This window comes from Halospina denitrificans (genome assembly GCF_004364635.1).
Taxonomy (GTDB): domain Bacteria; phylum Pseudomonadota; class Gammaproteobacteria; order Pseudomonadales; family Oleiphilaceae; genus Halospina; species Halospina denitrificans.
This window is the reverse complement of sequence record NZ_SOAX01000001.1, coordinates 576,864-634,534: the sequence shown is the minus strand read 5'-3', so window position 1 is coordinate 634,534 and position 57,671 is coordinate 576,864. Positions and strand designations below refer to the sequence as shown.

At 60.5% G+C, this 57,671-nt stretch carries 50 protein-coding genes and 1 pseudogene (1 of these 51 only partly in view); 25 read left to right on the top strand and 26 right to left on the bottom strand.

Annotated elements, in window-relative coordinates:
• Window positions 1-154 carry the start of a hydrogen peroxide-inducible genes activator gene (locus DES49_RS02990; protein ID WP_133734877.1) on the bottom strand. Its footprint begins 812 nt before the window's first position, so the window shows 154 of its 966 coding nt (coding positions 1-154); its start codon is at window positions 152-154; the stop codon falls past the left edge of the window.
• Between the two features lie 68 nt (window positions 155-222).
• On the opposite strand from DES49_RS02990, the gene DES49_RS02985 reads away from it, so the two are divergent.
• Window positions 223-1,074 carry an NAD(P)H-binding protein gene (locus tag DES49_RS02985; protein ID WP_243864842.1) on the top strand — a complete coding sequence of 284 codons (852 nt, stop codon included), beginning with the start codon at window positions 223-225 and terminating at the stop codon, window positions 1,072-1,074.
• A 26-nt stretch (window positions 1,075-1,100) separates the two neighbouring features.
• Window positions 1,101-4,592, top strand: coding sequence for a PAS-domain containing protein (locus tag DES49_RS02980; RefSeq protein WP_133734875.1), 3,492 nt, complete (start codon window positions 1,101-1,103; stop codon window positions 4,590-4,592).
• Between the two features lie 4 nt (window positions 4,593-4,596).
• On the opposite strand, the gene DES49_RS02975 is transcribed toward DES49_RS02980, so the two are convergent.
• The 3 genes from DES49_RS02975 to acs form a co-directional block, all read right to left on the bottom strand.
• Window positions 4,597-5,733 carry an alpha/beta fold hydrolase gene (locus DES49_RS02975; RefSeq protein ID WP_133734874.1) on the bottom strand — a complete coding sequence of 379 codons (1,137 nt, stop codon included), beginning with the start codon at window positions 5,731-5,733 and terminating at the stop codon, window positions 4,597-4,599.
• 87 nt (window positions 5,734-5,820) lie between these two features.
• Window positions 5,821-6,477, bottom strand: coding sequence for a response regulator (locus tag DES49_RS02970; protein ID WP_133734873.1), 657 nt, complete (start codon window positions 6,475-6,477; stop codon window positions 5,821-5,823).
• Window positions 6,478-6,614: 137 nt separating this feature from the next.
• The gene (gene acs, locus DES49_RS02965; protein ID WP_133734872.1) at window positions 6,615-8,579 is read right to left on the bottom strand and encodes an acetate--CoA ligase; all 1,965 of its coding nucleotides are present in this window, start codon (window positions 8,577-8,579) and stop codon (window positions 6,615-6,617) included.
• A 251-nt stretch (window positions 8,580-8,830) separates the two neighbouring features.
• Between acs and DES49_RS02960 the strand changes: the two genes are divergently transcribed.
• From DES49_RS02960 to DES49_RS02940, 5 genes are all read left to right on the top strand, one after another.
• Complete coding sequence (locus DES49_RS02960; protein WP_133734871.1) at window positions 8,831-9,109, top strand: DUF4212 domain-containing protein; 279 nt, start codon at window positions 8,831-8,833, stop codon at window positions 9,107-9,109.
• A gap of 11 nt (window positions 9,110-9,120) precedes the next feature.
• A complete protein-coding gene (locus DES49_RS02955) occupies window positions 9,121-10,854 on the top strand; it encodes a sodium:solute symporter family protein (RefSeq protein ID WP_133734870.1) in 1,734 nt (577 codons plus the stop codon).
• 144 nt (window positions 10,855-10,998) lie between these two features.
• On the top strand, window positions 10,999-11,493 hold the full coding sequence (locus DES49_RS02950; protein ID WP_133734869.1) for a hypothetical protein: 495 nt from the start codon (window positions 10,999-11,001) through the stop codon (window positions 11,491-11,493).
• Window positions 11,490-13,349: a DUF294 nucleotidyltransferase-like domain-containing protein gene (locus DES49_RS02945; RefSeq protein WP_133734868.1), complete on the top strand. Its 1,860-nt coding sequence runs from the start codon at window positions 11,490-11,492 to the stop codon at window positions 13,347-13,349. The genes DES49_RS02950 and DES49_RS02945 overlap by 4 nt, the downstream gene beginning before the upstream one ends.
• The gene (locus DES49_RS02940) at window positions 13,349-14,041 is read left to right on the top strand and encodes a 3'-5' exonuclease (RefSeq protein WP_133734867.1); all 693 of its coding nucleotides are present in this window, start codon (window positions 13,349-13,351) and stop codon (window positions 14,039-14,041) included. Before DES49_RS02945 ends, DES49_RS02940 begins: the two co-directional genes overlap by 1 nt.
• Here the strand turns inward: DES49_RS02940 and DES49_RS02935 are convergent.
• From DES49_RS02935 to DES49_RS02915, 5 genes are all read right to left on the bottom strand, one after another.
• The gene (locus DES49_RS02935; protein WP_133734866.1) at window positions 14,025-14,411 is read right to left on the bottom strand and encodes a RidA family protein; all 387 of its coding nucleotides are present in this window, start codon (window positions 14,409-14,411) and stop codon (window positions 14,025-14,027) included. The two genes, DES49_RS02940 and DES49_RS02935, sit on opposite strands and share 17 nt — an antisense overlap.
• A gap of 101 nt (window positions 14,412-14,512) precedes the next feature.
• Window positions 14,513-16,639 carry a bifunctional GTP diphosphokinase/guanosine-3',5'-bis pyrophosphate 3'-pyrophosphohydrolase gene (gene spoT / locus DES49_RS02930; RefSeq protein ID WP_133734865.1) on the bottom strand — a complete coding sequence of 709 codons (2,127 nt, stop codon included), beginning with the start codon at window positions 16,637-16,639 and terminating at the stop codon, window positions 14,513-14,515.
• A 111-nt stretch (window positions 16,640-16,750) separates the two neighbouring features.
• Window positions 16,751-17,005: a DNA-directed RNA polymerase subunit omega gene (gene rpoZ, locus DES49_RS02925; RefSeq protein ID WP_133734864.1), complete on the bottom strand. Its 255-nt coding sequence runs from the start codon at window positions 17,003-17,005 to the stop codon at window positions 16,751-16,753.
• Between the two features lie 93 nt (window positions 17,006-17,098).
• Window positions 17,099-17,734 (bottom strand): guanylate kinase, encoded by a 636-nt coding sequence (gmk, locus tag DES49_RS02920; RefSeq protein WP_133734863.1) that lies wholly within the window; start codon window positions 17,732-17,734, stop codon window positions 17,099-17,101.
• Between the two features lie 7 nt (window positions 17,735-17,741).
• The gene (locus tag DES49_RS02915; protein WP_243864840.1) at window positions 17,742-18,620 is read right to left on the bottom strand and encodes a YicC/YloC family endoribonuclease; all 879 of its coding nucleotides are present in this window, start codon (window positions 18,618-18,620) and stop codon (window positions 17,742-17,744) included.
• Window positions 18,621-18,757: 137 nt separating this feature from the next.
• Between DES49_RS02915 and rph the strand changes: the two genes are divergently transcribed.
• A complete protein-coding gene (gene rph / locus DES49_RS02910) occupies window positions 18,758-19,474 on the top strand; it encodes a ribonuclease PH (RefSeq protein ID WP_133734862.1) in 717 nt (238 codons plus the stop codon).
• A gap of 175 nt (window positions 19,475-19,649) precedes the next feature.
• Here the strand turns inward: rph and DES49_RS02905 are convergent, their stop codons facing one another.
• Window positions 19,650-20,426 (bottom strand): exodeoxyribonuclease III, encoded by a 777-nt coding sequence (locus DES49_RS02905; RefSeq protein ID WP_133734861.1) that lies wholly within the window; start codon window positions 20,424-20,426, stop codon window positions 19,650-19,652.
• An 81-nt stretch (window positions 20,427-20,507) separates the two neighbouring features.
• Here DES49_RS02905 and pyrE point away from each other — a divergent pair, with 81 nt between their 5' ends.
• Window positions 20,508-21,152 (top strand): orotate phosphoribosyltransferase, encoded by a 645-nt coding sequence (gene pyrE, locus DES49_RS02900; protein WP_133735038.1) that lies wholly within the window; start codon window positions 20,508-20,510, stop codon window positions 21,150-21,152.
• A gap of 29 nt (window positions 21,153-21,181) precedes the next feature.
• A complete protein-coding gene (locus DES49_RS02895) occupies window positions 21,182-21,874 on the top strand; it encodes a DUF4124 domain-containing protein (protein WP_133734860.1) in 693 nt (230 codons plus the stop codon).
• Between the two features lie 73 nt (window positions 21,875-21,947).
• Here DES49_RS02895 and DES49_RS02890 read toward each other — a convergent pair whose 3' ends face one another.
• Window positions 21,948-22,346: a hypothetical protein gene (locus tag DES49_RS02890; RefSeq protein WP_133734859.1), complete on the bottom strand. Its 399-nt coding sequence runs from the start codon at window positions 22,344-22,346 to the stop codon at window positions 21,948-21,950.
• A gap of 196 nt (window positions 22,347-22,542) precedes the next feature.
• Between DES49_RS02890 and polA the strand changes: the two genes are divergently transcribed.
• Both polA and DES49_RS02880 read left to right on the top strand, forming a co-directional pair.
• Entirely contained in the window at window positions 22,543-25,269 is a 2,727-nt protein-coding gene (gene polA / locus DES49_RS02885) for a DNA polymerase I (RefSeq protein WP_133734858.1), read from the top strand.
• 230 nt (window positions 25,270-25,499) lie between these two features.
• On the top strand, window positions 25,500-26,264 hold the full coding sequence (locus DES49_RS02880; RefSeq protein ID WP_133734857.1) for an adenosylcobinamide-GDP ribazoletransferase: 765 nt from the start codon (window positions 25,500-25,502) through the stop codon (window positions 26,262-26,264).
• On the opposite strand, the gene DES49_RS02875 is transcribed toward DES49_RS02880, so the two are convergent.
• The 3 genes from DES49_RS02875 to DES49_RS02865 form a co-directional block, all read right to left on the bottom strand.
• Entirely contained in the window at window positions 26,259-26,990 is a 732-nt protein-coding gene (locus tag DES49_RS02875; protein WP_133734856.1) for a glutathione S-transferase family protein, read from the bottom strand. The two genes, DES49_RS02880 and DES49_RS02875, sit on opposite strands and share 6 nt — an antisense overlap.
• Window positions 26,987-27,766: a co-chaperone DjlA gene (gene djlA, locus DES49_RS02870; protein ID WP_133734855.1), complete on the bottom strand. Its 780-nt coding sequence runs from the start codon at window positions 27,764-27,766 to the stop codon at window positions 26,987-26,989. The genes DES49_RS02875 and djlA overlap by 4 nt, the downstream gene beginning before the upstream one ends.
• Window positions 27,767-27,844: 78 nt before the next feature.
• Window positions 27,845-28,354 (bottom strand): Mut7-C RNAse domain-containing protein, encoded by a 510-nt coding sequence (locus DES49_RS02865; protein ID WP_133734854.1) that lies wholly within the window; start codon window positions 28,352-28,354, stop codon window positions 27,845-27,847.
• A 170-nt stretch (window positions 28,355-28,524) separates the two neighbouring features.
• Here DES49_RS02865 and bamE point away from each other — a divergent pair, with 170 nt between their 5' ends.
• The 5 genes from bamE to DES49_RS02840 all read left to right on the top strand — a co-directional run bounded on the left by bamE (window position 28,525) and on the right by DES49_RS02840 (window position 33,973).
• Entirely contained in the window at window positions 28,525-28,833 is a 309-nt protein-coding gene (gene bamE, locus DES49_RS02860) for an outer membrane protein assembly factor BamE domain-containing protein (RefSeq protein ID WP_133734853.1), read from the top strand.
• Window positions 28,834-29,189: 356 nt separating this feature from the next.
• Window positions 29,190-30,554 carry an alpha/beta fold hydrolase gene (locus tag DES49_RS02855; protein ID WP_133734852.1) on the top strand — a complete coding sequence of 455 codons (1,365 nt, stop codon included), beginning with the start codon at window positions 29,190-29,192 and terminating at the stop codon, window positions 30,552-30,554.
• Window positions 30,555-30,632: 78 nt separating this feature from the next.
• The gene (locus DES49_RS02850) at window positions 30,633-31,703 is read left to right on the top strand and encodes a lipase secretion chaperone (protein ID WP_133734851.1); all 1,071 of its coding nucleotides are present in this window, start codon (window positions 30,633-30,635) and stop codon (window positions 31,701-31,703) included.
• 112 nt (window positions 31,704-31,815) lie between these two features.
• Entirely contained in the window at window positions 31,816-33,567 is a 1,752-nt protein-coding gene (locus DES49_RS02845; RefSeq protein ID WP_133734850.1) for a sensor domain-containing diguanylate cyclase, read from the top strand.
• Window positions 33,568-33,769: 202 nt separating this feature from the next.
• On the top strand, window positions 33,770-33,973 hold the full coding sequence (locus DES49_RS02840; protein WP_133734849.1) for a cold-shock protein: 204 nt from the start codon (window positions 33,770-33,772) through the stop codon (window positions 33,971-33,973).
• A 56-nt stretch (window positions 33,974-34,029) separates the two neighbouring features.
• Here DES49_RS02840 and DES49_RS02835 read toward each other — a convergent pair whose 3' ends face one another.
• Window positions 34,030-34,929, bottom strand: coding sequence for an alpha/beta fold hydrolase (locus DES49_RS02835; protein ID WP_166645969.1), 900 nt, complete (start codon window positions 34,927-34,929; stop codon window positions 34,030-34,032).
• 244 nt (window positions 34,930-35,173) lie between these two features.
• Between DES49_RS02835 and DES49_RS15545 the strand changes: the two genes are divergently transcribed.
• Window positions 35,174-35,320: a hypothetical protein gene (locus tag DES49_RS15545; RefSeq protein ID WP_208297007.1), complete on the top strand. Its 147-nt coding sequence runs from the start codon at window positions 35,174-35,176 to the stop codon at window positions 35,318-35,320.
• Here the strand turns inward: DES49_RS15545 and DES49_RS02830 are convergent.
• Complete coding sequence (locus DES49_RS02830) at window positions 35,286-36,017, bottom strand: hypothetical protein (RefSeq protein ID WP_133734847.1); 732 nt, start codon at window positions 36,015-36,017, stop codon at window positions 35,286-35,288. The genes DES49_RS15545 and DES49_RS02830 overlap by 35 nt on opposite strands.
• Window positions 36,018-36,603: 586 nt before the next feature.
• Here DES49_RS02830 and DES49_RS02825 point away from each other — a divergent pair.
• Complete coding sequence (locus tag DES49_RS02825; RefSeq protein WP_133734846.1) at window positions 36,604-37,116, top strand: fibronectin type III domain-containing protein; 513 nt, start codon at window positions 36,604-36,606, stop codon at window positions 37,114-37,116.
• A 32-nt stretch (window positions 37,117-37,148) separates the two neighbouring features.
• On the top strand, window positions 37,149-37,319 hold the full coding sequence (locus DES49_RS15465) for a hypothetical protein (RefSeq protein ID WP_166645968.1): 171 nt from the start codon (window positions 37,149-37,151) through the stop codon (window positions 37,317-37,319).
• Here DES49_RS15465 and DES49_RS02820 read toward each other — a convergent pair.
• Window positions 37,295-38,347 carry a beta-N-acetylglucosaminidase domain-containing protein gene (locus DES49_RS02820; RefSeq protein ID WP_133734845.1) on the bottom strand — a complete coding sequence of 351 codons (1,053 nt, stop codon included), beginning with the start codon at window positions 38,345-38,347 and terminating at the stop codon, window positions 37,295-37,297. The two genes, DES49_RS15465 and DES49_RS02820, sit on opposite strands and share 25 nt — an antisense overlap.
• Before the next feature lie 230 nt (window positions 38,348-38,577).
• Between DES49_RS02820 and DES49_RS02815 the strand changes: the two genes are divergently transcribed.
• Window positions 38,578-41,112, top strand: coding sequence for a chemotaxis protein CheB (locus tag DES49_RS02815; RefSeq protein ID WP_133734844.1), 2,535 nt, complete (start codon window positions 38,578-38,580; stop codon window positions 41,110-41,112).
• A gap of 226 nt (window positions 41,113-41,338) precedes the next feature.
• Window positions 41,339-43,432, top strand: a complete 2,094-nt coding sequence (locus tag DES49_RS02810) for a sensor domain-containing protein (RefSeq protein ID WP_166645966.1) — start codon at window positions 41,339-41,341, stop codon at window positions 43,430-43,432.
• A gap of 53 nt (window positions 43,433-43,485) precedes the next feature.
• Here the strand turns inward: DES49_RS02810 and DES49_RS02805 are convergent, their stop codons facing one another.
• The 9 genes from DES49_RS02805 to DES49_RS02765 all read right to left on the bottom strand — a co-directional run bounded on the left by DES49_RS02805 (window position 43,486) and on the right by DES49_RS02765 (window position 55,298).
• Complete coding sequence (locus DES49_RS02805) at window positions 43,486-44,406, bottom strand: alpha/beta fold hydrolase (RefSeq protein ID WP_243864838.1); 921 nt, start codon at window positions 44,404-44,406, stop codon at window positions 43,486-43,488.
• Window positions 44,407-44,569: 163 nt separating this feature from the next.
• Entirely contained in the window at window positions 44,570-46,396 is a 1,827-nt protein-coding gene (locus DES49_RS02800) for a diguanylate cyclase (RefSeq protein ID WP_133734841.1), read from the bottom strand.
• Window positions 46,397-46,496: 100 nt separating this feature from the next.
• The gene (locus tag DES49_RS02795) at window positions 46,497-48,674 is read right to left on the bottom strand and encodes an OsmC domain/YcaO domain-containing protein (protein WP_133734840.1); all 2,178 of its coding nucleotides are present in this window, start codon (window positions 48,672-48,674) and stop codon (window positions 46,497-46,499) included.
• 102 nt (window positions 48,675-48,776) lie between these two features.
• Complete coding sequence (locus tag DES49_RS02790; RefSeq protein WP_133734839.1) at window positions 48,777-49,682, bottom strand: LysR family transcriptional regulator; 906 nt, start codon at window positions 49,680-49,682, stop codon at window positions 48,777-48,779.
• A 52-nt stretch (window positions 49,683-49,734) separates the two neighbouring features.
• Window positions 49,735-51,471, bottom strand: coding sequence for an alkyl sulfatase dimerization domain-containing protein (locus tag DES49_RS02785; protein ID WP_133734838.1), 1,737 nt, complete (start codon window positions 51,469-51,471; stop codon window positions 49,735-49,737).
• A 112-nt stretch (window positions 51,472-51,583) separates the two neighbouring features.
• The gene (locus DES49_RS02780) at window positions 51,584-52,312 is read right to left on the bottom strand and encodes a general secretion pathway protein GspB (RefSeq protein WP_133734837.1); all 729 of its coding nucleotides are present in this window, start codon (window positions 52,310-52,312) and stop codon (window positions 51,584-51,586) included.
• 9 nt (window positions 52,313-52,321) lie between these two features.
• The gene (locus tag DES49_RS02775; protein WP_133734836.1) at window positions 52,322-53,977 is read right to left on the bottom strand and encodes an ExeA family protein; all 1,656 of its coding nucleotides are present in this window, start codon (window positions 53,975-53,977) and stop codon (window positions 52,322-52,324) included.
• Window positions 53,978-54,081: 104 nt separating this feature from the next.
• A complete protein-coding gene (locus DES49_RS02770) occupies window positions 54,082-54,912 on the bottom strand; it encodes a hypothetical protein (RefSeq protein ID WP_133734835.1) in 831 nt (276 codons plus the stop codon).
• 35 nt (window positions 54,913-54,947) lie between these two features.
• Window positions 54,948-55,298, bottom strand: coding sequence for a DUF3147 family protein (locus tag DES49_RS02765; RefSeq protein WP_133735037.1), 351 nt, complete (start codon window positions 55,296-55,298; stop codon window positions 54,948-54,950).
• 83 nt (window positions 55,299-55,381) lie between these two features.
• Between DES49_RS02765 and DES49_RS02760 the strand changes: the two genes are divergently transcribed.
• The 3 genes and pseudogenes from DES49_RS02760 to DES49_RS15460 all read left to right on the top strand — a co-directional run.
• The gene (locus DES49_RS02760) at window positions 55,382-55,999 is read left to right on the top strand and encodes a DUF2855 family protein (protein WP_133734834.1); all 618 of its coding nucleotides are present in this window, start codon (window positions 55,382-55,384) and stop codon (window positions 55,997-55,999) included.
• A gap of 529 nt (window positions 56,000-56,528) precedes the next feature.
• A complete protein-coding gene (locus DES49_RS02755) occupies window positions 56,529-57,206 on the top strand; it encodes a hypothetical protein (protein ID WP_133734833.1) in 678 nt (225 codons plus the stop codon).
• Window positions 57,207-57,214: 8 nt separating this feature from the next.
• Window positions 57,215-57,671 (top strand): annotated as a pseudogene (locus tag DES49_RS15460) (hypothetical protein); the annotation flags it as partial.

Here is a 57,671-nt window from a genome sequence, read left to right as displayed (position 1 = left end):
TGCTGCGCTCGAAAAGGGGAACGCCCAGTTCATCCTCGAGTTTCCTGACGGCAACACTCAGTGTAGGCTGGCTGACGTGGCAGCGTTCGGCCGCGTGGCCAAAATGCTTCTCGCGAGCCAGGGTTACAATGTAACGAAGTTCCGTAAGTGTCATGGCCGCTCCCGGGCCCAGCGTGATTAAATTTTTCTATTGCAGCATAAGAAATGAAAGGGGACAGCGCAATGCAAGATGCCCGCATTCTCATGGCCGGCTGTGGCACTCTGGGCCAGCGCATTGGCCTGGCACTGGCGGAGAACCATCATGTGTTCGGCATGCGCCGACAGGCCAGCCGTGTCCCGCTGCCACTGACGCCGATCCAGGCAGATCTCCTGGACCCGCAAAGCCTGGCGGAACGGCTCCCCGAGGTGGACGCCGTGATCGTCTGCCTTACTCCGGACCAGTACGACGAAGCCGGCTACCACAATACCTTCGTCCAGGGCATGACCAACCTCCTTGATGCCCTCAGGAAGCAGAGGACGCCTCCGAAACGGGTATTCTTCATATCCTCGACGGCGGTCTATTCCCAGAACCAGGGCGAGTGGGTGAACGAGGACAGTGTAACCGAACCCAACCGCTATAACGGTCAGGCCCTGCTGGAGGCGGAACAGCGCCTGACGGCCGGCCCGATCCCCGGTACCGTCATCCGCTTTTCCGGCATCTACGGCAACGGGCGCGACGGCATGCTTTCGAAAATGATCGACGGCAGCATTGCGCCCAACCCGAACAGCGGCTATACCAACCGTATCCATGAAGACGACGCGGTCGGCAGTACCTGTTTTCTGGTCAACAAGGCACTTGAGGGCGTCGAACTGGCGCCGTGTTACCTGGCCAGCGACAGCGAACCCGCCCGACTCGGCAACGTTGTGGCCTGGATCCGCGAAACCGTGGCCTGCGAGCCCGTAAAACCGGACGCGCGCCAGGACAGCCGCGTGGGCTCCAAGCGCGCGGATAACCGGCGTCTTCGGGAGGCCGGTTATTCGTTCCTGTTTCCAACCTTCCGGGAAGGTTATGCCAGCATGCTCCGTGACGCCTGACATCAGTAGTTCCAGGGTAAGCCGTTATGGCGAGCAATGAACTTATCCTCTTCGGTGGCCTCTACGCCCTTCTTCTGATTGTGCTGGCCTGGGCGGCCGAGCAGTCGGAGAGATGGCCCCACAGGGCGCGGGGTCTCCTTTACGGCATGTCCCTCGGGGTCTATTGCAGCTCCTGGACCTTCCTCGGGGCGGCGGGCAACGCCGCCGACAGCGGCTGGACCTTCCTGCCCATCTATCTGGGCCCGATCCTGATGTTCCTGTTCGCCTGGCCCTTCATCCAGCGTCTGCTCGTGGCGGGAAGCCGCAACCGGGTCACCTCGATCGCGGATTTCATTGGCTCACGCTATGGCAAGGACCAGAAACTCGCCGCCGCCGTGGCCGTGGTGGCCCTGATCGGCACCCTGCCCTACATCGCCCTGCAGCTGAGGGGCATCGCCCTGGCCTGGAGCTCCGCCACCACCCAGGACTGGCAGGCGCCTTTCAGCCTTGGGAATAACGTCAGTTTTTTTGCCGCGCTCTTCCTGGCCTGGTTCGCCATCACCTTCGGCACCCGGGTTATCGCCGGCGCCAACCGCCATCGCGGACTGTTGGCCGTGGTTGCCGCAGAGTCCGCCGTGAAGCTGCTGGCTTTTCTTTTGCTGGGGGGGCTCGCACTCTGGCTGCTCGCCGGGGATACGGGGACGATCCCGGAGGGCCCTTCCCCGTTCCGTATGGATACCTTCGGCAATGCCAGTTTCTATACCCAGCTACTGATCAGCGCCATCGCCATCATCTGCCTGCCGCGCCAGTTCCATGTGCTGGTTGTGGAATACCACGACAAGCAGTCGGCGCGCTGGGCACGCTGGATGTTCCCCCTCTACCTGGCGCTCTTTGCAATCGTGGTGCTGCCGCTGGTGGAAGCGGCACGACATCATCTGGCGGGCATGGCCATTCCCGGCGACAGTTATGTGCTGGCGCTGCCCGCGGTCACCGGCCATTCATGGCTGACCGCCGTGGCCTTTGTGGGCGCACTGTCGGCGGCCACGGCCATGGTACTGGTGGCCACCATCGCCCTGTCGCTGATGATTTCCAACGAGCTGTTCATGCCGGTCTACCTGAAGGTCAGGGATCGTATGAACCGGCCGCGGAACGACCTTGGCAACGTCCTCGGACAGGTGCGCCAGGCCGCCATACTGGGCATTCTCTTCCTCGGGTGGCTTCTTGAGCAGGGGGCACGCTTCTCGGAGGGGCTGTCCTATATGGGACTTCTGGCCTTCACCTCCTCTGCCCAGCTCATGCCCGCCATCGTCGCCGGCCTCTACTGGTCCGGAGCCCACCGCAACGGGGTCCTGACCGGGCTGGTCAGCGGCACCCTGGTGTGGTTCTACACGCTGCTTCTGCCCATTCTGACGCCGTCCGGCAACGGATGGGTCAACGACGGTCCCTGGCAGATTGCCTGGCTTGCGCCGGAGAACCTCGTGGGTACCGGCCAGTTCACGGACCCACTCACCCACGGGGTGCTCTGGAGTCTCGGCATCAACATCCTCTGTCTGGTCGTGCTGTCCCAACGTTCAAGCATGACCCAGCTGGATCAGCGCCAGGCGCGTGCCTTTATGGACCCATCCACGGGGTACGCGTTGAGCGACGAGGACCTGACCCCGACCGAGGTGAGTCTGCACCAGCTTTACAGCCTGATCCGCCCGGTTCTGGGCCCATACGAGTCATCCCGTCTCTGGGCGGAGCTCGAGCGTGAGCAGGAACAGCGGCTTCTGCCCTTTGATCGGGCGACGCGCTACACCGTGCGTGCGACCGAGTCCCGTCTCGCCTCGGTCATCGGCGCGGCCTCGGCGCATCGGGCCATCCGGTTGCTGGAGCGCCAGACGCCGCTGCAGATGGAGGACATCGCCGACCTGATGGGTGGCACCTCCGAACAGCTCCAGTTCTCCCGTCACCTGCTCCAGACCACCCTGGAGAACATCCCGCAGGGCATCAGCGTCGTCGACCGCAACCTGCAGCTGGTGGCCTGGAACAGCCAGTATGAAAAGCTCTTCGACTATCCGCCCCGACTGCTCTATGTGGGGTGCCCCATTTCACGGATCTACGAATACAACGCCGCCCGCGGGCTGCTCTCCGATGTGCGCAACAACAACATCAACGCCGCGGTGGACCGCCGCCTGCAGATGCTTAGAAGCGGCCGCCCCTACCGGCTGGAACGCCATATGCCGGATGGCGGCGTGATCGAGATCCGGGGCAAGCCCATCCCATCCGGGGGCTATGTGACCGCGTACAATGACGTCTCCGAGTACCACCGGGTCATGACCGAGCTGGAAGAGGCCAAATCCAACCTGGAACAGCGCGTCCACGAACGGACCGCCGAGCTGTCCGACGCCAACGAGTCGCTCCAGAGGGAAAACGAGCTGCGGGCCCGTATCGAGCAGGAGCTCCACGAGGTCCATACCAGTAAGAGCCGTTTCCTGGCCGGTGCAAGCCATGACCTGCTCCAACCCATCAACGCCGCCCGGCTGCTATCCTCCACGCTGCTCCGCCGCCAGGGCGAGGAGACACCCTCCGAACTCAGGCACATCGACAGCGCCCTGGCCTCGGCCGAGACACTGATCAGCCACCTGAGGGAAATCTCACGGCTGGATTCAGGGCGACTCGAACCCAGTGTCGGCAATGTCTCCGTTGCCAGCATCCTGGAGGAGCTGGTGAATGAATTCCGGATGACGGCGGAACGCAAAGGCATACGCCTGGACTACATACCCACTACACTCTGGGTCCAGACGGACCCACACCTGCTGCGGCGGGTCATCCAGAACTTCCTGAGCAACGCCATCAACTACACCCGCAGGGGACGGGTCCTGGTGGGTTGCCGCCGCAGCGAGGGCTCGGTGAGCATTCAGGTCTGGGATACCGGGCCGGGGATTACCGAGACGGACCAGAAACGGATATTCGATGAATTCGAGCGCCTGCACACCGATGCCACCCGGGATGTCCACGGCCTAGGCCTGGGCCTGCCCATCGCCATGCGCATTGCACGACTGCTGGAACACCCGCTCGCATGCCGCTCCGCACCGGGAAAAGGCTCCATGTTCGGACTGACCATCCCCCGGGGCGAATCCGAGACCACCAGGGCGGACAAGCCCACGGCTTCCGACCCTCAGCTCGAAGGGCTGGAACTCATCTGTATCGATAACGAACCGCATCTGCTCGCCGGCCTGCAGGCCCTGCTTGGACAGTTCGGATGCCGGGTGATTACGGCGTCATCGCTGAGCGAAGCCATGCAGCGACGCCCGGACAAGGCGCCGGACCTGTTGATTGCGGATTACCACCTGGATCAGCATGAGACGGGAATTGCTGTTGCCCAGGCTTTGATGCTGAACTGGAACACGACGGTTCCGGTACTGATCATCAGCGCGGATGACAGCGACCCGATCCGGAGTGCGGTGCATAAGGCGGGATACCGTTTCCTGGCCAAACCCGTGGACGCCGCATCGCTGCGACTCACCCTGCGGCGGCTGCTGCGACGGCGGCGCTGACCCGCTAGCTGGAACGCCTTTCAAGCCAGTCCGCCACCTGGGGCCAGATGGCCCTGGGCGCGGCGCTGCCCGCAAGAATGCCCATATGGCCACCGGGGACCAGTGCCTGCTCAATATCGCGACTGCCCACCTGGTCCACAATCGCACGGCTGCACTCGGGGGTGACCAGCGGGTCGTTATCCCCGTAGACCAGCATGATATCGGCCTTGACGTCCTTCAGGGTCCGGGGCGGCTCATGCATCGGCAGATCCCCATGGGCCGTGCAGTTATCAACCCAGAGATACTGCACCGTGTCCTGTATGACTCCGCCCGGGTACGCCACCATATCGTTCAGGAAGGCGCCCTGGGTGGCATTGCGGGTGATGTACTCCTCGGAATGCAGGTTCTTCAGCAGGTCCATGTAATTCTGGAGGCTGCTGATCGGCGAGGTCAGCTTGAAGGCCGTGGCATTGGCCCAGCCGGGGGAGCGCCAGAAGCGCCGGCGTGTCTGGTGCACCCGGAATCCGAGCCGGGATTCCAGCCAGTTCAGGGTCCGCGAGATCTGCTGGTACTGTTTACCAATGGCGCCGTTGGCATGGTAATCACAGGGACTGCCAACCAGAACCAGGTTGCGGATCCGGCCGTCATCCAGCGCCGCCGCACAGTAGCTGAACAGGGCGCCAAAGCTCCAGCCGTGGAGAGAGACCTCCTCGGCCCCGCTGTGCGCCTGCACTTCATCGAGGAGCTGCGGGATGTAGTCGCTGAAATAGGTGGCGATGTCGTAGTGGTTGTGCGCCCACCCCGGGGTACCCCAGTCGATCAGGTAGAGCTCAAACCCCTTGGCGCGCAGATAGCGTACCAGGCTGCGGTTGGGGAAGAGATCGTAGATGGACATGTTGACGGCGAGCGGCGCAACCAGAACCAGGGGTATGGGGTAGGCCTCCTGCGCAACCGCCAGCGGTTCGTCATCGTCGCCCACCTTGATGTAATGATCCCGAAGCGGGGGATAATAGCGCAGACTGACGAGGTCATCGCTGAAGATCACCTCATAGGGCGTCTGCTCCGCCTGCACCAGGGTTTCCGGATTCAGGAAACGCTGACGGGCATTGCGTGCCACTTTTTCGAACGTCTCCAGTGATTCATTCACAAGGGTCGTGATCATGCCTACTCCGCGCTTGAATGGCTCGTGATAAGGTCTTCATCCTAGCAAACCAATCGGGCGCCGCATTGACCCGACCGACAACCTGCCTCAGTCATCGTCCTGTGAGCTGTCGGAAAGGTCCAGTTGCCCCAGCTTCAATGCCGCCTGAGTACGCGAATGCACCCCCAGCTTGCGGAATATCTCGGTAACGTGAGCTTTGACCGTCGCCTCGGTCACGCTGAGTTCGTAGGCGATCTGCTTGTTCAGAAGGCCCTGGCTGATCATGGTGGCCACCCGGAACTGCTGTGGCGTGAGCTCGGAAAGGGCGTCGGCGACGCCGGATTCCTCGCTGGTAACGCCGGGCACCGCCAGGTCAATGCCGTCCGGGAAGCGCAGGTCGCCCCGCGCCACGGCACGAATGGCCTCGCCGATCGCATCCATGCTGGCGCTCTTGGAAATGAACCCCGCCGCACCGTGGTCCGCCGAACGGCGGACGATGTCATCCCGCTCATTGGCTGAAATCATCAGTACGGACGTATCCGGGTAATGGGCAGTGAGGAACAGGAGGGCACTGAACCCGTGGGCGCCGGGCATGTGCAGGTCCAGCAGTACCAGGTCCGCGTCCGGGGTGGCCGCCATCCGGTCCTGGAGCTCCGCGAAATCCGACGCTTCCTCCAGTACACCCTCGGGATAGACCTGACGAATCACATCCTTGAGTGCGGAACGGAACAGCGGATGGTCATCGGCGATGATAAGGGTTGTCATGGAGTCATGGTTCAAGCAGTTCGCAGGGTCTGTTCAATCCATTGACCATAGTCCCCCTTATGCAGGAATGCAATCCAGGGACTGGAAGCCCGGCAGCCGGCACGAGAGGCCGGTTGCCGGGAATGCCGGGGGTGCGATCAGCCTTTGCTTTCCGCGGCAACACGATGCCCTTCAATCAGGTCATCAACCACGTTCGGGTCCGCCAGGGTGGAGGTGTCACCCAGCTGATCGAACTCGTCCGAGGCGATCTTGCGCAGGATGCGGCGCATGATCTTGCCCGAGCGGGTCTTGGGCAGACCGTCCGCCCACTGGATCACGTCTGGCGTGGCAATGGGGCCGATCTCCTTGCGCACCCACTGCTTGAGCTCCTTCGCCAGCTCGTCACTTGGCGAGCTGTCCTGGTTCAGGGTCACGTAGACGTAAATGCCCTGCCCCTTGATCTCATGCGGGCACCCGACCACGGCCGCCTCGGCAACCGCGTCATGGGCAACCAGGGCGCTTTCCACCTCGGCGGTACCCATGCGGTGCCCGGAGACGTTGAGCACGTCATCCACACGGCCGGTGATCCAGTAGTAGCCGTCCTCGTCCCGGCGTGCGCCGTCACCCGTGAAGTAGGCGCCTTCATAGGTGGAGAAGTAGGTTTCCACGAAGCGGTCGTGATTGTGCAGGATGGTCCGCATCTGTCCGGGCCAGCTGTCTTTCAGGACCAGGCCACCGGAGGTCGCGCCTTCCAGCTCATTGCCTTCGGCATCCATCAACGCCGGCTTGACGCCGAAGAAGGGCTTGGTGGCCGACCCGGGCTTCAGGTCCGTGGCGCCCGGCAGCGGCGAAATCAGGATGCCGCCGGTCTCGGTCTGCCACCAGGTATCCACAATCGGGCACTGGCCCTTGCCGAACTTCTGGTGGAACCAGCGCCAGGCCTCGGGGTTGATGGGCTCGCCGACGGTACCCAGCAGCTTCAGGGAGCTCAGGTCCGCACCGGCCACGGGCTTGTCCCCTTCCGCCATCAGCGAGCGGATGGCCGTCGGTGCCGTATAGAAGGTCGCAACCTTGTACTTGTCGATAATCCGGCTCAGCCGGCCCACGTCGGGGTAATTGGGCACGCCCTCGAACATCATGGTGGTGCCACCGTTGGCCAGCGGCCCATAGACCACGTAGGAGTGGCCGGTAATCCAGCCCACGTCCGCACTGCACCAGAAGACCTCACCAGGGCGGTAGTCGAAGACGTATTCGTGGGTGATGGCAGTGTGCAGCAGATAACCACCGGTGGTATGGACGACACCCTTGGGCTTGCCGGTGGAGCCCGAGGTATAGAGCACGAAGAGCGTATCCTCGGCATTCATCTCCTCCACGGGGCAATCCTCGGACTGCTTGCCGACCAGCTCGTGGTACCAGCAATCCCGGTTTGCGTCGAAGCTGACATCCGCGCCGGTGTGCTTGAGCGTGATAACGCTCTCAACCTTTGACTCGCGACACAGCGAAACCGCCTCGTCCACGTTCTGTTTCAGCGGAACCGTCTTGCCGCCACGCTTCGCCTCATCGGAGGTAATCACGACACGCGAGCCACCATCATCAATCCGCCCGGACAGTGCCTCCGGCGAGAAACCACCGAACACAACGCTGTGAATGGCGCCGATGCGGGCACAGGCCAGCATGGCGTAGGCCGCCTCGGGTACCATGGGCATGTAGAGCGTCACTATATCGCCCTTGCGAACGCCCAGCGACTTGAGACCATTGGCCAGCTTCGAGACCTCGCGGTGCAGCTCACCGTAGGTAATAACCCGATTCTCCCCGCCTTCCTCATCCGGCTCCCAGATGATGGCCGGCTGGCCGCTGCGCTGCTCCAGGTGACGGTCGATGCAGTTGGCGGCAGCGTTGAGGGTGCCATCGTCGAACCAGCGGATGTGCACGTCGTTCCGGGCAAAGGACACATCCTTCACCCGACTGAATGGCTTGATCCAGTCCAGCCGCTTGGCCTGCTCGGCCCAGAACCCCTCCGGGTCCTCAATGGAACGCTGGTACATGGATTCGTAGGTATCCCTGTCCACCAGGGCCTTGTTCCTGAAATGATCCGTGACCGGGTAAACCGCCTCGTCACTCATCACAGCCTCCTTCGTTGTTAGCGGATACTGATTCGGTATCTCTGTTCTCCCAGTGTCGGGAAGCTAACCTGTGATGGGTATTAGACCATGGTCTAAACGCGCCAACGCCCCGGTTTTGCAGGCTCTGACGGGCCTCCGGGCACGGATTTAGACCAAAGTCGTATGGAGTGATTACGAAAAGGGAACAAAGCTGTGGGGTAGCGGTGATCCCACCGTCCACGCGTTGACAACAAGAAAGGGGGGAAATGCTGATGGCATTCCAGAATGAAACACTCAAAAAGCAGTACTGGCGTGACAATCTGCGCATCATCGGCGGATTGCTCGCCATCTGGGCCTTTGTGTCCTTCGGCTGCGGCATCATCTTTGCCGAGGCGCTCAACGCCATCCACATCGGCGGTTACCCGCTTGGTTTCTGGTTCGCGCAGCAGGGCTCGATCGTCACCTTCGTGGTGCTGATCTTCGTGTACGCGAAACTCATGGACCGGCTGGACCGGAAATACGGCGTCCAGGAAACTGAAGACGCGAAGTAAAGGGGCTCACCATGGACCAGCAGACACTGATCTATATTGTTGTGGGCGCCACGTTCGCGCTCTATCTTGGCATTGCCGTTTACTGCAAGGCGGGTTCCACCCGCGAATTCTACGTCGCCTCCAAGGGCGTCCATCCGGTTGCCAACGGCATGGCCACGGCAGCCGACTGGATGTCCGCAGCGAGCTTTATCTCCATGGCCGGCCTCATCGCCTTCCTCGGCTACGGCGGCTCGGTCTTCCTCATGGGCTGGACCGGCGGCTTCGTGCTTCTGGCGATGCTGCTTGCTCCCTACCTGCGCAAGTTCGGCAAGTTCACGGTGCCCGAGTTCCTGGGCGACCGGTACTACTCCAACACGGCCCGCGTCATCGGCGTTATCTGCCTGATCCTGGCCTCGCTGACCTACGTCATCGGCCAGATGACCGGTACTGGCGTTGCCTTCTCTCGCTTCCTCGAGGTGAGCTATGAGGTGGGTCTGTCGATCGGCATGCTGATCGTGTTCTTCTACGCGGTCATGGGCGGCATGAAGGGGATTACCTACACCCAGATTGCCCAGTACTGCGTGATGATCACGGCCTACACCATTCCGGCAATCTTCATCTCACTGGAAATGACAGGCTGGGCACTGCCGCAGATCGGCCTGGGCGCGCAGCTGACCGAACACGGCACCTATGTGCTGGACCGCCTGGACCAGGTCCTCAACGAGCTGGGTTTTGCCGAGTACGTGGCCGTGAATGAACACAACCGCATCAACATGTTCTTCTACACGCTCTCGCTGATGATCGGTACCGCCGGCCTGCCCCACGTCATCATCCGCTTCTTCACGGTTCCGACCGTCAAGGCGGCGCGTTCCTCCGCCGGCTGGGCGCTGGTGTTCATCGCCATTCTGTACACCACTGCCCCCGCCGTTGGCGCCATGGCCCGCCTGAACCTGATGGAGACCTTCGGCACCACCGAGGCTACCGAGATGGTTTACGAGGAGCGGCCCCAGTGGGTGAAGAACTGGGAGCAGACCGGACTCATCGAGTTCACGGACAAGGATAACGACGGCACCATCACCTACAGCTCCAACGAGGACGAGAACGAAGTCACCGAGCTCAACCGTGACATCATCGTTCTGGCCAACCCCGAGATCGCCATGCTGCCCGACTGGGTAATCGCGATCGTGGCCGCCGGTGGTCTCGCCGCCGCCCTGTCCACGGCAGCGGGTCTGTTGCTGGCCATCTCCTCGGCGGTCTCCCACGACCTGCTGAAAGGGGTGTTCAAGCCGGACATCTCGGAGAAGAACGAGCTGCTCGCGGGACGGCTCTCGATGGCGGGCTCGATCGCGGTGGCCGGTTACCTGGGCTTCAATCCGCCCGGCTTCGCGGCGGGGACAGTGGCACTGGCCTTCGGGCTTGCAGCCGCCAGCCTGTTCCCGGCCCTGATGTTCGGTATCTTCTACAAGAAGATGAACAAGGAAGGCGCCATCGCCGGCATGCTGGCGGGCCTGACCGTGAACCTGCTCTACGTGTTCCAGCACAAGGGCATCATGTTCGTCGAGAGCACGTCCTTCCTGGGCAGCCTCGATCCGAACTGGTTCTTCGGCATCTCGCCCAACGCCTTCGGTGCGGTTGGCGCCATCGTGAACTTCATCGTGGCCATGGCCGTGTGCAAGGTGACACCCGAACCTCCGGAGAACATCCAGCACATCGTGGACGACGTGCGGGTGCCGGTGGGGGCTTCCCTCGCCTCCGGCGGTCACTGAACCAGTCCGGTTCAACCCTGAGACAGTGCTGCTTCGGCAGCACTGTCTTTTTCAGCTACCCTGATTGGAGGTGCCGGGAGAGCGCCCAGGTCCACAAAGGACGCTGCCCCGGCAATTCCGCTTTCCCCTGAACAGAGGCCATGCATGTTCCGCAATTTCCATTTCATTATCGCCTTCCTGGTCGCCCCCTTTCTGGCCATCATGGCCTGGTATGCCGCCGATACCATGCTGGGTGATAAAAAAGAAAAGGCGAAGGAAGGCCTGGGCTACGAGCTTCTGGGAGATTCCAACTGCCGTTATGAGAGCGGCACCTGCACCATGAGTAACGGCAACTTCGAGCTCAACGTCCAGGTGGATCGCGCGGGCGAGGGCGAGCTCGCAGTGCAGTTGGAATCGGCCCACCCCCTGGAAGGCGTAAGCATGGGTTGGGTCAACCCGGGCGCGGACGAGGCCGAGCAGACCCCGCTGGAGCTGGCGGGCGAAGGACGCAAACGCTGGCAGGGTGTCATCCCCGGCGAGGCCAGCACCAAAGCCCGTATGCGGGTTCTGGCGAAGGCGGATGGCACAAGCTATTACGGTGAGACGGCGACGGTATTCATTGATTACGAAACCAGTTTCGGGGAGGACTTCCGACAATGACCGAAACCCAGTCCCTGCCACCTGAGCTGGCCTCCGTAGCGGATTTCCTCCGCCAGACACTGCCGTTCAATGTCCTTCCCGAGGGCGAGGTTGAGCGCATTGTGCATCACATGGAGATTGGCTACTTCCGTAACGGCCATGTATTCAACGAGAAGACGCGGGAGCAGGGATTGCGCATCCTGCGCAGTGGCGCCGTTGAGATCCGAAGCCAGGACGGGGAGCTTCTGGATCGCCTGGCCGAGGGCGAGAGCTTCGCCCTCAGCGGGCTGCTGCAGCAGGAACCGGGCGTACGAGCCGTACTGATCGAGGACAGCCTGATCTATTTCCTGCCCCAGGAGGATTACCAGCAGCTGCGCAGCCATTACCGGAACTTCGACCGGTTCTTTCATGGCCAGCGCAGCCGTCGGCTGTTCCGTGCCACCCGCAGCATGGTCTCGCCGGACAGCATGCTGGTGCCGATCACCTCGCTGATGGCTACGGACCTGGTGACGACCACGACCCAGACGCCGGTTTGCGAGCTCGCGGGGTTGATGTCCAACCGTCGGGTCTCGTCGGCGCTGGTACTTGATGGCGAACGGTTGGTGGGCATTGTTACCGACCGGGACCTGCGCACGCGGGTCCTGGCCGCACGCCTGCCACCGGAGACACCAGTAGCCGACATCATGACGCCGGATCCCCAGCACCTGACTGAAAAGGCAACCATTTTTGACGCCACCCTGCTGATGACCCGCCACGGCATGCACCACCTGCCCGTGGTGCGGGACGAGAAGGCGGTGGGCATACTGACCACCTCGGACCTGATCAGCGCCCGCCAGGATGACCCGGTCTATATCGTGCAGCGGCTGACGCGCCAGGAGTCCGTTAGCGCCATGAAGGGGGTGCTGCGCGATATCCCCCAGTTCCTGCTGCGCTGGAACGATGCCGGGGTGCCTGCCGACCAGGTCAGCCATATCCTCACGGCAATCAGTGATGCGGTAACCAACCGCCTGATCGACATCGCGGTCCGCGATCTGGGGCCCGCCCCCGTTCCCTATGCCTGGCTCTGCTTCGGTTCCCAGGCGCGGGCGGAACAACTGCTCAACGCCGACCAGGATAATGGCCTCATCATCAGCAATGAAGCCACCGACGAGGACATGAAGTGGTTCGAGGCCCTGGCGCATCGCGTCAGTGACGGTCTCAACGACTGTGGCTATGTCTACTGCCCCGGCAATGTCATGGCGACCAATCCGTTCTGGCGCCGCCGGCTCTCCGGCTGGTATGAAGCCGTGGACCACTGGGTGTCGAGCTTCAACCCGAATTCCGTCATGGAAATCAGCATCGCGTTCGACCTGCGCACCGTCAATGGGGAGGACGAACTGACCCACCAGGTCCAGAGTCATATGCTGGAGCGGGTTCAGGCCAACTCCATCTTCCAGGCAGCCCTGGCAGAGAACGTACTGGAGGCAACCCCGCCCATTGGCATATTCCGGCGACTGGTGGTTGAGCGCAACGGCGACCACAAGGATACGCTCAATATCAAGAAGCGCGGGTTGCTCCCGATCATCGAGATTACCCGGCTCAACGCCCTGGCAGCGGGCATCGACCGGATCAATACGCTGGAGCGCCTTCAGGAGCTGGCCCGGTCGAAACGCATGACCCGCTACGACAGCCGTAACCTGCAGGACGCCCTGCGCTTTCTGATGCAGGTGCGCCTCCAGATCCAGGCGGACCAGATTCGCGAGGGTGAACCCCTGAGCAATCACTGCAATCCCCAGAAACTGCCCAAACTGGCGCGCGAACAGATGCGCGATGCCTTCCAGCTCGTGGACAGCGCCCAGAAGTCAGTGCGTCTAACCTATCGTCAGGGCATGCGCTGATGTGGCTGACACGCCTGAGGCGTCACTGGGCTCGACACCGCTATGCCCGACACCCTTTCCCGGAACCGGCGCTTCAGAAGCTGCTGGACATGCCCTGGCCCGCCGGCAAACAGCCCTGGAATGAAGCCAGCTGGCTTGCCGTTGACCTGGAAACGACCGGGCTGGATCCACGGACGGGGTACGTCATCAGCATTGGCTGGGTCGCCATTGAGGGCGGGAGCATTCAGCTCAATACGGCCCGTCACCTGTTGATCGACAGCCGCAACCTGGTCGGCGACAGCGCGACCATCCACCACATCCGTGACTCGGACCGATCGGAGGGAGTGGATCTGCCGGCCGCCCTGCGGATGCTGGCACGCGCGCTCAATGGCCGGATCGCGCTGATGCACCATTCGCCGCTGGATACGGGTTTCCTTCGCTCGGCCCTGAAGGAGCAGTTCGGCTTCGACTGGTTCCACCCGACCGCGGATACTCTGGAGCTGGAGAAAAAGCGCCTCTTCCAGCGTGAGCAGAACATGCCCCGGCACGCCCTGAGGCTCAACACGTGCCGGGAGCGCTATGGACTGCCTGACAGCCAGGCCCACAATGCCCTCGAGGACGCCCTGGCAACGGCGGAGCTGTTCCTGGCCTGGGCGAATCACTACGGCAGTCCGGGCCCGAAGGTCCGGGACTGTCTTACTTCAAGACCATGACCCCGTCCATTTCCACCTGAGCCCCCTTGGGAAGCGAAGCAACCCCAATGGCGGCGCGCGCCGGATAGGGCTCCTTGTAAACCGTGGCCATGGCCTCATTCACATTGGCAAAGTGGTTGATGTCCGTCAGGTAGATATGCAGCTTGACCATATCCTGGATGGTGCCGCCCGAGGCTTCACAGACCGCCTTCAGGTTCTCGAATACGCGCTTGATCTGGGCATCGATCCCGCCGGGGACGATCTCCATGGTCGCGGGGTCCAGCGGGATCTGGCCGGAAAGGTAGATGGTATCGCCAGCCTTCACGGCCTGGGAGTAGGTCCCGATCGCCTGGGGTGCGTTATCGGTCTGGATGATGGATTTGTTGGTCATGACGCAGTTATTTCCTCTGCTCCTGAAAAAAAGAAAGGCCGCGTACGGCCTTGTTGATATCCCCGATGCTCGCCTGCCGCAAGCCTGCTGTCAACGCTGTCTCATCGCCGCACCCGGGTCACGGACTCGACCGCGCGCAGGTTACGGATACGGCGCATGATACGCGCGAGCTGCTTGCGGCCCTTAACGTGAAGCATCATGGTGATCACGCTGTGATGGGCATCGTGCTCATCCACGTTGATGCGCTCAATATTGGCCTCCGCCAGGGTCACGGTATTGGCCAGCTCGGCAATCAGGCCGCGCTTGCGGGCCATCTCAATGCGCAGCTCCACCGAGAATTCGTCCGTTATGTCCTTGGCCCAGCTCAGGTAAACCAGGTGCGGTGAATCCGCCCCCAGGTGACGCACACTCTCACAGCGCTCTGAATGGATCACCATGCCATTGCCGGAACTCATGCGCCCCACAATGGGATCCCCCGGAATGGGCTTGCAGCAGTCGGCAAAATGGATGATGGAGCCCTCACTGCCGGCAATGGTCATGGTCTGTCCGGCGTGGGTTTCCTCAAGGGCCAGGGCGTTCTCTTCATCCTGATCATCCGCCGGCACCAGCTGACGGGCAACAATGTAAGCCATGCGGTTGCCGATGCCGATATCCGCCAGGAGCCGCTCAAAACCTTCCGCCTGATTATGTTCCAGAACCCGCTGAACCCGTTCGTCACTGATGTCCGCGAGGCGATAGCCCAGCCCTGTCAGCGACTTGCTCAGAAGCTGGCGCCCCAGCTCCACCGACTCACGCTGCTGCTGGGTCTTGAGGAAGTGGCGGATGCTGCTGCGCGCCTTGCCGGTCACCACGTAGTTGAGCCAGACCGGACTCGGCCGCGCCCCGGGGGCGGTAATGATCTCAACGGTCTGGCCGCTGTACAGCGGCTGGCTCAGGGACGCGAGCTGCTTGTCCACACGGCACGCGACACAGGCGTTGCCGATATCCGTATGGATGGTGTAGGCGAAATCCACCGGCGTGGCGCCGCGCGGCAGTTCCATGATGCGGCCCTTGGGCGTGAACACATAGATCTCGTCCGGGAAGAGGTCCACCTTGACGTGTTCGATGAACTCCAGCGAGTCGTCCGCCCGCTCGCGCATCTCCATCAGGCCCTGGAGCCACTGGTCGACACGCTTCTGGTTCACCTCGCCCACGTCCGAATCGTCCTTGTACATCCAGTGGGCCGCGATGCCGTTGTTGGCGATCTGCTCCATCTCCTCAGTACGGATCTGGATCTCGATATTCACATGCTTGCCGAAGAGCGTGGTGTGCAGGGACTGGTAGCCATTCGCCTTGGGCATGGCGATGTAATCCTTGAAGCGCCCCGGCAGGGGCTTATAGAGGCTGTGAACGGCACCCAGAATGCGATAGCAGTTGTCCATTGAATCCGTGACGACGCGGAAGGCATAGACGTCCATGATTTCGTCAAAGGACTTATGCTTGAACTTCATCTTGTTATAGATGGAGTACAGATGTTTCTCGCGACCGATAATGCGCCCGGGAAGCTCCCTCTCGGCAAGCTTGTCCTCCAGACTGGCCCGGATCTCATTGATGATCTCGTGGTGGTTGCCCCGCAGCTTCTTGACCGCTTTGGCGATGTAGCTCGAACGCATGGGGTGCATGGCCGCAAAGCCCAGGTCCTCCAGCTCCACACAGAGGCTGTGCATACCCAGGCGATGGGCGATGGGGGCGTATATATCCAGGGTTTCGTTGGCGATGCGGCGGCGCTTTTCGGGATTCAGCGGCCCCAGGGTGCGCATATTGTGCAGGCGATCCGCGAGCTTCACCAGTATGACCCGGATATCCCGGGCCATTGCCAGAGTCATCTTCTGAAAATTCTCTGCCTGGGCCTCGGCCCGGGAGCGGAACTCGATCTGGGTCAGCTTGCTGACCCCATCCACCAGCTCCGCTACAGAGGCGCCGAACTGGTCGGAAAGCGCATCCTTGGGGATGCCGGTGTCCTCAATCACGTCGTGGAGCATGGCGGCCATCAGGCTCTGATGGTCGAGCCGCATCTGGGCCAGGATATTGGCAACCGCCAGGGGATGATGGATATAGCTCTCGCCACTACGACGATACTGGCCCTCATGGGCCTGTTCCGCATAGAAATAGGCCCGGCGAACCTGATTGATCTTCTGGTCGTCGAGATAGTCGTCCAGTCGTTCTGCCAGCGCTTCGATAGTGGACATTAAGCCTGCACCCGCATGCTCCTGTTGCCTGATTCCTGTACAAGTATAGCGATACTGACACAAAAAAACCGGGTCAAGCCCGGTTTTTTGCAATCAGCCGTCACCCAGGAATCAGCCGTTTTCCTGCTGCTCACTGGCGGGCTCCGAGCCAGCCCCTTCCCTCTCATCCGCCTCGACGGATTCAAAGGAAACCTGACCCGAGGCAATCTCGCGCAGCGCCAGGACCGTCGGCTTATCGTTCTCCCGCGGCACCAGCGGCTCCTTGCCCAGGGTGGCCAGTTGGCGGGCCCGCTTGGTGGAAAGCATCACGAGCTGGAAACGATTGTCCACATGCTCAAGACAGTCTTCGACGGTAACTCGTGCCATGAATTAACCCCTGCTTGTCGTCAGTGTTCGCCACTGGTTTCAGAATAGTCGTCAGTAACAGCGTATTGTAATTCTTTCTGGCGCCTATGGCCATTACTCATCCGCGCGGGACAGCTCGGCAAGCAGTTCGCCATGACGCTTGCTCTGGCGGGCGATGCGCTGGCGCTGGGCCCGGAATACCGACAGCAGCTCCTGCAGGGCGCGCTCGAAATCCTCATTTACGACCAGATAGTCGTATTCCGCCACATGACCGCATTCCTCGGCGGCTTCGCGCAGCCGGCGCTCTATGACCTCGCTGCTGTCCTGACCCCGGCCGACCAGGCGTTCACGCAGCGCCGCACGGGAGGGCGGAACGATGAAAACCGAAACCGCGTCCGTACGCAGCCGCCGGATCTGCTGCGCGCCCTGCCAGTCGATTTCCAGGATCACATCGCGGCCGGCCGTGAGCTGTTCATCCACCCAGCGACCGGAGGTACCGTAGTAGTTATCAAAAACCTGGGCATGCTCCAGGAAGACGCCCTCCCCCATAAGTTCAAGGAAGGCCTGTTCGGTGACGAAGTGATAGTTCACCCCGTCCTCTTCCCCGGGTCTCATGGGCCGGGTGGTATGGGAAACGGATACCGTCAGCTCCCGGTCCGCCTCCAGGGCCGCGCCCACCAGGCTGGTTTTTCCCGCCCCCGAAGGCGCGGATACAACAAAAAGCGTGCCCAGAAAGGGTTCCTGGCTCATGATTGGACTACTCCACATTCTGTATCTGTTCCCGCATCTGTTCGATGAGGACCTTGAGCTCCACCGCCACCCGGGTCAGTTCAGCCGCGTTGGATTTGCTGCTCAACGTGTTGGCTTCGCGATTGAGTTCCTGCATCAGGAAATCCAGCCGGCGTCCGACCGGACCGGTACGGCCGAGAGTCGAGCGTACTTCACCCGCGTGAGCGCCCAGCCGATCCAGCTCCTCCGAGACATCCGCCTTCTGCGCCAGAATGGCAATCTCCTGGGCCAGACGCTCCTCATCCAGGCTGCCGGCGGCCTCCTTCAACCGCTCCCGCAACAACGCCTGCTGGCGCGACAACCATTCAGGGGCCCGCTGTTTGAGCTCCCTGACGTGCTGCTCGATGGTGTCGAGCCGATCCTCGAAAAGCGGCACCAGCCGCTGCCCTTCCCGCTCGCGGGCCGCAACCAGATCATCCAGCGTTGCCGTGAACAACGCCCGGGCCGCCTCCCGGGCCTCTTCCACCGGGGGCTCAGCGCTGGCCAGAACCCCGGGCCAGCGAAGCACATCCAGGGGATTGACCGGCGCAGGGTTGTCCACCTCCTCATTCACTGCCCGCACCGCGTTGCGCAGGCGGCGCAGCACCGCGGCATCCGGCTCCATGGACTGCAGCGAGGCTTCCGCCAACTCCAGCCGCATCTGCACATCCATCTTGCCCCGACCCAGCCGCTCGCGCACCTGCTCCCGGAAATCCATCTCCAGCTCCCGCAGCGCCTCCGGAAGACGAAAACCCGGCTCAAGATAGCGATGATTGACACTCCGGCACTCGCAGGTCAGGACTCCCCAGTGGTCGCGACGCTCCTGCCGCGCAAAAGCCGTCATGCTGTGGATCGGTGCCGTGCTCATTCAGATTTCCCGTTGCTGGCGCGTGCAGGCAAATCATAGCATTCCCGGGGTTTTCACGCCCGCCCCCCTCAAAGGGCGACAACACCATGATAGACTCTGCGCCCCAAAGACAATCACCCAGTTCCAGAGGAGCTCCCATGCGTCCAAGCGGCAGAAACCCCGACCAGCTTCGCGATATCCGGATGACACGGCACTACACCAAGCACGCCGAAGGCGCCGTGCTCGTTGAATTCGGCGACACCAAGGTCATCTGCACCGCCAGCGTGGAAAACAAGGTCCCGCCCTTCCTCAAAGGCCAGGGCCAGGGCTGGATCACCGCCGAATACGGCATGCTCCCCCGCTCCACCGGCGACCGCATGGGCCGCGAAGCCAGCCGCGGCAAACAGGGCGGCCGCACCATCGAAATCCAGCGCCTCATCGGCCGCTCCCTGCGCGCCGCCGTCGACCTCACCGCCCTGGGCGAACACAGCGTCGTCATCGACTGCGACGTCATCCAGGCCGACGGCGGCACCCGCACCGCCGCCATCACCGGCGGCTGCGTCGCCCTGGTCGACGCCCTCAACAGCCTCGTCGCCCAGGGCCGCCTCAAACAGAGCCCGCTCAAACAGATGATCGGCGCCATCTCCGTCGGCGTCCACAACGGCACCCCCGTCCTCGACCTCGACTACGCCGAAGACTCCACCGCCGAAACCGACATGAACGTCATCATGACCGACAAGGGCGGCTTCATCGAACTCCAGGGCACCGCCGAAGGCGAACCCTTCGAGCAGTCTGAACTGGATGCCATGCTGGGACTGGCGCGCAAGGGCATCGAGGAACTCTTCGAGGCTCAGAAAAGCGCACTGAAAGACTGAACCCACCGGACGCGATACCCGGTAATCAGCAAAGCGGAGGCAGGGGCCCTCTTCGGGAAGACTCACGGCCATGGATGGCCGTGCGTCAGCTTACAGGGACGTATTCACAGCGATTCCCGAAGAGGGACCCTGCCTTCGCGCCACCCCATACCAGGCATTCTTCCTTCAGGATTCTTTATTCGGGGGAGATGTCATAATCCATCACCACCGGCGCATGGTCCGAAAACCCCGCATCCGAATCAATGTACCCATCCAGAATCGCCCCCGAAATCCCCGGCGTCACCATCTGATAATCCGTCCGCCACCCCGGCGACTTCCGCCAGTTACGAGCCCACTCCGGCCACCACGTATAGGCCCTGCCATCCCCATTGGCCTCCCGATAGCCATCCAAAAACCCCTGAACATTGAACAACTCATCCAGCCAGGCCCGCTCATGGGGCAGAAACCCCGAGACCGGCTGACGATGGAAATGATTCGACGCATCCGAATCCTGATGGGCCGTCTGCAGACTGGCGCAGAAAATAAACTGACGCCGCTTGCGGACCGTCTTGTCACAGTGCACCAGAAACGCCTCCATAAAGGCATCCTTGTGCGTCTGGGCCGCCTCATCACCGGCAAAGGGCGCCTGGACGGATGCCACACTGATCTTCTGGAAATCCGCCTGCAGGAAACGCCCCTCCTGGTCCGCCGGGCCATAGTTGAACCCGTAAATTACCGCCTTGGGGAAATAGCGCGTGTAGAGGCCCACGCCCCCGGTTTCAGGATTTTCCCCATCAATGAACCACGCCTGGTAGCCCTCCGGCGTCAGGGATGGATCATCCTCAATTTCCCGGACACTGACGCGATGGTCCTGCACGGCTACAACATCAGCATCCCGACCCTCGAGCCACTCAAAGAAGCCGTTGCTGATCGCCTGACGCAACCCATTGACACTCACTGTAACGACGCGCATAGATGTCCCTGAAAAACGTTTCCATGTATCATACCCATGGTAGCTCAAAGACAAAATAAGCCGGTTGCGAAAGGCATTATGATCGAAACCTATCAGCGTGAATTCATCGAATTCGCGATTGCCAGAAAGGTGTTGCGTTTCGGGGACTTCGAGCTCAAGTCCGGACGCAAAAGCCCCTACTTCTTCAACACAGGCCTGTTCCAGCGGGGCAGCGATCTTGCCCGTCTTGGCCAGGCCTATGCCCAGGCGCTGACCCGCAGCGACCTGGAGTGCGACATGGTTTTCGGGCCCGCCTACAAAGGCATCCCCCTGGCTACGGCCACAGCCACGGCACTCGCCTCCCACCACCGCCTCGACCTGCCCTGGGCCTTTAACCGCAAGGAAGACAAGGACCATGGTGAGGGCGGTGACATTGTAGGAGCGCCCCTGGAGGGTCGTGTGCTGATTGTCGATGACGTCATCACCGCCGGCACTGCCATCCGCGAATCCATTGAACGCATCCAGGCGGCCGGCGCCACCCCGGCTGGCGTGCTTGTGGCACTGGACCGCGAAGAAAAGGGCCAGAACGAACGCTCCGCCATCCAGGAGGTGGAAGCGGACTTCGGGATCCCGGTGCTGAAAATCATCACCCTTGGCCAGATTCTGGAATACCTGCGGGAAATTCCGGACATGCGCGACTATGCTGAACGGGTCGCCCAGTACCGTGAGGAGTACGGCGTCAGCTGACTGGCATTCATCTCTTGGGAGTTGTATTGATGCGCTTACTGAAAAAGCCTCTTGGCCCGGTTCTGCTGCTAACGGCGGGTCTGGCGCTTGCCCCTGCCGTGATGGCGGAGATGTACCGTTTCAAGGACGACAACGGAAAAACGGTACTCAGCAACACCCTACCCCGCGAAGCGCGATCCAAGGGGTACGAGATCCTGGACAACAGCGGTCGTGTTATCGAGAAAGTGCCGCCCCCGCCGACCGACGAGGAAATCGCCGAGCGCAAACGCCAGAAAGAGCTCGAGCGCAAGCGCAAGGAGCAGAAAGAGCAGCAGGAAAAGCGCGACAAGCGACTGATGCGCCAATACAGCTCGCCAGACGATGCCGTCAGGGCGCTGCACCGAAAGCTGCGTCAACGCTTCAGCGCCATCAAGCTCAAACTTGGCAACATCAACAACCTCGACAGCCAGGTTGCCGATGAACGGAACCGCGCTGCGAACATGGAGCGCTCGGGAAAAGAGGTTCCCGACTCATTGCGGAAGAAGATGAAGCGCCTGCGTGCGGAAAAGACCGACATCATGGCCGAGATTCAGAAGGAGCTGGAAGAGGTCGAAGCGACCCGCAAGGAGTTCCGGGGTCAGATCAAGCGCCTGGAGGAACTCACGGACAAGGAGAGATCCCTGCCGCTGACGGTGCCCGAAGAAGAGGAAGCCCGCAAAGAGCTTTCAGAACTCAAGGACTGAGCCCGCAAACAGAAACGGGCAGCGACGCTGGCGCCGCTGCCCGTTTCTGTTTCAGCCGATGACGCCTGCGTGATTACGCGGACGCTTCCTGCTGGGAACTGCTTGCCTGCTTCTTGGCACCACCGGTGCTCTTCTTCGCAGTGCTGCCCTGCTTGCTGGCGCTCTGCTTGGAAGCACTGCTGGACTTCTTGCTCTGCGCGTCAGTCGCTTCCTTGTCGAAACGGCTGATGAGGTTGGTCGCGTAGTCGCCAAGACGCTTGTTCCATACCCGCAGTGTTTCGTACGCGGTGTTGGCGTAGTCGTCGTGCTTGGAGCGGACAGACTTGATGCTGTAGCTCTTGGCCTGCTTCTCAGCCTTTTCCGCCAGTTCGAAAGGGCGCTCTGCGAGAGACTTGTGCTGCTTCTCGACAGTGTTGATGCCTTTCTCGATCACGTCCTGAACCTGCTGTTGATAATCTCTGATCTTACTCATGGTAATCCTCCGTTTGATGTGTCCGTCCGACGCCTGAGCGTCTGATCCGACTTCACCATGCACACTAGAGGGTTTAATTAGAATAATCATACTAACGGTGTAAACAGACCGCATTTTTTTTACCGTCGATACGACTGGACTGGAAAGCCCCCGTTCTGAAACACTGCGCATCACCATATCCTGAAGCGACAGACCCATGATTGAACTTTCCAAAGACAAGCCCGTTGTCCTTGTGGATGGCTCCTCCTATCTATTCCGCGCCTTTCACGCTCTCCCTCCCCTGGAGACCTCCAAAAACCAGCCAACCGGCGCGGTCAAGGGTGTTATCAGCATGATCCGCCGCCTGCAGCAGGACTATCCCGGCTCGCCGATTGCGGTGGTATTCGACCCCAGGGGCAAAACCTTCCGCCATGAGCTGTATGAGGACTACAAGGCCAACCGGCCGGAAATGCCCGAGGATCTCGCCTGCCAGATCCGGCCGATTCACGAGATCATTCGGGCCATGGGCCTGCCGCTGCTGATCGAGGAAGGAATGGAAGCCGATGACGTCATCGGCACCCTTGCCTACGAAGCTACCGACAAGGGCGTGGATGTCATCATCTCCACCGGCGACAAGGACATGGCCCAGCTGGTCAGCGACCATGTCTCGCTGATCAACACCATGAACGATACCCACATGGACCGCGACGGCGTGCGCGAAAAATTCGGTGTCAGCCCCGAGCAGATCGTGGATTACCTGGCACTGGTCGGCGACAGCGTGGACAACATCCCCGGCGTCCCCAAGTGCGGCCCCAAGACCGCCGTCAAATGGCTCCAGCAGTACGGCGATCTGGACAACCTGATGGCCCACGCAGACGAAATCGGCGGCAAGATCGGCGAGAACCTGCGCAACGCATTGGAGCAGCTCCCCCTGAGCCGTGACCTGACCCGCATCCGTACCGAACTCGAGCTGGGTTACAGCGTGGAAGCCCTGGACCCCGAGCCCGTGGACGAGGACCGGCTGCTGGAACTTTTCAGGGAGATGGAGTTCCGGGGTTGGATCCGCGAACTTGAACAGGGCAACGGGAACGACGAAAGCGCGCCAGGGAACAGCACCGCACCTTCCGCCCCGGCAGACACGGACTACCGGATTGTCCTGACGGAAGCAGATTTCAGCGCCTGGCTCGATCAACTGAAACAGGCCGCCAGCTTTGCCTTCGACACCGAGACCACCAGCCTCAACTATATGGAGGCGCGCATCGTTGGCGTCTCCTTCGCCGTTGAAGCCGGAACAGCAGCCTATGTGCCGCTCACCCACAGTTATCTGGGCGCACCGGAACAGCTGGACCGGGACTGGGTGCTGGAACAGCTCCGTCCACTGCTTGAGGATCACGAAAAAACCAAGATCGGCCAGAACCTGAAGTACGACATCAACGTACTGGCCAACCATGGCATTGAGCTGCGTGGCGCCATCGAGGACACCATGCTCCAGTCCTATGTACTGAACGCCGTGGCTTCCCGTCACGACATGGGCAGCCTGGCAAAGCGCCATCTGGACCGGGAGGTCACCAGCTTCGAGAGTATTGCCGGCAAGGGGGCCAAGCAGAAACGCTTTGACGACATCGAGGTGGAAACCGCGGGCCACTACGCCGCCGAGGATGCCGACATCACCCTCCAGTTGCACGAGACACTACGTCCCAGGCTGACTGAGGACGAGGCGCTGAACAGCGTCTACAGCGACATCGAGCTGCCACTGGTACCAGTGCTTGCCCACATGGAGTACCGGGGTACGCTGGTGGACGCCAACCTCCTGGCCACCCAGAGTGGCGAACTGGCCGAGCGGATGAAGGCCCTGGAGGAGCAGGCCTGGAGCAGTGCCGGCGAGGAATTCAACCTGGGCTCACCGCAGCAGCTCCAGAAGATCTTCTACGAGAAGCTGGGCATGCCGGTGCTCAAGAAAACCCCCAAGGGAGCCCCCTCCACGGCGGAGCCAGTACTGCAGGAACTGGCCGTGGACTACGAGCTGCCCCGCGTCATCCTGGAGCACCGCAGCCTGAGCAAGCTCAAGTCCACCTATACAGACCGGTTGCCTGAGGTGATCAACCCGAGCACCGGGCGCATCCACACCTCCTACCACCAGGCGGTGACGGCCACGGGGCGTCTGTCGTCCTCGGACCCGAACCTGCAGAACATCCCGATCCGTACCGAAGAGGGCCGGCGCATCCGCCAGGCCTTTATCGCGCCCGAGGGCTATCGGCTGATCGCGGCGGACTATTCACAGATTGAGCTGCGCATCATGGCGCACCTGTCCGGGGACAAGGGGCTGCTGAACGCCTTTGCCCATGGCGAGGACATCCACAGGGCCACGGCCTCGGAAGTCTTCGGCGTGGCGCGGGATAAGGTGAGCGACACCCAGCGCCGGGATGCCAAGGCCATCAACTTCGGGCTGATCTACGGGATGTCGGCCTGGGGGCTGGGTCGGCAGCTGGGCATTCCGCGGGATGAGGCCCAGCGCTATATCGATCGTTACTTCGAGCGCTACCCGGGTGTGCTTGAGTACATGGACCGGATCCGCAAGACGGCCCATGACCAGGGATATGTGGAGACGCTGTTCGGGCGCCGGCTGTACCTGCCGGAGATCAACAGCCGCAATGGGCAGCTTCGCCAGGGCGCGGAGCGTACGGCGATCAATGCGCCCATGCAGGGGACGGCGGCGGATATCATCAAGAAGGCGATGGTGATGGTGGAGGATCGGATTGCCAACTCCGGGTTTGATGCGCGGATGACGATGCAGGTTCACGATGAGTTGATTGTGGAGGTGCATGAGGGGCAGGTTTCGGAGTTGAGTTCTCTGCTTGAGGAGTTGATGAGTGGGGCGGCTTCTTTGGAGGTGCCTTTGTTGGTTGAGGCTGGCGTTGGGCTGAACTGGGATGAGGCTCACTGACTTCTGGATTGAGGTATCGTGCTGGTGCCGGGGTGAGGTGGTTCTTTCAGGGACCGCTGTGAACCCATCCATGGGCGCTGGCGCGATGACTTCCTGTCATCGAGCCTCCCTGAAAGAACCACCTCACCCCGGCACTCGGGCTTGATTGCTGGACGCTGAATGGCACCCCGGAGACGAAAGTGCCGAGCTACTTGGATAGAACAACCTTCCCCGTTAAATAAGGATCAGTGATGAAAACCACCCTGGAGCGTGAGTGGCAGGCTTTCTGGCTCTGCTTGGGCTTTATCAGTCGCATACCGATTCCGGTTCGGATTGATTATTCGCAGCGATTGATGAACCAGAGCAGTGTGTATTTTCCGGTTGCCGGGTTGGTTCTGGGGGCGTTCTATGCGTTGGCTTACACGGTGTTGGTGGGGTTTCTTCCGCAGTTTGTGAGTCTGGTGGCTGTGTTGATTCTGCATCTGTGGATTACCGGGGCCTTTCATGAGGATGGGTTGGCGGATGCGATGGATGCGCTTGGGGGTGGGTTTACCGTTGAGAAGCGGCTGGCGATTATGAAGGATAGCCGGATCGGGACCTATGGGACGGTGGCGTTGTTTGGGGCCCTGGCTTTGAAGCTGGCGTTGCTGGTGGAGGTTGAGCCGGTTTGGGCGGTGTTGTTGCTGGCGCCGGCGTTGTCGCGGTTGGCGCCTTTGTTTCTGATGGCGTTGGTGCCGTATGTGACGGATACGGATGCGAGTAAGACCAAGCCGGTGGCGGATACGTTTTCGGGGGAGCGGCTGGGGGCCGCGACGTTGTTTTCGGTGCTTCTGGCGGGCGCTGGGAGCTGTTGGCTGCCGGAGTTGATGACGGCCTTTGTGCTGGCGACGGCGGTTGTGGGTGTTCTGTGGGGTAGGCAGCTTCACCGGGCGCTCGGTGGTTATACCGGGGATGCGCTCGGGGCCAGTGTGGTGCTCACGGAACTGGCCCTGCTTACCGCACTGGTCGCTTTATGAGCGGTGCAGCTGGTACATCCTTTTGGGCCAGTCCAGTTGGGCCTCGTGGTTATCGATCCATTCCTTCAGCGGTGATGGCACCTCGCTCGGCCAGTCCAGGCCGTAACCCTCGGGCATGAACAGCGGGGCCAGCAGGCTGGCGGCGGCCAGGTCCGCGCGGGTGAAGCGGTTGCCGACCAGGTACTGCTTTCCCTCAAGTGCCTGATTCAGCCGCTCCAGAGCAGATTCCAGGGCCTCGCGGGACTGGGTGACTTCAGGCTCGCGGATTTTCATGATGCGGCGCATGGTCTTCTGCAGCTTGGGGTACATCAGGCGCAGGAAGGGTTTGCCCCAGATGGGACCACCGTGCGCCAGCAGGGGCACCACCCGCTTTGGATGGCGGAGCAGGGTGTCGTAGCAGAAGCGGCGCACATGCGGGCCAATGTCCGCGTCGCAGAAGCGCTCCCACTCCAGGGCCTGGCTGCGCAGTGTCACCTCAGTGGGGGTAAGGGGTTTGTCCGGGAACTGGTCATCGAGATGGGAAATGATGGCCGCCGAGCCCTGGATGTATTTTCCGTCATGCTCAAGCACAGGCACCGTGGTCTTGTCGGCCACCTTTTGGATCTTCTTCACATGAAGCCCCGGAAGATGGTTCTGGAGACGGTAATCCAGGCCCTTGTAGTCGAGGGCCCATCGGGCCTTTTCACAGAAATGGGAAATCGGAAACTGGTGCAGTACGAGGCTCATGCGTTGGTTGCTCCCTGCTCGCGGGCGGACTTGATCAGGTCGTAGGCATGGGAGATTTCCTGGGTCTTCTCCTCCGCCATCTCCCGCATACTCTCCGGCATGCCGCGCCCGGCCAGCTTGTCCGGATGGTTCTCGCTCATCAGCTTGCGATACGCGCGCTTCAGTTCGTCATCACTGACGTCGGACGACACGCCCAGCACCTTATAGGCGTCCTCCAACTGCTTTTCCCGGGAGGGGCCGCCGCCACTGGCCGCGCCGCCACGCAACAGGGCCTCGAGCTGCTCCACCTGCTGTTCGGAGAGGCCAAGCCCGCGCGCCACACGGACCAGCATCTCGTGCTCGGCCGGGTGCACCTCGCCATCGGCGGCCACGGCCGCCACCTGGACCTGGAGGAACATCTGCAACAGGCCGGACTGACCACCGCTGACACGCATGAACTCGGCCAGCGCCGCGTCCAGGTCAAAGTCGTCCGACTTGCCGCGGTTGAATGCGGCCTTTGCCGTCTGCCGCTGTTCGGCATTAAGGCGGAACTTTTCGAAAAGCCCTTCGGCAACCCTGATCTCATCGTCCGTCACGACGCCATCCGCCTTGCATACGGCCCCCATGACAGCAAAGACGGACTCCATGAAGCCAGACTGGACGGCACGCAGCCGCTTCTGGATCTTCCACTTTGCCCACCGGACCAGCCCAACACCCGCAATGGCGCCGATCAGGAACCCGGGAAAGCCACCGAAGGCATAACCAATACCGCCACCGATGAGAATGACAAACAACATAGCAAGGCTCCGTAATACCCCATGTCAGCGCGCAAAGGCACGCCCGAAATCCGGAATGGTAAACGGGCTGGAGCCCAGTTACCAACGCCAGTGGTTAAACCGTGCCAGCTGGCCCCGCATCCGCCGGACATGACTGCCCAGCCAATAGACCTGATTGCAGTAGGGGCAATGGGAAACCTCACTCGCATCAGAGGGAGCCTCGGCAGCGGCATCAGGCGGATTACCGTTGCCCAATGGGGAATTGCAGCGCTTGCAGCGCGAGAACGGCGCCAGGAACCAGTCCAGGTCAATCAGTCGGGTGAGGTCCCGCAGGTTGGATTCCAGGCTGTTGCCGCTGACCAGGATCACGTACTGTGGCGCCAACCGGTGCCGGGCCAGCTCGCGGTCACGGGTCACCAACCAGCGGTCCTCGTTGACCGCCTTTTCCAGAATATGGCGATCCCGGGTGCCATTGGCGGGCAGGGCCGTGTCGTAACCGGCCACCCTGAGCCACTGCCCCGCGCCCTGAAGCATCTCATCGGCAATGAAACGCGGCGTTGCAAGGGGGCAGAGCGCTCCTTCTACCCATTCCGCCTCCGATCCAGCCATAGCTCATCTGATCACCAAGGGAATAAACCCGACAATATTACAGGGCCTGCCTGCTCGTCCATGACGCCTGTCCGGGCCCTTAACAAGGATTCATGGAAAGACCAGTCATTGGGCAATCACGGCCACCACCAGTATGATGGCCGGACATCCGCAAGCCCGAGGAGTTCCCCATGAACCGAATCACCACCTCCCTCATGGCCCTGCTTGTCAGCGGTGGCCTGCTGGCCGGCTGCGCCACTGTGGGCGAGGATTTCGCCACACATAATGTGGAGCAGATCACGATTGGCGAGACCACCCGCGACGACATCCAGGAGATGTTCGGGGATCCGTGGCGCACCGGGGTGGAAGACGGCAAGCGCACCTGGTCCTATGGCAAGTACCGCTACTCGCTGTTCGATGATGCGCAAACCACCGACCTGGTAGTGCGCTTCAACAAGGACGGAACCGTGTCGTCCTACGTTTACAACACGACGGAATAACCCGCGCTGTAGAGGCGGCGCCACGGTGCGCTTCGCATCACTGGCGATGGCGCACCAAAGAAAGAGTGACTCATGTCACATTCCAGAAGATTCGTGATCCCGTTTCCGGCCCCGGCCCCCTGCCTCCGCGCGGATCGCAATACCACTTCCTTTCCGGAAAATAGTTTCCCTTTCAACTAATTGGGCCGGGAATCCATTTGCAAAAACGGACACCACCACTGCTTGGTGCGATAACCCCATTGGGTGTTAGGCCCATACGTTATTTCCAATCGTTAATCGCCTCTGAGAGGCTTGAGTTGAAGGCAGGTGACATTGCCTCACAACCAACAACAACAAGATGACAAAAAGGGGGCTATATGATAGCTCGACTCATGCGTACGCTTGGCGTTCTCGCGATGGCTTGTGGTCTGATCGCGGCCGCCAATCCCGCCCATGCGGAAAACCGCCTGATCTCGCTGCACAGCAACAAGTGCGTGGACGTTTCCGGTCCATCCCATGACAACGGCACCAATATCCACCAGTGGAGTTGTCACGGTAATGATAACCAGCGCTGGTATCTGGAGAATTACGAGGACGGCTACCATCGCATCCGCAGCAAATACAGCGACAAATGCCTCGACGTTTCCAGCGCGTCCCACGACAACGGCGCCAACATCCAGCAATGGGACTGCGGCGACGGGGAAAACCAGCAATGGCATCTCGCCTACGCCGGCAACAACTACTACATGCTCAAGGCCCGGCACAGCGGCAAGTGCCTGGACGTGTCCGGCGTCTCCCATGATGATGGCGCCAACATCCACCAGTGGGATTGCGTCAACGGTGACAACCAGCGATTCAGGGTCCGGAACTCCGGCAATTACACCGAGACCAAGTTCCCGATTGTCCTGGTTCACGGCGTGTCCGGTTTTGACAAACTGGGTGGGCTGTTCAATTACTTCTTCACCATTCCCTACAACCTCGAACGCAGCCATGCCGAGGTGCGGGTCGCCAGTGTCTCCGCCTTTGCCAGTTCCGAGGAACGCGGTGAGCAGCTTCTGAACCAGATCTCCAACTGGGGCTTCCAGAAAGTGAATCTCATCGGGCACAGCCATGGCTCACCCACCTCCCGTTATGCCGCGGCCCAGCGCCCGAACCGGGTAAGATCCGTCACCTCGGTGGACGGCGTGAACAAGGGCTCGCGCGTTGCCGATGTGTTGCGGGGCACTCTTTCACCCGGTTCCAATTTCGAAGGGACGGTCTCGGATGTGGTCGACAAGATGGGGAATCTCATCAACATCCTGACCGGCGAGTGGCATGATCAGGATTCGCTGGCGGCACTGACGTCGCTGTCGAAGGCCGGCATGCAGGATTTCAATGACCGTTATCCGCAGGGCATGGACACCTCGTCCTATTGCGCCCCGGGTGGCGCGCGGGACAACTGGGTCCAGGACCCCTGGGGAGGCTGGCACGAGGTCAAGTACTTCTCCTGGACCGGCAATACCGCCTCCACCAACTGGGCGGACCCGCTCAACGCGCCCATCTCCTTCCTGGGCACTGTGTTCGACCTGCCCAACGACGGTCTGGTTGATGTCTGCAGCGCCCGTCTGGGCAAGGTCATTGCCGAGGATTACGACATGCAGCACGCGGATGCGGTCAACCAGCTCTTTGGCATCCGGGGCTGGACCAACCCGGTCAGTCTGTATCGCCAGCACGCGAATCGACTCAAGAACCTGGGGCTGTAAACCAGCGACCCGGAGCCCGGCACCCCTTCCGGCGTGTCGGGCTTTTGTTGTTGTGGAACCGGAATTGGGCAAAGACTTATGACTACGAAACGATTCCTTGGTGTCGCCACTGCCGTGACCGTGGGTATTGCGGGCTGGCTGATCATGGGCGTGGACCAACAGCAACCGGAAGAGCCAAGTGCCAGGACGCCCTCGGTTGCGGAAACAGAGCCGGCATCGGCTTCCGGCGAAACACCCGCCGTTATAGTAGAGACAACTGACCCTGGGCCACGAGCCAACGATGCAACACAGGCCGACGAGGCATTCGCCCCTTCCCTGCAGGGGACGGAAGTCGACGGCCGGCTGAATGTGGACGCTGACGGCAACCTGGAAGTCAGCCGCGAGGTACGCGACTACTTCGACTATTTCCTGGCGACCGTTGGCCAACGGTCCCTGGAGGAAGTCGTGGCCCACATAGAGCAACAGGCCCGGAAGAACCTGCCGGACAAGGCGGCGGGCCAGGCGGTGGACCTGCTTCATGATTACGTGGATTACCGCAAGGCCGAGCAGGATCACATGCAGCAGGGCCTGACCGCCCAACAGCAGAAAAACCACGTGGACACACTGGAACAAACCTTTGAAACCCTGGTGGACATGCGCCGCCGCTATCTGGGCCAGAAGAATGCCAAGGCGTTGTTTGGTACCGAGGAAGACTACGGACGTTACGCCCTGAACCGAATGGAGGTGACACGAAATCCGGACCTGACCGAAAGCGAGCGCCGGGAGCGGCTGGCGAGGATTGAAGCTGAGGCGCCGCCGGAAATCACCGAAGTCCGGAAACGCACCACCGGCCATGTGGCACGGGAACAGCGGGTTGAGGCAATGCGCGAGGAAGGTGCTACCGACGCGGAGATCAAGGCATTCCGGGCACAGCATGTAGGCGAAGAAGAAGCGCAGCGAATGGCCAAGATTGATGCCGCCAACGAGCGATGGCAGCAGCAATACCAGGAATATGCCAAAGAACGGGCGACCATAGGGAACGCGGAGGGTCTGAGCCAGGAAGACCGGGAAGCATCGATCCAGCGCTTGCGCCAACGATATTTCGAGGGGCCGGGGCTGGCCCGCGCCGAGGTACGTGATCGTGCCCGCCGGCAGGATCCGGACGGCTGATAACACTACTGACTTTTAACGTTATCCCCATGTAGGCTGGGAATGTATCCTTTAGTGTTAGAATTGTGGGCAACCCCCATAGTCAGGTTCATTGGCGGAAAGGACGATCCCCATGTCCCTTTACGAAGAAGAATGCCTGCGTGCATTGCGGCAACTCAACCTGCTGGATACACCGCCAAGCGAGTGCTTTGACCGCATCACCCGCATGGCCACCCAGCTTTTTGACCTGCCTGTTGCCGCCGTCTCCCTGACGGACGAGGACCGCCAGTGGTTCAAGTCCCGGGTCGGGACGGACATGCGCGAACTGCCCCGCCACAAGTCGCCCTGCAGCGGCGTTTCCGCCACCTCCGAAGTCCTGGTTATCGAGGACTTCCTTGAATCCGATTGTTACCGCGACAGCCCCCAGGCCCAGCTCGGGTTGCGCTTTTACGCCGGCGCTCCGTTGGTGACCCGTGACGGCTACACCCTGGGGACCATGTGTGTGCTGGGCTATGAGCCACGCTCCATCACCGATAATGAAATCCGGACCCTGCAGGACCTCAGCGCCATGGTTATGGCACAGGTCGAGCTCCAGCAGGCATTGGGCCGGGTTGATCCCGCAACCGCGCTTCCCAACAGCGCCCAGGTCAGTGACGATCTTGCCGACCTCTCGCGGGACTTTCCGGACGGGGAATGCTTCGCCCTGCTCATTGAGCTGCTCGACGTTGTCCAGCTCAATACACTGACGCGCGTCATGGGACCCGGCGAGGTGGATGAGCTCGCGCGGATGGGGAGCCAGCACCTTCAGTCGCAGATGACGGAGCGGGATAAGCTGTACTCTGCAGGCCCCTGCCAGTTCCTCTTCCTGCGACAGACAGAAGACAGCGACACCATCCAACAGAAAGCCCTCCAGCTGCATGACAGCCTCCAGAGCCTGAACCAGCTGGAAACCATGCCCGCGGCAGTGCAACCCGCGATTGGGATCGTGCCTTTCGTACTCGGGCAGACCGCGGCCGAAGACGTCCTGCGTCTCGCCCATAGCTCCTGCCAGGATGCGCGCCATTGGGAAAAACCAGCGGCCACCTACTCCCGCTCCCTGGACGTTGGTTGCCAGCGACGATTTGCGCTCCTGAACGATATGCAACGGGCGCTGGAGGTGTCGGACCAGCTTGAGTTGGTCTTCCAGCCGCGCGTGGCGCTGGCTTCCGGTGAATGCGTTGGCGCGGAAGCATTACTGCGCTGGCAGCACCCGGAACTCGGCAATGTATCGCCGGGTGAGCTTATCCCCCTCGTCGAGAACACGCCCCAGGCCCGGGGTCTCACCAACTGGGTCATGCGGACCGCGATCCGGCAAGCTGCGCAGTGGCATCACCGGGGAATCACGCTTCCAATCTCCATTAATGTCATGGCCTCCAATCTTGAAGAGGTGGGGTTTACGGACGAGCTGCTGCAACACCTGGACAGCTGGAACCTGCCACCCAGCGCCCTCGAGCTGGAGCTGACCGAAAGCGCTCTGCTCAGCAGTCGCCAGCGGGTTCACAAGCAGCTGAAACAACTGGAGGCGTCGGGTATCGGGATCGCAATCGATGATTTCGGAACCGGCTACAGCAGTCTCTCCTATCTAATGACCATTCCCGCTGGCGCAGTCAAGATTGACCGCGCCTTCATGAACTGGCGCAAAGACAAGGAGCACCGGAAGACGCTGCTCAAGGGGATTATCAATCTTGCCCGTGACCTGGGCTACAGAACCGTTGCCGAAGGCTGCACCACCGAGGAAATGCTTCAGACCCTGAGGCACTTCGGCTGTGATGAGGCCCAGAGCTTTAACCTTTCCAAGCCCCTGTCACCCGGGGCTTTTGAAGCCTGGGTAGCGGGCACCTCCTGATTCCGCGTTCAGAAAAATCAAAAAAAGAGTTTGACGTCAGCGCTGATTAAGCATACCTTTCTTTTCAGCAAGATCGTCAAGTTTGAGCAGCACTGGTTTAACGAGCATCCTTCCGCGGTACTTCTAGCCATATAGCTTCGCCGATTTGATCTTCATTGCGTATCCGAGCATTGCTCATCAAAATTATTAAGGAACGGCTATTATGGCTACAGGTACAGTTAAGTGGTTTAACGAAAGCAAAGGTTTTGGTTTCATTACTCCGGAAGACGGCGGCAAGGACCTCTTTGCTCATTTCTCCGGCATTGTTGGTGACGGTTTCCGCACCCTCAATGAAGGCCAGCGCGTTTCCTTCACCGCGACTCAAAGCGAGAAGGGCCCGCAGGCTTCCGAGATCACACCGATCTGAATCCGGTTTTCTTCCGGATTGAAAAAACCCCGCCTTCGAGCGGGGTTTTTTTTATGTCAGCAAACCGATTCCAGCCAGCTACGGACAATCGAACGGAAGACATCCGGGGTCTCAAACATATAGAGATGCCCGCTGCGCTCAATCACATGACAGGTTACCGCCGCACCGGATAGCCGCGCCTTCATCGTCTCCGCACCACGACAGTCCACGTACGGATCCTTTTCCCCGTAAAGCAGCAGTACCGGAACCCGGATGGCGCTGAGTCGTCGGGTCACATCAACCTCATGGAGATCCCGCAGCCATGGAAGCGTCTGGCGCGCATCCAGCTCCCTGATGTGGGGAAAGTATCGGCCCACCCACTGATCAAATCCGGGGTAGGCAAACAGCGTCTTGCGGTCGTAAGCCACATCCCCCACCAGTAACCGATGAAAACGCTGACTCGCACCGTTCAGCCGCAGGGTAACGCCATACAGCCAGCGACCGGGACGCAGGCAATGCCGGGTAAGGAACTGAAAGAATCCATAGATTCCTGCCTCTTCAATGCCGTGAGACAGGGTTGAAAGCACACCCAGCGCCCTTACCCGCTCGGGCATATGCAGGCCATAGACCAGCGAGACCAGGGCGCCCGTCGAGTGGCCGATAAGAATGACCGGCTTCCCCGTCAGCCCCAGGAAGTGCAGCTGGCGATCCACCATATTCACGATAAAGGCTTCATCAATCGTGCGCCGAAGCGGCTGATTCAACTCCGACGGATAATGCCCTGTAAGACTGATGCAGTGAACATTGCCAAAGGGAAGCAGGTCGGTAATCTGGTCCCACCACCAGAACCGTGGGTTGGTCAGTAATCCGTGCACCAGCACAATGTCGGATTCCGGCGCCTCATCCGAGGCATAGCTGATGGTGTAGTACCGATCACCGGTTACCGGATCCACAAAGTACTGCTCGTCGCCTTCCATACCCATTCCCCGTCAGGTGTCCCTTCCGTCCATGATGCAGCATTCACCGGCCATTGCATTTGATGCCACATTTCTGGTCCCGTAGATTACCAGAATCCATTCAGGGAGGGCCGCCTCAAGGATCACGCCATGACGAAAACACCCTTTCCCTGGACACCCGACGACATTCCGGAACTGACCGGCAAAACCATCCTGGTTACCGGCGCTGGCGGAGTCAGGCGGGTACTACGGCCCTCATGGGTTCATGGAATTCTGGGGTATGCCGGCGGAGGCGGATGTTCGTCGCCTCGCCCGCAATCCAGAGGTGGCGGAAAAGCTCTGGCAGGTTTCCGAATCGCTGACCGGGGTCAACTACCTCAGTAAATCCAGCGCCGGTAGAACCACGCCATGACACCACCCTCGCGACGACCAACCTCGATCTCCGCCTCGTACTTGCTCCGGTCTTCTCCGGCGCCCACACGGCGCTCGAGTTCCTGCTGGATGCGACTGTATTCATCATCATCCAGAGGCGGATGCTCCTTGGGAGTAAGATCGGAATAGGGGCCTGTTGACTGGTTAATATAGGTGATGCCAGTGCCCGAGCTTCCGCTTGTCTGGGATGAGGTATCCGAAGCGTCGGAGCTGCTGCTCTGGGAACTGCTTGCAGCCTGCTGTTCAGCCTGGCGCTGCGCTTCACGCTCAGCCTCTTGCTCAGCCTCTCGCTCAGCTTCGCGTTCGGCCTGACGCTGTGCCTCGCGTTCAGCTTCGCGTTGTGCTTCACGCTCAGCTTCCCGTTCCGCCTCCCGCTCGGCCTGGCGGCGCTCCTCGCGACGACGTTGAGCGGCTTCTTCCTGCTCCCGGGCTTCAGCCCCTGAATCCGAGGCGCTCGCCGGCTCCTCATCCTCTTGGGCCGACGAAGATGATGCCTGGTCATCCGTTCCGGAACCACTCTCGTCCGCGCCGGCCTGGGAAGAGACGTCGGTTTCCTGCTCCGCCGCTTCATCCCGGGCCTGGTCCCGTTCCGGGTCGTCACCATAGGGATCCCAGGGCTGATAGGCACAGCCGGCCAGGACTGCCGATAGAAAAACCACCAAGGCGCTATGTTTCATATCAGGTCCTTCCTGCGTTCTTATCGTTATTCATTAAAATATCTTAACTGACTCTAAGATTAGTCGGAGCATCCGGTTCCCGCAAATAATGCCCTGCCTGCCCCCGCCCGTCATTACCCGCCGCGGCCAGGTTTTGTACCCGTTGAGGACATTCTCCACCTAAACGGCCAGCATTTCTCCCAAGAACATCACAATAGAAGCGTTGCAAAAGAATGAATACACCGCCCCAACAGGGGTGACCAACCGGCTGAGGTAAAACCGCTACACCAAACTTTACGGTTCATTCATATACCCACTTGCTGTGAATCCAGTCTCAGTTTCCCCGCCCGCCAACCGTGCACTCGAATCACGGATCTGGTAACTTCCGCGTCGTGCTAAGGCACCGATAATAAAGAAAATACGGGCTACTCAGAGCCCGGAACCCCCGAAAGCAGGCAGCACCGAGCGCACCCTGGGCCACCACGCCGCGCCCCGAACCATCCCAGTGCGCCGCGCGCTGCTCCGCGCAGCGGCTAGCCAGGCTGTAGGCCCCTGCCCCCTATGGAATTCCGGGAAACCAACTCTCACACAAGGGTGAAGCAGGATTATGGAATCAGTCATCAGAATATTATCAACGTTCTTTCGTTCGCTCCCTCTTATCGCGGTAGCTGTGCTGATCGGTTGTCAGGAAGCCGGCCCGCGACCCATGTCGACTCACCACATAAAGAACAAAGGCACCATGTCCACACACGGCTCGGGCGGTAAGCTGAAGGCGGGAGCCAGCACCAGGATCCGGGATCAATATCGACGCACCGGCCGTGCAACGCCCCGCAGCATCAAAAGCAGGACTGCTGGAAAGGTCAATCTGAGCTGGGATGCACCCACCCATCGCGAGAATGGCGAGGGGCTCTATCCTGGTGAAATACGCCAATACATCATCAGTTACGGAAGAAGGCGGAACGGGCTTCGGTTCTCAGTGACCGTGGAAGCGGATGGTACACGTTCAATGGAGCATTCCATTGTAGGTCTGGATAAGGGAACATGGTATTTCACAGTGCAGACAGTGGACCTTGCTGACAACGTCAGCCAGAAGGCGGATGTTGTGGAAAAGTCACTCTAACCGCCTGCCAGGAAGCCCAAAGGATCCCCGCAATGGCCAGCACTCCCAACACATTCCCGGATACCCCCTGGCTGATCATTCCGGGGGGCAGCAAGCCGACGGCGCGCGCCATTGTCGCGGACCAGCTCATGGCACTGGCGCCGGACTACCTATCCGAAGATACGGGCACGCTGAACGCCTACCGGGCAATGCTGAGCCAATAATCCCCGTCGAGCCATGCCAGCACTTCCCGCGCGGCAGGATGATCCCAGCCCGCATAGACCGAGCGCAGGCGATGCTTTTCGGAGTCGCGGGCGTGCAGACCGGCGTCCTGGAGCACGGGCAGGTCCGCGAACAGCTGGGCGGCGAGGGACTCCCCAAGCACCTCAACCATCGCGGCCAGGGTGGACTCCATGTACTCGTAGGCGTCGCCCCTGCGGTAACTGGCCGCCAGGGTGAGCGCGGGGATGCAGGAGAGCATGGGTTGCAGAGCGGGGTTGATCCCATGGGCGGAACACAGCGGCCCGATGCTCGCCGGACGGCCGGTGAAGCCGCGCAGGTGGAGGTGGTTGGCCATGGCATCGTTGTCGTTCACGGGGTAGTTGTCCCACAGGAAGGGACGCCGCTGGAGACGCTCGGCGACGCGTTCCAGGTGCCCCGGTGACCACTGGCGGGAACAGATTTCCTCGCCGGCCCAGAAAACCTCGATATCAGGATCCAGTGACTGCCCCAGCGTCTCCAGATACCCCTCCGGACGAAGCCCGAAAAGCGCATCCAGCATGGGGTCCTCAGAATAGTAACTCGGGCAGAGGATGATCCGTTCCACAGCGGAATGCTCGCGCACCCAGTGCACCAACCCGACCTGACGGGCGGCCAGGTCCGGAAGGTCCGCAAGCGCGTCATCAAACTGGATGGCCAGGTCCTGGACGCCAATCCCGTCGAAAAACCGCAGCCGCTGCAGCAACGCCTGTTTGATCACCTCATCAAAGGATTCCAGTGCCCCCAACGGGCTCAACCCAATTCCGAAACGAACACCCTGCCCCTGGCAGGCACGGGCAAAGTCGCCCAGCTGTTTGTGGACCTCCGGGGGCACAGGGTTGTACCACTCCTCCCGAAGCAGGGGATCACCCTTGGGCGCATAGAGATAGAACGAAAACCCATGGGGAGCCAGCCGTTCCATCACACGCCGCCGCGCCTCCCAGGACCAGAGCGGCCCGTAGAACCCTTCAATAATGCCCAGTGGCGGATGCATTCACGGCTCCTGACCAGAAAACAGTCCACTATACCCCGAAAACAGGCTCGCAAGCCCGACCTGTTCCAGCCATCAGGTACCACCTGACTCCAGCCCTTTTTCAGTCTAGATCAGGTTTCGGGCTGTATCACCAAGGAATGCCTCCATAGTCCATTCGCCGCCTTCCGTGTACCATCGACAGGTAAGGATCGCCCAGCGCGGCTGAAGGCTGGCTGGCTGGCCCATGGATCATGGCTATTGTGAGGATCATCGTGTCCGCCTCAGAACCTCCCCTGATTGTTGTTATTGGCGCCTCCGCCGGAGGACTCAAGGCCATTTACGAGCTGATTGAAAACCTGCCAACGGACACCGGTTACAGCTTTCTGGTGATGCAACACCTGAAGGCGGATCACAAGACGATGCTGGCTCCCCTCCTGCAGTCGCGCACGGCCATGCCGGTGGTCGAGATGGCCGACAATGCCACGCCACAACCGAATCACATCCATGTGGTACCGCCCGGCAGAACGGCGCTTTTCGAAAATGGGCACATGGTGCTCCACGCTTTTGATTCCCAGAACGCCCACCAGGCGAGGATCGACGACCTGCTCATTTCGGTTGCCGAAAGTCAGGGTCCGAGTGCCGTTGGTGTGCTGCTATCGGGTTCAGGCAGCGATGGGACCGAAGGCCTCAAGCACATCAAGTCGGCGGGCGGCATCACCTTTGCCCAGGACAGCGAGAGCGCGGAGTTCGCACAGATGCCAGCTCACGCCATCAATGCCGGGAGCGTGGACATGGTTCTGGCGCCCGCCGCCATTGCACAGAAACTGGCGGCTCTGCGCGATCACCCTTTGGCCCAGGACCTGGGGGCTGAACCAACCGATAAGCGCTCTATTCAGGCGATGCTGAAGCTGCTCTGGCAGCATTCCGGTTTCGACTTCTCGCACTACAAGCAAAGCACCATCCAGCGGCGAATCCGGCGCCGAATGCTGCTCAAACACACGCAAAAGGACGCGCAGTACCTCGAACTGCTTCGCAACGACGCCAATGAACGCGCCACCCTTGCACAGGACTTTCTGATCAACGTCACGGCCCTGTTCCGTGACCCGGAAGTGTTCGATGAAATCAAGCGTGAGGTCCTGCCTCACCTGCTTGAGCACAAAGAGAAAGGCGAAGGCCTGAGAGTCTGGGTCCCAGGCTGTTCAACCGGTGAAGAAGCCTATTCACTGGCGATTATTATCGCGGAGTACCTGGACGAAAACGACCTGGAGGTTCCGGTTCAGATCTTTGCAACCGATCTGGACAGTGCAGCCATCGCAACCGCCAGGGCTGGTGTCTATACCGCACAGCAGGTTGCTCTGCTCACCCGCTCGCGGCTTCACCGTTATTTTGTCAATACGGCTCAGGGCCACTATCAGGTGAAGAAGAAAATACGCGGCTATTGCATCTTTTCGGAACAGGACGTCACCCAGGACCCGCCCTTTGCCCGGCTCGACCTGATAAGCTGCCGCAACCTGCTGATCTATCTCGATGGGTCGCTGCAGTCGCGCTTATTTGGCCTCTTCCACTTTGCCCTCTACCCCTGGGGGCGTCTCGTGCTGGGCAAGTCAGAGTCAATCTCCAACGGAGACAGCTACTTCTCGGTCGTTGACCAGAAGCAGAAAATCTACGCCAAGAAAGCCGGAAGGCATGCGCTTCCGCGCCCCTTACGCCAGATGCCCTCAGTCCATAACGCGCGGGCAGGGAGCCCTCCAGAGACCATGAAACGCGAACAGAGCATCCAGAAGCAGGCCGAACAGATCATCCTCGACGAATTCAGCCCTCCCGGGGTGATCGTGGATGCTGAGCTGACGATCTGCCGCTTCATCGGTCAGACCGGCCCCTTCATTGAGCCGGCGCCGGGCTCAGTCAGCCTCAAGCTGCTCAAGATGGCTCAGCGCGACCTGTTGGTGGATCTGCGAAACGCCCTGGCCAGGGCAAAGGAAACCCAGGACCGGGTTGATACACCCGAGGTTCGCTTTAATCTCAAGGAGGAACGGAAAACCACACGGATTGTTGTGCAGCCGCTGTCCCAGGAGGGCGCCGAGGACAGCTACTATCTCGTCCTGTTTGCCGACACTCACCCCGAGCCTTCCCTGGCCCCTGAACCCGCGCCTGTCGATGACGAAAACGGCGAGCCGGCAGCGGGCAATCAACGGATCAAGGAGCTGGAATCGGAGCTGTACCGGGCGCGTCGCGAGCTCAAGTCCGTGATCAACGACCATGTCGCCACCAACGAAGAGCTGCAGAACGCCAGCGAACAGATCCAGTCCGCCAACGAAGAGCTTCAGAGCACCAACGAGGAGCTGGAAAGCGCCCAGGAGGAGCTGCAGTCGACCAATGAAGAGCTGGCGACGCTCAACGACGAACTTGAGGCGCGCAACAGCGACCTGGCACTGGTTAACGCCGACCTGCGCAACCTGTTGAGCAGTGTTCAGCTACCGGTACTGATGCTGAACCGGGATCTGGAGGTGCGCCAGTTCACCTCCCTGGCGAAACCCCTGCTGAACCTCATCGATACCGATGTGGGGCGCCCCTTCAGCGACCTCAGCCCGAACCTCAATCTCCCGGATCTGCGGACAATCATCTGCACCGTCATTGATCAGGGCGAATCCCAGACCATTGAGGCCTCCGACAACGACAGTAACCTCTACTCGATTTCAATACGGCCCTACAAGGACCTGGACGACAAGGTCACCGGAGTCGTCCTCGTCTTTTTCGATATTACATTTATCAAGAATGACGCTTAACTGGTTACACGAGGACTATATAAGCGTACTCTGATGGCTAGTAAATGCGGAGTTTTTGATCAGCGATTCTCGCATTCCATGGAACAGGAGCGGCAAACGCCATATGGCAAACGTCACCAAGAACCAGGGCAACCCTCCAAGCACGCGCAAAGATAAGTTACACAGTTCTCTTGACCGTCTGCAACAGGATGGAACCCCACTGGACCCTGGGGCGGTCAAGGCACTAATGCACGACGTCCAGGTCTACCAGGTGGAGCTGGAAGTTCAGAACCAGGACCTTATTGAAGCGCAACAGGAGCTCGAAGAAGCCCGCGACCGCTATGCCAGCCTGTATGATTTCGCACCAAACGGCTACCTCACCACCAACGAACGCGGTGTCATTACCCGCATCAACCTGACCGGGGCTCACATCCTCGGTTATGAACGGGACGCCCTGGTCGGGATCCCACTGAATGCGCTGATGGAAAATGGCCAGACCCGGAAGTACCTGCTTCACATCAATCAACTGGCAGCAACGGATGAACCCCTGGAACTCGACCTGAAAATCCGGTGCCGTGATAAGAGCACTAAAGTGCTCAGACTTCACAGCTACTGCAGCCACGAACATGGCGAACAGGTCTTCCATACCGCATTCCAGGACGTGACGGAAGAGCAGGAGACCGAGGAACAACTCCGGCAGGCGGCGCGTGTTTTTGAAAGCACCCTTGAAGCCATCGTGATCACGGACGAGGCCTTCCGCATCACCAAGACAAACCATGCGTTTACCCGCATTACGGGCTATCCGGAAGAGCAGATTCTGGGCAAAGACCTGTCTCTCGTTGTGGGCAAGGAACGACAGTCCGGCAGACTCAACCGGCTCCAACAGGATATGCGCCAGGGTGGCGACTGGCAGGGTGAATTCGAGGTCGCCCGCAGTGACGGCTCCACTCTCTCCGCATGGGGCACGCTGAGCACGGCTCAGAATCCGTCCGAACAACCAAGCCATCATGTGCTTGTCTTCTCGGATATCTCCAGTCTCAAGGAGGCTTACAGCAAGCTGGACCACCTGGCCCATCACGATGCCCTGACGGGCCTCCCGAACCGACTCTTCCTGAGCGCAAGTCTCGACCAGGCGCTCAAGCGTGCCAGACGCCACCAGTCCAAGCTGGCCCTCTTTTTCATTGATCTGGACCACTTCAAGACGATCAACGACACCCTCGGACACTCCAGCGGCGACCACCTTCTGTCAGTTGTCGCGGATCGTCTGAAAGGCTTTGTGCGGGAAGAGGATCTGGTCGCACGGCTGGGTGGGGATGAGTTTGTTGTTCTGCTCAATGATATCGACAGCCCCGAATCAGCGGGCATCGTGGCCGAGAAAATCCTGGGCCTGATCAACCAGCCCGTTCAATTCAATGACGAGACACTGGTTACCGGGGCCAGCATTGGCATCAGTCTTTACCCGGGTGACGCCGAGAACGGCGAGGACCTCACCAAGGCCGCGGATGCCGCCCTCTATCGCGCCAAGCAGGAAGGCCGGAATCACCATTCGTTTTACACCCCGGAGCTCACCCAACAGGCACAACAGCGCCTGGGCCTGGAGCAGGGACTCCGCCGCGCTTTATCTCGCGATCAGCTTCAGCTGTTCTATCAACCGCAGCAATCACTGATCGGCAACGGGATGTCCGGAGTCGAAGGCCTGTTGCGGTGGCAGAATGACGAACACCGGCTGGTTGCGGCCAAGGAATTCATTCCGACAGCAGAGAAGAGCTATCTGGTCAACGACCTGGATGACTACGCGCTGCGTACCGCCTGCGCTCAGGCAGCGACCTGGAAGGCACTCTACAGTCAGCCAATACGCATCTCCGTTAATCTTTCGCCACGGAGTCTGTTCAAACCCGGCCTGGCGGAAACCATGAAACAGCTGTTTGACGAATTCGACATCGGCCCGGAGTGGATTGAGCTGGAGGTGACAGAGTCCGCCCTGCAGGGTGGCGAGGCTTTCATGACCGAACTGACGGAACTCAAGGCGCTTGGCGTCACGCTGGCGATCGATGACTTTGGCACCGGCCATTCATGCCTCGCATCACTGAAGACATTGCCGGTGGACCGCCTCAAGATTGATCAGACGTTCATTACCAATGCCCCCTTCAACCGTCAGGACGCGGCCATCGTCCGGGCCATCATCGCCCTGGGCCATTCCCTCGGCCTCACGGTGATTGCAGAGGGGGTGGAGACACAGTCACAGAGAGACTTCCTGTTGAGGGAGCACTGCGACGAAATCCAGGGGTATTTCTATCACCGCCCTCTGTCCGCCGCGCAGATGCTCGCGCTCGTTTCCTGACCGGGGATACCATCGGGGCCTCTGTTGATTCGCATGCCCCTGATCGTATTCCGTTACCTCGATTCGAGAAAGGACCGATAGAACTCAGCGGTCCGCCAGGGGTGTTCCATCATCGGAAGATGCCCCGTGTCCTCCATCACCCGGTGCTCGCCCTCCGGCAGATGCTTTTCCAGCACCTGTACGCCGGAGGCGTGAAAGATCCTGTCCTGGTCGCCCCACAGCGTCAGCACCGGCACATTCTGCGCTTTCAGCACATCAAGGTGATGCTGCATATAGAACGGATCATCCTGCTGTTGGCGCCAGAGTCGTTTATTGCTTTCGGCGCGGCTTACCGCGTGCTCGGAAAAATGCTGGTACAGCGGATAGGGAACGTAGGGCACATCCACAAAGAGGAAATCCATCATGGCATCGAATTCCTCATGGCTTTCAGCGATCAGGGGAGCCTCCTCGCCACTGGCCAGGCGACGCTCCATCTCGCTCTGGGTGGGCGAATCAATGCCATGGGGTGCGCCGATGAATGCCAGTGACTGGATCTGCTCGGGATACTCAAGCGCATAACGGGCGGCAATGCCCCCGCCCATGGAATTCCCCGCAAGATGTACCCTGCCCTGACCCAACGTCTCCAGAAAGGCACGAAGCCGCTGCACCTGATCCCCGTAATGGTAGCTCGCCTCCGGCAGACGCGTGCTTTCACCGAAGCCGGGAATATCCGGGATGATCAGGTGGTAATCCTCACTCAGGGGACGGGCAAATTCGACCCAGTGGTCCTTCTCGGCAAAGATGCCGTGCAGCAGCACCAGCGTCTCGGCGCCACTGCCGCCCTCAAGATAGTGGATGGTGTGATCGCCCACCTCGACCTGATGGGCGGACAGATCCGACAACGCGCGGTTGGCCTGAACCAGTGGCTGCACAAACAGCCCGGGCGTAAGCCAGTACAACGCCACCAGGAGCGCCAGCGGCAGAAATACTGCCAACAATCCAATCCGTTTCCTGGACATCGTTTCCCTCAACCTGTGCCTGAATCACTGAATCGCAGGACACCAGCATACCCATGACGAGCGCGCGCACAACAGACGTGTTCCAGGCATTTCCTTTACCACGCAGCGGGAACGGGGTGAACTGCCCGGGCACGCCCCCCTATTGGGGAACCCTGTAGTGGCGGAAGCAGTCCCTGCCGGCGTCCTTCGCCTCATAGAGCGCCTCGTCCGCACGGAGAAGCAGGTTGTCCGGCGCCTCATCCGGACTCGGAACCATGGCGGCAATGCCCTGGCTCACCCTCAGCTGTTCGGTGCTCCGCCCGACCGGAAAGGGATGCCTGGAGAGGGTTTTCCGGATGCGCCTCGCGATGGTCTCGGCACCCCTGGCATTCGTGGACGGCAGTACAACAACAAATTCCTCGCCCCCGTATCGGACAACCACATCGGGAGTGCGGTAAATGCAGCCGAGAAGATGGCGTGCGAGAAAACGCAGGGCCTCATCCCCCACCGCGTGACCGTAATTGTCGTTGAACAACTTGAAATGATCGATATCCAGCATGATCACTGAGATCGAGTACCGCCCCCTCAGGGCCCGGTTCCATTCGGCCCTGAGATAGTCATCCAGATAACGCCGGTTATAGGTGCCGGTAAGGGGATCCAGTGACGACAGCTGTTGCAGCTGAGAGTTCGCTTCCTCCAGCTCGATGGTGCGCTCCTGAACCCGCTGTTCAAGCCGGGTGGTCGCCTCCAGCTGCGCCTGCTCGTTTTCGTCTCTGAGCACCTTGATCCGGTAGGCCAGCGCGAGCGACAACAGGACCAGCTGCAGCAATGAGCCGATTTGCTGGCCGTTCTCGGTCACCGCGTTCCTCGGAATCATTCCGAATTTATTCAGAACCATCAGGGCCGTCCCCAGAAGAACCGCCGCAAATGCAATGCTGTAATGTGCTGCGGGTTTATACCCGTGATACCAGATATAGAGTCCCGTCACCTGCGCCAGTAACGCACAAACGAAGGCAAGCCCCGCCGCCATGCGAATAATCTGCCCATAGGGTATGAAAAACGACAACAGCGTCAGCGCCGCGCCCAATACGACGATAGCGCGCAGAATCCGGGAAAGATTGCGCGAATACTGTTCGACGCCGAGAAAGACCAGCGCAAACCAGGCGGCGGACAGTGACGCCGTGGCAATCAGGGTTCCTGTCAGCGTATCCTGGAGCCAGGGTGACTGCGGCCATACAAACTGATAACCAAAGCCATGGAGGCTCAACTGGAAACCGCCGATGGACAGCACGAAGACGACGTAAGCAAGGTAGGCCCTGTCCCGGATCGACATCATGATGAACAGATTATAAAGCACCATCACGGCCACAATTCCGAAGTACATCGCGTGGGCCGTGAGACGGGTCTGCTCGCTCTGGACCAGAGCCTCGTGACTCGTGACGCTCAAAGGCATCTGCACGGCGCTTGAGGACTCAACCCTCACATAGACGCGCGCCGATTCGTTGTCGGCCAGGGATAGAGGGAACAGGAAGTTGCGATGGGGAAAAGGCCTCTGATCAAAGGGCAACTGGTCCCCCGTGGCGTAATGCGTGGTTACTTCCCCCTGCCTGACCACGAACAGATCCACGTAATCCAGAAGCGGATAACCCAACTCGAGAAGCCAGCTTTCACGTGCCTCCGAACCACCACGAAGATCGGCCCTGAACCAGTAAGTCTCCCTGGCGAAACCAAAGTTGGCAGCACCATCGCTCAGGGGACGCCAGTCCTCGTTCCGGGTCGCGCGAACCGAATCGATATCAAGCTCCGAACCCGGATCAACGAGGTACTGGAAATCACCGCCAATGCTGTAAGGCAAAGAATCCGCTTCCAGCACAATCGGATCAGAGGGCGACGCATCAGCATTCACCGCGCTGGCCCAGCAGACAGCCAGCAGCAGTGCCAGCACAGGTAGAGCCCTGTTAATCATCACCCTGGTAATGCAGAACATGAAACGCCCATTGCTCCACCCGTCAAATCCGCATAATAATTATGTGACCTACATCACACAGATTAGACGATAGCAGCGTGACTTGCTCACTGCCTTTGGCTCAGGTAACGGCAGCCCGGGCCGCATGGAGCTTCTTGTAGCTCTCAAGAAGTCGCTGATGCTTTTCCAGGCCTTCCAGCTGCATGTTCGTCGGAGTCAGGCCGTGGAAGCGGACGGCACCATTCACCGAGCCGACCGCTGCCTCCATGGTCTCCTCGCCGAACATGCGCCTGAGGTTGTACTGGTAGTCCTCCAGTGCCAACTCATCATCAAGCGTGATTTCCAGCACCGCCTGAACCGCACGGAAGAACAGGTTGCGGGTGACATGATTGTCGTTGAACTGAAGGAGGGTTTCGACCTGCTCCAGCGCTTCGTCGTACTCCTGCAGCGCCAGCTGGATCAACAGCTTGAGCTCCAGCACCGTAAGCTCGCCCCAGACGGACTGTTCGTCGAACATGACGCCGATCAGGGTGCTGATGCCCGTGTAGCTATCAATGTCACTGTCATCCAGACGCTCAACCAGTGACCGCAACTGTTCATCGCTCAACCGGTGCAGATTCAGGATGTCTTCCCGGAAATCCAGCGCCATGTTGGTGTTGTCCCAGACCAGGTCCTCCACCGGGTAGATCTCGGAATAATCGGGCACGAGAATCCGGCACGCCGGCGCGCCCAGCTCCTCGTACATGGCCACGTACACCTCCTTGCCCAGGTCCCGGAGGATGCCAAAGAGGCAATCGGCTTCCGCCTCGTTGGTGCCGGAGAAATCCCACTCGCGGAACTCGTAATCCGAGCGGGCACTGAAGAAGCGCCAGGACACCACACCCGTGGAATCGATGAAGTGTTCCACGAAGTTGTTGGGCTCAGTCACGGCCAGGGAATTGAAGGTCGGCAGCGGCAGATCGTTCAGGCCTTCCAGGCTGCGGCCCTGCAGCAGTTCGGTCAGGCTGCGTTCCAGGGCCACTTCGAAGGTTGGGTGCGCGCCGAAAGACGCGAAGACGCCGCACGTCTGGGGGTTCATCAGCGTGACGCAGGCCACCGGATACCGGCCGCCCAGCGAGGCATCCTTGACCAGAACCGGGAAGCCCTGGGCCTCCAGCGCCTCGATGCCTTCCTGGATGTGGGGGTACTTTGCCAGCACATCCGGCGGGATATCCGGCAGGGCTATTTCCCCCTCAATGATCTCCTTCTTCACCGCCCGCTCAAAGATCTCGGACAGGCACTGCACCTGCGCCTCCTGCCGGGTATTGCCCGCGCTCATGCCATTACTGAGAAACAGGTTCTCGACCAGGTTCGAGGGGAAATACACCACCTCGCCGTCCGAGTGACGCACGTAGGGCAGCGCCACGATCCCCCGGTCACGACGACCCGAATTGGTATCGATCAGGTGGGAGCCGCGCAGCTCACCGTCCGGATCATAGATGGCCCGGCAGTGCTCATCCAGGAGGCCTTCCGGCAGCCCGTCGTCCGGCCCCGGCTGGAACCAGCGTTCGTTCGGGTAGTGCACAAAGTCACTGTTGGCGATCTCCTCGCCCCAGAAGAAATCGTTGTAGAAGAAGTTGCAGTTGAGCCGTTCAATGAACTCGCCCAACGCCGAGCACAGGGCACTCTCCTTGGTCGCCCCCTTGCCGTTGGTAAAGCACATGGGCGAGGCCGCATCACGCAGGTGCAGCGACCACACATGGGGCACGATGTTGCGCCAGGAGGCCACTTCAATCTGCATGCCCAGTGCCTCAAGAATGCCGGTCATGTTGGAAATGGTGTCCTCCAGCGGCAGGTCCTTGCCCGGAATCCGGGTTCTGGTGCCGTCCGGCTGGATCGTCAGCAGCGCCTGGGCGTCCTCATCCAGGTTCTCCACGGCTTCGATCTCAAAGGTCGGGTCGTTCTGCACCACCCGCTTGACCGTGCATCGTTCGGCAGAGCGCAGAATGCCCTTGCGGTCCTTCTCGGACAGATCCTCCGGCAACTCAACCTGGATCCTGAAGATATGGTTGTAGCGGTTTTCCGGATCGACGATGTTGTTCTGGGACAGGCGGATCTTCTCGGTCGGAATGTCCCGGGCCAGGCAGTACACCCGAATGAAATGGGCCGCACACAACGCCGAGGACGCCAGGAAGTAATCAAAGGGACCGGGCGCGGAACCATCGCCCTTATAACGGATGGGCTGATCGGAAATGACGCTGAAATCGTCAAATTTCGCTTCCAGTCGGCGATTCTCGAGGAAGTTAACCTTGATTTCCATGAACGATACCGGATTGATGACTGCAACAGGAGGCGGGGACGCCCTCTGGCGCAATAGGGTAACAATTATTGGGGGTGTCGGGGTGAGATCATGACGATGAACTCACTGACTCAGCTTATCCCTGATCTGCTGCCTGAACCACTGGTGCGCGGGATCCTGGTCCAGCACTTTCGGCCAGATGGCATAGATGGGGAGCTCTCCCACGTCCATGGGAAACGGAAGAACCTGCAGACCCAGCAAGGGAGCAAAGCGTTGGGCTAACCGGAGCGGGACCGTGGCAATCAGGTCGCTGTCGCTCGCGACAAACAACAGGTTGGTCAGCTGGGTCACCTGAGCACCAACCCATCGCTCCCAGACAGGATGGCCCAGGTATTTCTCCAGCGGCAGAACCCGCCGCTCGCGTTCCGGCAGAACCACATGCTCCGCCTTCATATAGTCCAGGGGTGTGAGCTTCCCATCAATCCGGGGATGGCCGGAACGGGCAACAACCACGGGCTTCTCCACCCCGATGACTTCCGTTTTCAGGCGGGGGTCCTCGACGCTCACCGAATCAAATGCGATATCGGCTTCCGTATTGACCAGCGTCCTGACCCAATCGCTTTCAAGGGACAGGACCCGGATGGACATGCCCTCACCAAACTGGCGCATGGTCGTGATCAACGGCCCCAGGGCCAGGGCATCAAAATAGTCCGGCGCCATCACCCGGAACTGGCGCTCGCTTGCGGCGGGATCAAAGGGCTGGCGGGAATCCAGGGCCCCGGTGAGAATACCCAGCCCCTCGGCGACGGACTCGTACAGCCTGCGCGCCTCCGGCGTGGGAGAAAGCCCGGCCCGGGAGCGGCTGAACAGGTCCGCGCCAACGGTCAGGCGCAGGCGCTTGAGGGCGGAACTGACCGCCGGCTGACTCATGCCGAGGCGTTCGGCGGCGCGGGAGAGCTGCCCTTCTTCCATGACGGCCACGAATACAGGGAGCAGATTCAGGTCCACGGATCGCAGGTTCAGCTTCATGGTTCTACCGGGGCGGTGACTGTGCCAAAAAGACTAGCACAGTCCCGTGCCCTCAGTTCCCGGCCACGGGCTCCACTTCCGGGTCAAAGAGGTTCAGGAAGCGGCCGAACCCGAGGCGCCCACCTTTCACATACTCAAAGTCGAGCATCACGCTCTGGATACCGCCCCGCTGCTCGGCCAGTAGCTGCTTGAACGCCAGGCTGTCGACGCGCACGTGAATATCGGCATCAGGGTCCTTCCCCTCCAGCAGCTCCGTCACGCCGTTGCGGACAACCAGGGTGTAGGCCTCGTCAGGATCGCTGAACTCAAAGGTCACCCGTTTGTGCACATCCAGGGCCGCCTCCGCATCCAGGGCCACCGACATTCCCCGGAAAAACTGCTCCAGCGGAATGGACTCAAGCATGTTGTCCGTGGGCTCAACCAGTCGGTTGGGAACCGTCAAGTCACCCGCCAGCTCGCCGGCTTCCGTCAGGTAGTAATGGCGCGCATTGGGATTGGATTCCTCGGCGGCGAGCGCCCTGAGTGAGGCCACCCGCGCTTGCCGGCCAATGTCGTTACCCGGCTCCACACGCAACAGATAGTCCGTCAGCTCAAGGACCCACTGATGGTCCTCGGCTTCCGCCGCCTTCTCTACTTCCTTTTCCAGGGCCTGAACGCCACCGATCAGATCCGTCATGCGCCTGGCTTTCTCGGCCGGTGGCGTGGGGTGAAGGTTGGTGGTGTTGCTGTCGAACCACCCCAGAAGCCCGCTGTAGATGGCACGCGCGCTCCATTCGGGTTTGCCGTAGAACGGCTGAAGATAGGGGGATTCCGCCAGGTGCGGGGGCAGCTCAATGCGGGCGGCGATCTCGTCGGGGGTCAGGCCGGCGTTCATCATGCGCACGGTCTGGTCGTAGACGTAACGGATGCCGTCCCGGTAATCCGTCAGTACGGAGTGGATATGGTCCTGGCCTGAAAGCGGACGGCCATGGCTTGGCACCATATACTGTGGCTTCAGCTCACGCATCCGGTCCAGGCTGTCCGCCCACTGGGTCGGGTCGCGGTAGCTGGTGCCCCGGATGGTGTAGAGGTTGGGAAACGCCTTGTAGATGTTGTCCCCCGGCAACAGAACCTCCTTTTCCGGCAGCCAGACCAGGATCTGGTCGTCGGTCTCTCCAGGCGCGTGCTCCAGGACCACGCGCACCCCGGCAACCTCGACTTCCAGGCGGTCATCGAAGGTCCGCGTCGGCCGGATCATCTGGACGGTGCTGTCTTCATGGGTATCCACGAAGGCGCCGATGCCAACATTGGTGCGGTCCTCGTCGCGCAACTGGTTGCCGAACATGAACATGGAGCGGCGGGTTATGATCGGCTGCAGCTCACTGGAGATCTTATCCGCCTGGTCCTGAAGGCTCTCATGGGCGAGCACCTCCACGTCATCGTCGGCGTCCACAAAGGCGCCGGCCCCCAGGATGTGGTCGGGATGGGAGTGTGTGTAGACGATCGCCTCAACCGGCTTGTCGCTGATCTCGCGGAAGCGCTCGGCAATCCGCTCAGCCGCTTCCATGGATTCCATGGTATCCACGATGATCAGGCCGTCATCGCCCTCGATCATGATCGAGTTGGCAATGCCGAACCCGACCGCCACATAGACCCCGTCGGTTACCTCGATCACATCCTCTTCGAATTCCTCGGAATGGTCATGCAAGGCATCAACGGCGGGCGCGGATGCGGTATCACGGCCGGAATCACCGGGCGCACAGCCGGCCAGAATCAACAGGGCACTCAACAGCAGTACGAATCGGGTCATGAAACCTCCTCTATGACGGATCCGGAGATTCTTCTTTAAAACCCGTTATTCGTCCAATCGATATTCTGTAATTGAAATATTTACGGCATGAAAGTTGATGCCCAGGGGGAGGTCAGAGGGCACCCTGCCAGTCCCGGACAACATCGATCTGGAACACATGCTCATCCAGCCGGAAGACCACGCCCGCAGCAGTAATTTCCCGGATGACCAATCCGCCAAGCCGATCGCCCTCACCCAGATACTGGTTATTGATCATCACCCGCCGGGAGGAGGGCTTGGAGGAATAGAGGTGGGCATTGAACGTCATCTCCGGAACGCGCCGCTGAACGGATCTGGGCATGGCGTTGATGTTCGGCACCTCCTCCTTTTCATCCTGCTCTTCCTGGACCACGTCCTCCCTGGGCGGGGTATCCGATGAATCGCTTCGCGACGGCTCTGCGGATGTTGCCGGAGCCTGCTTCGAAGGGCTGTCCTCGGCGATTACCGGAGCGGGTGTTTCAGGTGTCCCGGATGCTTCGGCTTTTTCCGGCGACTCGGCTTCGTCCCGCACCGACGGCTCCGCAGCGGTACTGGCCGTTTCCCGTTCAACAGATTGCTGCCTCTGCACCACGGCAGCGGGTTGCCCGGAATCGTTGGCCGCCTCGTCCGCAGCGGATTCGGGCCACATCACGTAGCCAATCACAAAGGCGTTGGCCATCAGCACCAGGACCAGGAGGTAGGGCCAGATTTCGCGCTGTTTGCGCGGCGTGGACTCAAAGGGCACACGATGGGCAAACTCGGGGCGATCCAAACTGGAGCGCTCGGCCTCGGACTTCTTCAGTGCATCCAGAATATAGGACATTGGAGAGCCTCAACCAGATGACGTGTCAGAGAGTGGAGAAGGTCCGGCAAGCGTCGGAACCGAACGCCCCAGGTAATGATTGAGGCGGATGATCGTGAGCGGACCGACCACCCCATCCGTCCTCAGGCCCTCCCGGCGCTGGAAAGCCGCAATCCGTGATTCAAGGTCATCACCGGAGGACCCCAACTCCACGGACAGCGCCTTCTCGGCTTCGCCCAGGGCCCTGCGCAGCCAGTCATCCCGGTCGCCGGGGCCACCGGGTTCAACAACCCGGGACTCCCACGGCGGCACACGCCAGAGCAGCGAGTAATCCCCGAACCAGACCGCCTCAATGGCCTCCCGGGAATGCCACTGCAACTCGTCACCAACCTTCAGGCGGGCCCTGTCCTGTTCCAGGGCCAGCAAGGCCACGGACACGGTCTCCCCCTGCTTATTGATCAGCTCCAGCACGGCCGGCAGGTCGAGTACCGCCAGACTGTTCCAGTTGCCCTTGCGGTGAAGGCACTCCAGCCCACGCGTCTCACCATAGTCACAGGCCGGCTCATCCTCGCTACTGCGGTACTCATGACCCCAGACATCGAACAGGGCCTCAAAGGCCTGGCCGCGTGAGGCATCGGGCGTCAGCGAATCAAGGGGTAACCGAGATTCCGCCGCCGTCGATTCAGACTCCTCGAGCAACGGAATCGTAGGCACCCGATCCACTGGGCCAGAGGCAACACTCGGCGTTTCTTCAACCGTACCCCCCGTCATGTTCAGTACCAGCATCCCCGCGGTCAGGGTCAGCAGAAACACGCCAAGCCCCAGGCCGAGCTTCGGCTTTTTGCTCAGGAAAAGGCCCGGGCCAAATCGACCGGCGGCACCGCCACCCTGAACTTCGCGCGCCGCACGGCGCACCGTGGCAGCGTCAACCGTCACTGAATTGCGGGTATAGGCGCCAAGCAGGCTGCGGTCGCAGATCAGGTTGATCAGCCTGGGGATGCCGTGACTGCGCCGGTAAACGGCCGCCATTGCACGCCTGCTGAAAATCGCCCCCCGCTGGCCCGCCACGGACAGGCGATAGGCAATATAGTCGAAGGTTTCCTGACGACCCAGCCGGGCCAGGTGATAGCGGGCCGTAATACGCTGGGACAGCTGGCGAAGGCGGGGACTGTCCAGCATGGTCGCCAGTTCAGGCTGCCCCAGGAGGGCGATCTGCACCAGTTTCTTTTCCGACGTCTCCAGATTGGTCAGCAGACGCACCTGCTCCAGAACCTCCACGGACAGGTTCTGGGCTTCATCAATCACCACCAGCGTGTGCCGGCCCTCCGCATGGGCCTTCAGGAGATAATCGTTGAGCTGGTTGATCATCGCCATGACCGAGTGCCCCCTCATCTCGGGCAACCCCAGTTCACGGCAGATGGTGGCCAGAAGCTCCCGGGCACTGACTTTCGGATTGAGCACCAGCGCAATATCCACGTGATCCGGAATTTCCTCCAGAAAGCGCCGGCACAGGGTGGTTTTGCCGGTCCCCACTTCCCCCGTCAGAACCACAAATCCGCCCTGCCCCGAAACGCCATACAGCAGATGGGCCAGCGCTTCCTTATGGCGCTCACTGAGATAGAGGTACCTGGGATCGGGCGCGATGGTGAAGGGCGCGTCTCGGAACCCGAAGAAATCGTTATACATGGCGCTCTACGGACAATCGATCAACGGATCAGGGAAAGCGACAAGATAACGCAGGAATCGCCGGATGTCGTCCGGGTCGATCACAGGATTCGTCAGGTTGCTGCTCAGGGCAGCATCGTGGCCGGTACATAGCCGCCGGCCACAAACAGAGCAATCGTGAGCACAATCAGAAGAATGCAGAAGGTATACACCACGCACATCTGCTTCTCACAGCGCTCAATCAGGGTGCGGTGACGGCACCGGACGAGCGCCGCCACCTCATCCCTGATCTCGTTACCCTCCTCCTCCAGCTTCCACAGGTGCGAGGCGATTTTCGATGTACCCTCTACGACGTCCGGCCCCAGTGGAAAGAGAACGGCCGTTTCCAGGTCAGCGTAAGCGGCACGCGCCCCGGGGAATGCCAGAAAGCGGGTAAGTCCGATCCTGCCGTGACTGGATGACCAGTCAACCAGTCGCCTCAGGGCATGCCCCATCACCAGCGCCAGTCCCAGCAGGACAACAACAGTGATCGCGAACGGCCAGACGTATTGGCGGAACAGCGCCACGGGAGAGGGAATCTGAATCTGGAAGGTTTCGGGCAGGGGAATGAACCCCTGCATTACCAGGACCTGGTAGATGCCATAGATTACGAGAAAGAGTACCGATACCCAGGCCAGGTAGATGGCCACCCGCTTCAGTTTCAGGGCGTGGGTTGTCTCCCTGTCCAGGTTGAGACTGGCATAGAATTCAAGCAGCCGGCAGGCCCGGTCCTGATTCGGATCCGCTGCAATCCTGTCGAGAATCCGGCGGGGCAGCGTCCCAGGTTTCAACCGCGCGCCATAGAAAGCGGTGTCCGGGTCAGCCTCAACCGCCCTGATCCGCCCCGCCAGCGACTCGCCGGGCCGCAGGGGTGCAAGGGATCGACGGCAGATATGATGGAAGCGTTCCCATACCATGGTGTATTCCTTTACGTAACGGTCCAGTGTCTATCTCAAAGCTCCACACCGAAATGACCAAGTATGACCACCACCAGCCAATAACTGAGAGCGGTCGCTCCAATCGACAATGCCATGCTGAGGAAAAAATTCACACCCTGGGTAAGCAGCACCGGCAACGCGATGAACAGAACCAGTGACGGCAGAACCAGCCAGAAGATACTGACGGAGAGGTCACTGATCCTGCCGATATCGCCAGTCTCCACATAGATCCACAATATCGCCAGCACGGATGTGAGCGGCACGGAGGCGAGCACCGCGCCTATGAACGAGCTGCGTTTGGCAACTTCTGAAATCAGAACGACGAGTAGAACGGTAACGGCCAGTTTGGTGATGTAGTAAGCCAATGGTTCGTGCTCCTTCATGAATGTGCCGAATCAAGCCATAGGTTTCCACACCTAGGGCAGAAACTGAAACCCATTCCCGGGAAATCCGGATACTGGCCGGTTATCAGCCAGACTTCTTTGGTGCGGAACAGGTGATCCTGACCAGTGCCTCCAGCAAAACAGCGCTGGGGCTGGCCTTCATGCTCAACCATCAGCGCGAGAGCCGAGGCCAACCAAAGGTCCTGACCGCCCTGACCTCCCCCGGCAACGTCGAGTTTGTGCGCGGGCTGGGCTATTACGACCGGGTGGTGGCCTACGACGAGCTGGAAACGCTGGATGCGGGCGAGGCGAGCGTATCCGTAGATTTCGCCGGCAACGGCCAAGTGCTTTCCCGGCTGCACGAACACTTCCAGGACCAGCTGAAGTTCAGCTCACTGGTGGGCGCCTCCCACTGGGACCAGCGTGGTGGCAGTAAAGGGCTGCCCGGCCCGAAGCCGGAGCTGTTCTTTGCGCCGAAGTACTGGGAACAGGCCGCCGGGGAATATGGCACGGCCGGGCTCATGCAGCGTTTTGCAGCCCTCTGGGCACCACTGGTGGCTTCCATGGAGGGTTGGATGACGATCAACGAAGCACGAGGGGCGGAGAACGTGGCCAAAGCGTATGAGGATACGCTGGAGGGGCGCGTCAGTCCCGACCAGGGATTGATTCTGACGCTTCAGTGATTCCGTGAGGATTCAGTATCCGGGGAGTGCTGCCCATACCGTCTGAGCAGCTCCCGGAAGATCCGGTTGTTCCAGTCCTGGACGATCACCTGCGACCTGAAAAGGGCCCAGAAAAATCGTGCCGCATCCCCCCTCGACAACGTGAACCACCTTGTATTCGGTAAAGCGCGACTCGGCCATACGTGTCCCTTCTCTGGCTGATTCTTGAGGCGCCTCCACAGCTTGAGCTTAGCAGGGCAGGAGAAAAGTGCCTGTGCCAGGCTGCATCCGGACTTTCCTGTCCGTCCTCAACTGTGCGCCGTTACCGCAACGCCAGTGCAACTTGTCACAGATTCGACAAACCAGGAACCATGCCGGTGTTCCTTCGGCAGGCAGGAAGCTAGCATGCGCACCTGCGCACAGGCCTTGGACCACAATCCATGCCTTTGCGGTGTCGCCAACGCGGCGAAAGGACTCATAAACAGGCACCGGGTGTTACGCAGTCACCCTACGCCTGAATCAGGGAAACGGTAACTCGGAACACCTCAACATGACTGCGGATATTCTCGCCAAAACAATCTCTCCCCTGTCCGGCTTCCTCGGAAAGGAGCAAAAACAACACAGGGCAAGCAGCTCTAACCCCTTCCTCGCGGAGGAGCACGGGGAGGATTGGGAGCTGAAGGCATCGGATGCGCTCAGGGAAGAAATCCTGTCTTCCTACATACCCGTTTCCGACTGGGAATTGGCCAGGATTTTCGGGAACTACGACAAGGACGATAGCTTTTCTGAGTCCGTGGAAACTGAAACCATCCCCCTGGTGCATGAAACTGATGGGATTCCTATCGTCCAAACCGGCACCCAGGAGCCGGAAACGAGAATTGCCAGCGCCGCGCCTGCCAGGGAAAAGAGCCTGGGTATCTTTTCCGATTCACGCATCTATTCGGCCATGATCCAGCATGAACTGAAACGCCATGACGTGACCATCAAGCATTTCCATCATCCCGCCAGTTTCCGGCCGGAACGGTTTGATTTCTTCGATAGCATCGATGCCTGGATGGTATTTCTTTCAGATGACTATGAAGGCGATTTCCTGGAACAATTCCTTGAGCGGTATGACGATAAACCCACGCTCTTCCTCTTCGAAAAATGCCAGCGGCGGAGAACAGCCCGCAATATTGACCAGTTCCTGACGGAGAACACGCTGACCAAGGGTAGCCATTTGGCCTGAGGAGCGCTGTGCAGAAAGTCCTTGCTTACTATTCCCTGCGGTCCAGATTCGAGAGATGCCACAGCCTGGTGCTTGCCGCCTGCATGCTGCCCATGGTTGCACAGGCCGGCGTGGAGCTGACCCCTTTTGCCGGATACCGGCTGGGCGGGGATTTTGAGGTCCGCAGTGCCGGCGCCAGCACCACGGAGGATCTGACGTTCGACGACACCCACAGCCTGGGCCTGGCCCTGAACGTGGATCTGGCGGAGACGGGCAAACAGGCGGAACTCTACGTCGCCCGCCAGGAAACCCGGGTCCATTCCTCCGAGCCCATTTTCACCCCCACGGCTAGTGCCCTGGATGTGGTTATCTATCAGTTGCAGTTCGGGGGCCTGTATTTTCCCGAAGGGGGGACGACCGGCGCGTTTGTGTCCGGCGTGGCGGGCCTGACCCGGCTGGAGCCCAAACCGGATGGCCTCAGAAACC

Bases quoted from the DNA above. Each gene is read 5' to 3' on its own strand.
- DES49_RS02985 (WP_243864842.1), top strand. From the start codon at position 223: ATGCAAGATGCCCGCATTCTCATGGCCGGCTGTGGCACTCTGGGCCAG.
- DES49_RS02980 (WP_133734875.1), top strand. From the start codon at position 1,101: ATGGCGAGCAATGAACTTATCCTCTTCGGTGGCCTCTACGCCCTTCTT.
- DES49_RS02975 (WP_133734874.1), bottom strand. From the start codon at position 5,733: ATGATCACGACCCTTGTGAATGAATCACTGGAGACGTTCGAAAAAGTG.
- DES49_RS02970 (WP_133734873.1), bottom strand. From the start codon at position 6,477: ATGACAACCCTTATCATCGCCGATGACCATCCGCTGTTCCGTTCCGCA.
- acs (WP_133734872.1), bottom strand. From the start codon at position 8,579: ATGAGTGACGAGGCGGTTTACCCGGTCACGGATCATTTCAGGAACAAG.
- DES49_RS02960 (WP_133734871.1), top strand. From the start codon at position 8,831: ATGGCATTCCAGAATGAAACACTCAAAAAGCAGTACTGGCGTGACAAT.
- DES49_RS02955 (WP_133734870.1), top strand. From the start codon at position 9,121: ATGGACCAGCAGACACTGATCTATATTGTTGTGGGCGCCACGTTCGCG.
- DES49_RS02950 (WP_133734869.1), top strand. From the start codon at position 10,999: ATGTTCCGCAATTTCCATTTCATTATCGCCTTCCTGGTCGCCCCCTTT.
- DES49_RS02945 (WP_133734868.1), top strand. From the start codon at position 11,490: ATGACCGAAACCCAGTCCCTGCCACCTGAGCTGGCCTCCGTAGCGGAT.
- DES49_RS02940 (WP_133734867.1), top strand. From the start codon at position 13,349: ATGTGGCTGACACGCCTGAGGCGTCACTGGGCTCGACACCGCTATGCC.
- DES49_RS02935 (WP_133734866.1), bottom strand. From the start codon at position 14,411: ATGACCAACAAATCCATCATCCAGACCGATAACGCACCCCAGGCGATC.
- spoT (WP_133734865.1), bottom strand. From the start codon at position 16,639: ATGTCCACTATCGAAGCGCTGGCAGAACGACTGGACGACTATCTCGAC.
- rpoZ (WP_133734864.1), bottom strand. From the start codon at position 17,005: ATGGCACGAGTTACCGTCGAAGACTGTCTTGAGCATGTGGACAATCGT.
- gmk (WP_133734863.1), bottom strand. From the start codon at position 17,734: ATGAGCCAGGAACCCTTTCTGGGCACGCTTTTTGTTGTATCCGCGCCT.
- DES49_RS02915 (WP_243864840.1), bottom strand. From the start codon at position 18,620: ATGAGCACGGCACCGATCCACAGCATGACGGCTTTTGCGCGGCAGGAG.
- rph (WP_133734862.1), top strand. From the start codon at position 18,758: ATGCGTCCAAGCGGCAGAAACCCCGACCAGCTTCGCGATATCCGGATG.
- DES49_RS02905 (WP_133734861.1), bottom strand. From the start codon at position 20,426: ATGCGCGTCGTTACAGTGAGTGTCAATGGGTTGCGTCAGGCGATCAGC.
- DES49_RS02895 (WP_133734860.1), top strand. From the start codon at position 21,182: ATGCGCTTACTGAAAAAGCCTCTTGGCCCGGTTCTGCTGCTAACGGCG.
- DES49_RS02890 (WP_133734859.1), bottom strand. From the start codon at position 22,346: ATGAGTAAGATCAGAGATTATCAACAGCAGGTTCAGGACGTGATCGAG.
- polA (WP_133734858.1), top strand. From the start codon at position 22,543: ATGATTGAACTTTCCAAAGACAAGCCCGTTGTCCTTGTGGATGGCTCC.
- DES49_RS02880 (WP_133734857.1), top strand. From the start codon at position 25,500: ATGAAAACCACCCTGGAGCGTGAGTGGCAGGCTTTCTGGCTCTGCTTG.
- DES49_RS02875 (WP_133734856.1), bottom strand. From the start codon at position 26,990: ATGAGCCTCGTACTGCACCAGTTTCCGATTTCCCATTTCTGTGAAAAG.
- djlA (WP_133734855.1), bottom strand. From the start codon at position 27,766: ATGTTGTTTGTCATTCTCATCGGTGGCGGTATTGGTTATGCCTTCGGT.
- DES49_RS02865 (WP_133734854.1), bottom strand. From the start codon at position 28,354: ATGGCTGGATCGGAGGCGGAATGGGTAGAAGGAGCGCTCTGCCCCCTT.
- bamE (WP_133734853.1), top strand. From the start codon at position 28,525: ATGAACCGAATCACCACCTCCCTCATGGCCCTGCTTGTCAGCGGTGGC.
- DES49_RS02855 (WP_133734852.1), top strand. From the start codon at position 29,190: ATGATAGCTCGACTCATGCGTACGCTTGGCGTTCTCGCGATGGCTTGT.
- DES49_RS02850 (WP_133734851.1), top strand. From the start codon at position 30,633: ATGACTACGAAACGATTCCTTGGTGTCGCCACTGCCGTGACCGTGGGT.
- DES49_RS02845 (WP_133734850.1), top strand. From the start codon at position 31,816: ATGTCCCTTTACGAAGAAGAATGCCTGCGTGCATTGCGGCAACTCAAC.
- DES49_RS02840 (WP_133734849.1), top strand. From the start codon at position 33,770: ATGGCTACAGGTACAGTTAAGTGGTTTAACGAAAGCAAAGGTTTTGGT.
- DES49_RS02835 (WP_166645969.1), bottom strand. From the start codon at position 34,929: ATGGAAGGCGACGAGCAGTACTTTGTGGATCCGGTAACCGGTGATCGG.
- DES49_RS15545 (WP_208297007.1), top strand. From the start codon at position 35,174: ATGGAATTCTGGGGTATGCCGGCGGAGGCGGATGTTCGTCGCCTCGCC.
- DES49_RS02830 (WP_133734847.1), bottom strand. From the start codon at position 36,017: ATGAAACATAGCGCCTTGGTGGTTTTTCTATCGGCAGTCCTGGCCGGC.
- DES49_RS02825 (WP_133734846.1), top strand. From the start codon at position 36,604: ATGGAATCAGTCATCAGAATATTATCAACGTTCTTTCGTTCGCTCCCT.
- DES49_RS15465 (WP_166645968.1), top strand. From the start codon at position 37,149: ATGGCCAGCACTCCCAACACATTCCCGGATACCCCCTGGCTGATCATT.
- DES49_RS02820 (WP_133734845.1), bottom strand. From the start codon at position 38,347: ATGCATCCGCCACTGGGCATTATTGAAGGGTTCTACGGGCCGCTCTGG.
- DES49_RS02815 (WP_133734844.1), top strand. From the start codon at position 38,578: ATGGCTATTGTGAGGATCATCGTGTCCGCCTCAGAACCTCCCCTGATT.
- DES49_RS02810 (WP_166645966.1), top strand. From the start codon at position 41,339: ATGCACGACGTCCAGGTCTACCAGGTGGAGCTGGAAGTTCAGAACCAG.
- DES49_RS02800 (WP_133734841.1), bottom strand. From the start codon at position 46,396: ATGTTCTGCATTACCAGGGTGATGATTAACAGGGCTCTACCTGTGCTG.
- DES49_RS02795 (WP_133734840.1), bottom strand. From the start codon at position 48,674: ATGGAAATCAAGGTTAACTTCCTCGAGAATCGCCGACTGGAAGCGAAA.
- DES49_RS02790 (WP_133734839.1), bottom strand. From the start codon at position 49,682: ATGAAGCTGAACCTGCGATCCGTGGACCTGAATCTGCTCCCTGTATTC.
- DES49_RS02785 (WP_133734838.1), bottom strand. From the start codon at position 51,471: ATGACCCGATTCGTACTGCTGTTGAGTGCCCTGTTGATTCTGGCCGGC.
- DES49_RS02780 (WP_133734837.1), bottom strand. From the start codon at position 52,312: ATGTCCTATATTCTGGATGCACTGAAGAAGTCCGAGGCCGAGCGCTCC.
- DES49_RS02775 (WP_133734836.1), bottom strand. From the start codon at position 53,977: ATGTATAACGATTTCTTCGGGTTCCGAGACGCGCCCTTCACCATCGCG.
- DES49_RS02770 (WP_133734835.1), bottom strand. From the start codon at position 54,912: ATGGTATGGGAACGCTTCCATCATATCTGCCGTCGATCCCTTGCACCC.
- DES49_RS02755 (WP_133734833.1), top strand. From the start codon at position 56,529: ATGACTGCGGATATTCTCGCCAAAACAATCTCTCCCCTGTCCGGCTTC.